Source organism: Acinetobacter guillouiae CIP 63.46 (genome assembly GCF_000368145.1).
Taxonomy (GTDB): Bacteria; Pseudomonadota; Gammaproteobacteria; order Pseudomonadales; family Moraxellaceae; genus Acinetobacter; species Acinetobacter guillouiae.
Window position 1 is genome coordinate 366,805 of the sequence record NZ_KB849282.1, and the last position, 57,671, is coordinate 424,475.

General features: G+C 38.4%; 59 protein-coding genes (2 of these 59 only partly in view). 30 read left to right on the top strand and 29 right to left on the bottom strand.

What is annotated here, in order from left to right; translation table 11 throughout:
• From F981_RS04015 to F981_RS04025, 3 genes are all read left to right on the top strand, one after another.
• Positions 1–839 carry the 3' portion of an alpha/beta hydrolase gene (locus F981_RS04015; RefSeq protein ID WP_004718645.1) on the top strand. 76 nt of this gene lie to the left of the window's left edge, so the window shows 839 of its 915 coding nt (coding positions 77–915); its start codon lies off the left edge, out of view; it ends in the stop codon at positions 837–839.
• A gap of 330 nt (positions 840–1,169) precedes the next feature.
• Complete coding sequence (locus F981_RS04020; protein ID WP_004718646.1) at positions 1,170–1,772, top strand: GGDEF domain-containing protein; 603 nt, start codon at positions 1,170–1,172, stop codon at positions 1,770–1,772.
• A gap of 256 nt (positions 1,773–2,028) precedes the next feature.
• On the top strand, positions 2,029–3,144 hold the full coding sequence (locus tag F981_RS04025) for a GGDEF domain-containing protein (protein ID WP_224964554.1): 1,116 nt from the start codon (positions 2,029–2,031) through the stop codon (positions 3,142–3,144).
• Positions 3,145–3,158: 14 nt separating this feature from the next.
• Here F981_RS04025 and F981_RS04030 read toward each other — a convergent pair whose 3' ends face one another.
• From F981_RS04030 to F981_RS04045, 4 genes are all read right to left on the bottom strand, one after another.
• Entirely contained in the window at positions 3,159–3,839 is a 681-nt protein-coding gene (locus tag F981_RS04030; protein WP_004718648.1) for a glutathione S-transferase family protein, read from the bottom strand.
• 145 nt (positions 3,840–3,984) lie between these two features.
• Positions 3,985–4,752, bottom strand: coding sequence for a transporter (locus tag F981_RS04035; RefSeq protein ID WP_004718649.1), 768 nt, complete (start codon positions 4,750–4,752; stop codon positions 3,985–3,987).
• Between the two features lie 15 nt (positions 4,753–4,767).
• Complete coding sequence (locus F981_RS04040; protein WP_004718650.1) at positions 4,768–5,310, bottom strand: ankyrin repeat domain-containing protein; 543 nt, start codon at positions 5,308–5,310, stop codon at positions 4,768–4,770.
• 195 nt (positions 5,311–5,505) lie between these two features.
• The gene (locus F981_RS04045; RefSeq protein ID WP_004718651.1) at positions 5,506–5,859 is read right to left on the bottom strand and encodes an HPF/RaiA family ribosome-associated protein; all 354 of its coding nucleotides are present in this window, start codon (positions 5,857–5,859) and stop codon (positions 5,506–5,508) included.
• A 503-nt stretch (positions 5,860–6,362) separates the two neighbouring features.
• Here F981_RS04045 and F981_RS04050 point away from each other — a divergent pair.
• The 3 genes from F981_RS04050 to F981_RS04060 all read left to right on the top strand — a co-directional run bounded on the left by F981_RS04050 (position 6,363) and on the right by F981_RS04060 (position 8,549).
• Positions 6,363–7,085, top strand: coding sequence for an outer membrane protein OmpK (locus F981_RS04050; protein WP_004718652.1), 723 nt, complete (start codon positions 6,363–6,365; stop codon positions 7,083–7,085).
• Between the two features lie 113 nt (positions 7,086–7,198).
• Entirely contained in the window at positions 7,199–7,702 is a 504-nt protein-coding gene (locus tag F981_RS04055; RefSeq protein WP_004718653.1) for a GNAT family N-acetyltransferase, read from the top strand.
• 106 nt (positions 7,703–7,808) lie between these two features.
• The gene (locus tag F981_RS04060) at positions 7,809–8,549 is read left to right on the top strand and encodes a hypothetical protein (protein WP_004718656.1); all 741 of its coding nucleotides are present in this window, start codon (positions 7,809–7,811) and stop codon (positions 8,547–8,549) included.
• Between the two features lie 62 nt (positions 8,550–8,611).
• On the opposite strand, the gene urtE is transcribed toward F981_RS04060, so the two are convergent.
• The 7 genes from urtE to F981_RS04095 all read right to left on the bottom strand — a co-directional run bounded on the left by urtE (position 8,612) and on the right by F981_RS04095 (position 17,325).
• Positions 8,612–9,310, bottom strand: coding sequence for an urea ABC transporter ATP-binding subunit UrtE (urtE, locus tag F981_RS04065; protein ID WP_004718657.1), 699 nt, complete (start codon positions 9,308–9,310; stop codon positions 8,612–8,614).
• Between the two features lie 10 nt (positions 9,311–9,320).
• A complete protein-coding gene (gene urtD, locus F981_RS04070) occupies positions 9,321–10,157 on the bottom strand; it encodes an urea ABC transporter ATP-binding protein UrtD (RefSeq protein WP_004718659.1) in 837 nt (278 codons plus the stop codon).
• Positions 10,157–11,227, bottom strand: coding sequence for an urea ABC transporter permease subunit UrtC (gene urtC, locus F981_RS04075; RefSeq protein WP_004718664.1), 1,071 nt, complete (start codon positions 11,225–11,227; stop codon positions 10,157–10,159). The genes urtD and urtC overlap by 1 nt, the downstream gene beginning before the upstream one ends.
• A 4-nt stretch (positions 11,228–11,231) precedes the next feature.
• Entirely contained in the window at positions 11,232–12,872 is a 1,641-nt protein-coding gene (gene urtB, locus F981_RS04080; RefSeq protein ID WP_004718665.1) for an urea ABC transporter permease subunit UrtB, read from the bottom strand.
• Positions 12,873–12,973: 101 nt separating this feature from the next.
• Positions 12,974–14,263, bottom strand: a complete 1,290-nt coding sequence (urtA, locus tag F981_RS04085) for an urea ABC transporter substrate-binding protein (RefSeq protein WP_034611328.1) — start codon at positions 14,261–14,263, stop codon at positions 12,974–12,976.
• 580 nt (positions 14,264–14,843) lie between these two features.
• Positions 14,844–16,724 (bottom strand): DNA topoisomerase IV subunit B, encoded by a 1,881-nt coding sequence (gene parE, locus F981_RS04090; RefSeq protein WP_004718669.1) that lies wholly within the window; start codon positions 16,722–16,724, stop codon positions 14,844–14,846.
• A gap of 16 nt (positions 16,725–16,740) precedes the next feature.
• On the bottom strand, positions 16,741–17,325 hold the full coding sequence (locus F981_RS04095) for a YqiA/YcfP family alpha/beta fold hydrolase (protein WP_004718672.1): 585 nt from the start codon (positions 17,323–17,325) through the stop codon (positions 16,741–16,743).
• Positions 17,326–17,568: 243 nt separating this feature from the next.
• On the opposite strand from F981_RS04095, the gene F981_RS04100 reads away from it, so the two are divergent.
• Positions 17,569–18,900: a PGAP1-like alpha/beta domain-containing protein gene (locus F981_RS04100; RefSeq protein ID WP_004718674.1), complete on the top strand. Its 1,332-nt coding sequence runs from the start codon at positions 17,569–17,571 to the stop codon at positions 18,898–18,900.
• A 34-nt stretch (positions 18,901–18,934) separates the two neighbouring features.
• On the opposite strand, the gene F981_RS04105 is transcribed toward F981_RS04100, so the two are convergent.
• The 3 genes from F981_RS04105 to gshA all read right to left on the bottom strand — a co-directional run bounded on the left by F981_RS04105 (position 18,935) and on the right by gshA (position 21,628).
• Positions 18,935–19,450 (bottom strand): hypothetical protein, encoded by a 516-nt coding sequence (locus tag F981_RS04105; RefSeq protein ID WP_004718676.1) that lies wholly within the window; start codon positions 19,448–19,450, stop codon positions 18,935–18,937.
• A 77-nt stretch (positions 19,451–19,527) separates the two neighbouring features.
• Complete coding sequence (locus tag F981_RS04110; RefSeq protein WP_004718679.1) at positions 19,528–20,022, bottom strand: disulfide bond formation protein B; 495 nt, start codon at positions 20,020–20,022, stop codon at positions 19,528–19,530.
• A gap of 28 nt (positions 20,023–20,050) precedes the next feature.
• Positions 20,051–21,628: a glutamate--cysteine ligase gene (gene gshA / locus F981_RS04115; protein WP_004718681.1), complete on the bottom strand. Its 1,578-nt coding sequence runs from the start codon at positions 21,626–21,628 to the stop codon at positions 20,051–20,053.
• Positions 21,629–21,838: 210 nt separating this feature from the next.
• Here gshA and F981_RS04120 point away from each other — a divergent pair, with 210 nt between their 5' ends.
• On the top strand, positions 21,839–22,378 hold the full coding sequence (locus F981_RS04120) for a DUF924 family protein (RefSeq protein WP_004718682.1): 540 nt from the start codon (positions 21,839–21,841) through the stop codon (positions 22,376–22,378).
• Between the two features lie 99 nt (positions 22,379–22,477).
• Here the strand turns inward: F981_RS04120 and F981_RS04125 are convergent, their stop codons facing one another.
• Positions 22,478–23,005, bottom strand: coding sequence for a dihydrofolate reductase family protein (locus F981_RS04125; RefSeq protein ID WP_004718685.1), 528 nt, complete (start codon positions 23,003–23,005; stop codon positions 22,478–22,480).
• A gap of 239 nt (positions 23,006–23,244) precedes the next feature.
• On the opposite strand from F981_RS04125, the gene F981_RS04130 reads away from it, so the two are divergent.
• From F981_RS04130 to F981_RS04140, 3 genes are all read left to right on the top strand, one after another.
• Positions 23,245–23,811 carry a CC0125/CC1285 family lipoprotein gene (locus F981_RS04130; protein ID WP_004718687.1) on the top strand — a complete coding sequence of 189 codons (567 nt, stop codon included), beginning with the start codon at positions 23,245–23,247 and terminating at the stop codon, positions 23,809–23,811.
• A gap of 28 nt (positions 23,812–23,839) precedes the next feature.
• Positions 23,840–25,159 (top strand): DUF445 domain-containing protein, encoded by a 1,320-nt coding sequence (locus F981_RS04135; RefSeq protein WP_004718689.1) that lies wholly within the window; start codon positions 23,840–23,842, stop codon positions 25,157–25,159.
• A 221-nt stretch (positions 25,160–25,380) separates the two neighbouring features.
• The gene (locus F981_RS04140; protein ID WP_004718691.1) at positions 25,381–25,686 is read left to right on the top strand and encodes a hypothetical protein; all 306 of its coding nucleotides are present in this window, start codon (positions 25,381–25,383) and stop codon (positions 25,684–25,686) included.
• Between the two features lie 59 nt (positions 25,687–25,745).
• Here F981_RS04140 and F981_RS04145 read toward each other — a convergent pair whose 3' ends face one another.
• Both F981_RS04145 and F981_RS04150 read right to left on the bottom strand, forming a co-directional pair.
• Positions 25,746–26,504 (bottom strand): SIMPL domain-containing protein, encoded by a 759-nt coding sequence (locus tag F981_RS04145; protein ID WP_004718693.1) that lies wholly within the window; start codon positions 26,502–26,504, stop codon positions 25,746–25,748.
• Positions 26,505–26,842: 338 nt separating this feature from the next.
• Entirely contained in the window at positions 26,843–27,784 is a 942-nt protein-coding gene (locus tag F981_RS04150; protein ID WP_004718695.1) for an AraC family transcriptional regulator, read from the bottom strand.
• A 248-nt stretch (positions 27,785–28,032) separates the two neighbouring features.
• Between F981_RS04150 and F981_RS04155 the strand changes: the two genes are divergently transcribed.
• Positions 28,033–29,052: a carbon-nitrogen hydrolase family protein gene (locus F981_RS04155; RefSeq protein WP_004718698.1), complete on the top strand. Its 1,020-nt coding sequence runs from the start codon at positions 28,033–28,035 to the stop codon at positions 29,050–29,052.
• A 134-nt stretch (positions 29,053–29,186) separates the two neighbouring features.
• On the opposite strand, the gene F981_RS04160 is transcribed toward F981_RS04155, so the two are convergent.
• The 4 genes from F981_RS04160 to F981_RS04175 all read right to left on the bottom strand — a co-directional run bounded on the left by F981_RS04160 (position 29,187) and on the right by F981_RS04175 (position 31,728).
• A complete protein-coding gene (locus F981_RS04160; RefSeq protein ID WP_228129016.1) occupies positions 29,187–29,837 on the bottom strand; it encodes a hypothetical protein in 651 nt (216 codons plus the stop codon).
• A 40-nt stretch (positions 29,838–29,877) separates the two neighbouring features.
• Positions 29,878–30,510, bottom strand: coding sequence for a hypothetical protein (locus F981_RS04165; protein WP_004718702.1), 633 nt, complete (start codon positions 30,508–30,510; stop codon positions 29,878–29,880).
• A 74-nt stretch (positions 30,511–30,584) separates the two neighbouring features.
• Positions 30,585–31,397: a hypothetical protein gene (locus tag F981_RS04170; RefSeq protein WP_004718706.1), complete on the bottom strand. Its 813-nt coding sequence runs from the start codon at positions 31,395–31,397 to the stop codon at positions 30,585–30,587.
• A 10-nt stretch (positions 31,398–31,407) separates the two neighbouring features.
• Entirely contained in the window at positions 31,408–31,728 is a 321-nt protein-coding gene (locus tag F981_RS04175) for a hypothetical protein (RefSeq protein ID WP_004718708.1), read from the bottom strand.
• Between the two features lie 87 nt (positions 31,729–31,815).
• Between F981_RS04175 and F981_RS04180 the strand changes: the two genes are divergently transcribed.
• Complete coding sequence (locus tag F981_RS04180; RefSeq protein ID WP_004718710.1) at positions 31,816–32,493, top strand: hypothetical protein; 678 nt, start codon at positions 31,816–31,818, stop codon at positions 32,491–32,493.
• Between the two features lie 238 nt (positions 32,494–32,731).
• On the opposite strand, the gene F981_RS04185 is transcribed toward F981_RS04180, so the two are convergent.
• Positions 32,732–33,358: a hypothetical protein gene (locus F981_RS04185; protein WP_004718712.1), complete on the bottom strand. Its 627-nt coding sequence runs from the start codon at positions 33,356–33,358 to the stop codon at positions 32,732–32,734.
• 227 nt (positions 33,359–33,585) lie between these two features.
• Here F981_RS04185 and F981_RS04190 point away from each other — a divergent pair, with 227 nt between their 5' ends.
• The 3 genes from F981_RS04190 to F981_RS04200 all read left to right on the top strand — a co-directional run bounded on the left by F981_RS04190 (position 33,586) and on the right by F981_RS04200 (position 37,230).
• A complete protein-coding gene (locus F981_RS04190) occupies positions 33,586–34,311 on the top strand; it encodes a reverse transcriptase family protein (protein ID WP_004718714.1) in 726 nt (241 codons plus the stop codon).
• A gap of 269 nt (positions 34,312–34,580) precedes the next feature.
• Positions 34,581–35,735: a methionine aminotransferase gene (locus tag F981_RS04195; protein WP_004718716.1), complete on the top strand. Its 1,155-nt coding sequence runs from the start codon at positions 34,581–34,583 to the stop codon at positions 35,733–35,735.
• 127 nt (positions 35,736–35,862) lie between these two features.
• Positions 35,863–37,230 (top strand): MATE family efflux transporter, encoded by a 1,368-nt coding sequence (locus F981_RS04200; RefSeq protein ID WP_004718718.1) that lies wholly within the window; start codon positions 35,863–35,865, stop codon positions 37,228–37,230.
• A 95-nt stretch (positions 37,231–37,325) separates the two neighbouring features.
• On the opposite strand, the gene F981_RS04205 is transcribed toward F981_RS04200, so the two are convergent.
• Positions 37,326–38,171, bottom strand: a complete 846-nt coding sequence (locus F981_RS04205) for an SDR family NAD(P)-dependent oxidoreductase (protein ID WP_004718720.1) — start codon at positions 38,169–38,171, stop codon at positions 37,326–37,328.
• A 212-nt stretch (positions 38,172–38,383) separates the two neighbouring features.
• Here F981_RS04205 and F981_RS04210 point away from each other — a divergent pair, with 212 nt between their 5' ends.
• The 5 genes from F981_RS04210 (at position 38,384) to F981_RS04230 (ending at position 42,710) form a co-directional block, all read left to right on the top strand.
• Complete coding sequence (locus F981_RS04210; RefSeq protein ID WP_004718721.1) at positions 38,384–39,058, top strand: TetR/AcrR family transcriptional regulator; 675 nt, start codon at positions 38,384–38,386, stop codon at positions 39,056–39,058.
• A gap of 273 nt (positions 39,059–39,331) precedes the next feature.
• Complete coding sequence (gene phoB / locus F981_RS04215; RefSeq protein ID WP_004718724.1) at positions 39,332–40,042, top strand: phosphate regulon transcriptional regulator PhoB; 711 nt, start codon at positions 39,332–39,334, stop codon at positions 40,040–40,042.
• Between the two features lie 25 nt (positions 40,043–40,067).
• On the top strand, positions 40,068–41,426 hold the full coding sequence (phoR, locus tag F981_RS04220; protein ID WP_004718725.1) for a phosphate regulon sensor histidine kinase PhoR: 1,359 nt from the start codon (positions 40,068–40,070) through the stop codon (positions 41,424–41,426).
• 24 nt (positions 41,427–41,450) lie between these two features.
• Positions 41,451–41,885, top strand: coding sequence for a hypothetical protein (locus F981_RS04225; RefSeq protein WP_004718727.1), 435 nt, complete (start codon positions 41,451–41,453; stop codon positions 41,883–41,885).
• Positions 41,886–42,311: 426 nt separating this feature from the next.
• Positions 42,312–42,710: a hypothetical protein gene (locus F981_RS04230; RefSeq protein WP_004718730.1), complete on the top strand. Its 399-nt coding sequence runs from the start codon at positions 42,312–42,314 to the stop codon at positions 42,708–42,710.
• A gap of 112 nt (positions 42,711–42,822) precedes the next feature.
• On the opposite strand, the gene asd is transcribed toward F981_RS04230, so the two are convergent.
• The 3 genes from asd to pncB form a co-directional block, all read right to left on the bottom strand.
• A complete protein-coding gene (gene asd, locus F981_RS04235) occupies positions 42,823–43,674 on the bottom strand; it encodes an archaetidylserine decarboxylase (protein WP_004718731.1) in 852 nt (283 codons plus the stop codon).
• Positions 43,671–44,519, bottom strand: a complete 849-nt coding sequence (locus F981_RS04240) for a sulfurtransferase (RefSeq protein ID WP_035371610.1) — start codon at positions 44,517–44,519, stop codon at positions 43,671–43,673. The genes asd and F981_RS04240 overlap by 4 nt, the downstream gene beginning before the upstream one ends.
• 92 nt (positions 44,520–44,611) lie before the next feature.
• A complete protein-coding gene (gene pncB / locus F981_RS04245) occupies positions 44,612–45,838 on the bottom strand; it encodes a nicotinate phosphoribosyltransferase (protein ID WP_004718736.1) in 1,227 nt (408 codons plus the stop codon).
• Between the two features lie 279 nt (positions 45,839–46,117).
• Between pncB and dtd the strand changes: the two genes are divergently transcribed.
• Positions 46,118–46,558: a D-aminoacyl-tRNA deacylase gene (gene dtd, locus F981_RS04250; protein WP_004718737.1), complete on the top strand. Its 441-nt coding sequence runs from the start codon at positions 46,118–46,120 to the stop codon at positions 46,556–46,558.
• 94 nt (positions 46,559–46,652) lie between these two features.
• Here dtd and F981_RS04255 read toward each other — a convergent pair whose 3' ends face one another.
• The 3 genes from F981_RS04255 to serB form a co-directional block, all read right to left on the bottom strand.
• Positions 46,653–47,132 carry an SCP2 sterol-binding domain-containing protein gene (locus tag F981_RS04255; protein ID WP_004718739.1) on the bottom strand — a complete coding sequence of 160 codons (480 nt, stop codon included), beginning with the start codon at positions 47,130–47,132 and terminating at the stop codon, positions 46,653–46,655.
• A gap of 216 nt (positions 47,133–47,348) precedes the next feature.
• Positions 47,349–47,663 (bottom strand): ciprofloxacin tolerance protein AciT, encoded by a 315-nt coding sequence (gene aciT / locus F981_RS04260; RefSeq protein ID WP_004718741.1) that lies wholly within the window; start codon positions 47,661–47,663, stop codon positions 47,349–47,351.
• Between the two features lie 430 nt (positions 47,664–48,093).
• A complete protein-coding gene (gene serB, locus F981_RS04265; protein ID WP_004718743.1) occupies positions 48,094–49,314 on the bottom strand; it encodes a phosphoserine phosphatase SerB in 1,221 nt (406 codons plus the stop codon).
• A gap of 77 nt (positions 49,315–49,391) precedes the next feature.
• On the opposite strand from serB, the gene F981_RS04270 reads away from it, so the two are divergent.
• The 8 genes from F981_RS04270 to glmS form a co-directional block, all read left to right on the top strand.
• On the top strand, positions 49,392–50,678 hold the full coding sequence (locus F981_RS04270) for a hypothetical protein (protein ID WP_004718745.1): 1,287 nt from the start codon (positions 49,392–49,394) through the stop codon (positions 50,676–50,678).
• A 291-nt stretch (positions 50,679–50,969) separates the two neighbouring features.
• Positions 50,970–52,091, top strand: coding sequence for a bifunctional 3,4-dihydroxy-2-butanone-4-phosphate synthase/GTP cyclohydrolase II (gene ribBA, locus F981_RS04275; protein WP_004718747.1), 1,122 nt, complete (start codon positions 50,970–50,972; stop codon positions 52,089–52,091).
• Positions 52,092–52,188: 97 nt separating this feature from the next.
• Positions 52,189–52,659: a 6,7-dimethyl-8-ribityllumazine synthase gene (gene ribH, locus F981_RS04280; RefSeq protein ID WP_004718750.1), complete on the top strand. Its 471-nt coding sequence runs from the start codon at positions 52,189–52,191 to the stop codon at positions 52,657–52,659.
• Positions 52,660–52,662: 3 nt separating this feature from the next.
• The gene (gene nusB, locus F981_RS04285; RefSeq protein WP_004718751.1) at positions 52,663–53,112 is read left to right on the top strand and encodes a transcription antitermination factor NusB; all 450 of its coding nucleotides are present in this window, start codon (positions 52,663–52,665) and stop codon (positions 53,110–53,112) included.
• 11 nt (positions 53,113–53,123) lie between these two features.
• Positions 53,124–54,041 carry a thiamine-phosphate kinase gene (gene thiL / locus F981_RS04290; protein ID WP_004718754.1) on the top strand — a complete coding sequence of 306 codons (918 nt, stop codon included), beginning with the start codon at positions 53,124–53,126 and terminating at the stop codon, positions 54,039–54,041.
• A gap of 22 nt (positions 54,042–54,063) precedes the next feature.
• Positions 54,064–54,540 carry a phosphatidylglycerophosphatase A family protein gene (locus F981_RS04295; RefSeq protein WP_016539097.1) on the top strand — a complete coding sequence of 159 codons (477 nt, stop codon included), beginning with the start codon at positions 54,064–54,066 and terminating at the stop codon, positions 54,538–54,540.
• 21 nt (positions 54,541–54,561) lie between these two features.
• Positions 54,562–55,926 carry a bifunctional UDP-N-acetylglucosamine diphosphorylase/glucosamine-1-phosphate N-acetyltransferase GlmU gene (gene glmU, locus F981_RS04300; protein ID WP_004718759.1) on the top strand — a complete coding sequence of 455 codons (1,365 nt, stop codon included), beginning with the start codon at positions 54,562–54,564 and terminating at the stop codon, positions 55,924–55,926.
• A gap of 12 nt (positions 55,927–55,938) precedes the next feature.
• Positions 55,939–57,671: the 5' portion of a glutamine--fructose-6-phosphate transaminase (isomerizing) gene (glmS, locus tag F981_RS04305; protein WP_004718760.1), read on the top strand. The gene runs 106 nt beyond the window's last position; the window shows 1,733 of its 1,839 coding nt (coding positions 1–1,733); its start codon is at positions 55,939–55,941; its stop codon lies beyond the right edge, outside the window.

Here is a 57,671-nt window from a genome sequence, read left to right on the forward strand (position 1 = left end):
TCAATCTTCCCCCGGCAACTGCACGTTTTGGAATAGAACAACTCGCACGTGTTTTTCCACAACGTAAAGATGTACAGATCCGTTCTTTGCGCATTGCGGGGATTCGGGCAGAAGAAATTAAACCGCAAGCGCATGCGACTCAAGTGATTTTTCATATTCATGGTGGAGCGTTTTTTGTCGGTTCTATCAAAACCCATCGGGCTTTTTTATCTGAAGTTGCTGCACGTACACAAATGCAAGTTTTACATGTCGATTACCCGCTCGCGCCTGAAAGTAAATTCCCTGAAGCAAGTGATGCGATTTATGATATTTATCAGCAACTTTTAGATCAAGGCGTGCTAGCGAAAGACATTATTGTGTCAGGTGATTCTTGTGGAGCGAATCTGGCTTTGGCACTCGCATTACGAATTAAAGAAGAAAATAAGCAACAACTCCCTAGCGCTTTAATCCTAATGTCACCCTTCTTAGACCTGACCTTAACAGGCGAGTCTTTACGCTATAATCAGAAGCATGATGCTTTACTGTCAATCGAAGCACTTGAATCTGGTATTGATTTTTACGTACCGAAAAACATGGATCGTTCTTTACCCCCACTTTCGCCTATTTTCGGAGATTTTGCAGGGTTGCCTCCAACCTTGGTTCAAATTGGTTCTAAAGAAATTCTTTTGTCAGATGCGCAACGTTTCGAAGAAAAAGCCAAAGCTGCTGGTGTCCAAGTCAATTACAAGCTATATACGGGAATGTGGCATAATTTCCAAATGTTTAGCCCATGGTTTGATGAAGCAAAACAATCTTTAGCAGATATTGCTGAATTTGCTCATAAAATTGACAAAGATTGATCCCAATATTGACCAAATAATGAACAACAGATGATTTTAAAAACCAAACTGTTGTTCATCTTTAAAAATAAAATAATCAATTTAAAAAATGAGCATTCACTAGAATAATAACCATACAATTCATTGAAACTATATTGCTTGTCAGATTTATGTTTAGTGCTTTTTCAAATTTCAACAGACTCTTAACCTATACTACAAAATTAATCACATTTTTTTAAATTATGTATATATCCTTCAAGTATTTACTTCAACTTTAGTTTGAGTTTAAGTCAATAAATTGCTACATTCTAGGCATCAACAATAAAAATCCAAGTGTGGATGGATTAGATTATGCGTAATAAAATTTATTCCGAAAAACGACGTAAAATTCATTCATTATTCAATCAAGTATTGAAACACTCATTTATTGCCAAATTAATATATAAAAACCAACTGAGTAACAGTTTGGAAATCGACCCACATACAGGTATTTATAATCAGTTTGCAATTAATACCTATTTAAAAGAATTACATCCTCAGACTGATTCTAACTTTGGTATCATTTTGCTTAGTGTTGATAACTTGTGTGAAATCAAGAACAAATACAATCTAAAAATTGCACATAAAGCTTTAGCGGCTATAGCCCAAGAGTTATTACAAAATATCCGTGAAACTGACCTTGTTGGCCGCTATAGCGAATCTGAATTTATTTTAATTCTCAGTGATGTTACTCAGGATCAAGCACGTCATATCGCAGATCGTCTATCACGTTTAATTAATCATTATGATTTAAAGATCAACAACAAAGTCATCCCACTTCAAACAAGTTGTGGTGCATCTGTTTCTAAACATGACAGCATGAGTAATGCAGTGTTACAACAAGCAGATCAAGCATTATATATTGCGAAAACCAATCGTAAACCTTGTTATTCGGGCACAGGTGTTTTGTCTTAAAACATCTGTATATTTAAAAATTAATTACACCACTATTTAATTTATATTAATAATAAAATACCTGTTTATTAACAAATAAATGATAACAATTCTTTGTTTTAATAAATTTTAATCACTATAATTTAAAAAATTATTAATCAGTACTTAATGAATTACAGCTTGAAAAACCCTGGAATAATTATGAATGAAGGTATCGAATATAAGACTTAATCATTACTGGCAAAAGCTGAAACAACAATTAGATTCAAATATCATTATGAATTGGAGCAGTTTACATAAATGTATCTTGATTCTGTTCCTGACTGTTGCCCTTCATTTATCATGGATCGTATGGAAAATTTTTATCCTGTTAAATCCAGAAACTTGGCAATGGGTCAATATCTCCTTGATTCGTTCACAACTTGTGGTCAATGCTGGCTCAACCCTACTGCTTTTTTTTCTGATTGCATTTTGTTATTTCTTTCAAAATAAAAAATGGGCGAACACTATCCTCCCCCATATTGTCATCAGTATTTTTATTCTTTTAATGCTTGCTGATGGTTTCCTCGTTGGTATCTATAGTCCAGCTACTGTTTTTGCATTTGTTTGTATTTCTGGTGTGGGTTTAATCTTATTCAATAGAAAAATTATTTATCTGCAAATTAGCACTGCACTACTGTTCTATATTTCAATGATGCTTTGTACTTATTGGCGCATCATTCCGTATGCCCCAATTTTTAATACACATATATTAGAAAATAATCGGCATGATAACCCGTTCTGGGTAGGAACAATGCTATATTTTATTATTCCTATTTTAATTGTATGTTTGATTTTATGTGAGATTTTACTGTCTCAGTGGCGACATAGAGAGTCATTAATCAAAAAACTCAGTGAAATTGACCCACTGACCAATTTATATAATCGTCGTTTTTTTAATGAAAAGCTTGATGATATCCAAAATAAGCAAACCGAATATGCCATTATCTTGATTGATATTGATCATTTCAAAGAAATCAATGACTTATATGGACATCATTTTGGTGATGAAGCATTGTGTCAAGTTGCCAAATTATTATCATCTCACATTCGTCAGTCAGATATTGTGGCTCGTTATGGCGGTGAAGAATTTATTATTGCCTTACCTGAAACCTCTTTAAACATTGCTCAAGCACTTGCTGAACGCTGTCGATTGGCGATTCAAAACCAAGTGCTTGAATCCCTTGATCATCATTATGTTCAGCTGACCGCCAGTTTTGGTATTGCCACCTCCAGTGACGATGACAATATTAGTAAAATTATTCATCTGGCAGACAAAGCGCTATATCGGGCCAAACAGTCTGGGCGCAATCAAGTACAGCTCTACCGCGCTCAAATCAATGAAATAGCTTAGCAGTATTCAATAGATTAAACCTGACTGCGATATTGCTCTTCACATGCTACAAATCGAAATTCTGCTTGCGCTTCTGCTATCCATTGCTGTACAGCAGGGACGGCTAATATCTTATCGATATAACGTTGACTGTTTGCTGATACTGCAATGCCATAACCCATAAACCGCATCACAACTGGCGCATAAAAAGCATCGACAATAGTAAACTCATCACCACATAAAAAACTGTCAGAGTCTGGTCGCTCCGACCATAATTGTTCAATCCGTTTTACATCTTGCTGTAGTTTTAAATTTTCCTGCCAAAGCTGTGCACCAATATGCTTTAAATCAGCATCTAAATTCATATCACAACAACTACGCAAAGCCATAAAACTACTGTGCATTTCAGCGGACATCGATCTTGCGCGTGCACGTTGTTTTACATCTTGAGGCCACAATTGTTTTTCAGGAAACTTTTCTGCCAGATATTCACAAATCGCCAAAGAATCCCAAACTAAAAAGCCATCGTCTACTAAAGCTGGGACTTTGCCAGTTGGGTTTATTTTTAAAATACTTTGTTTAAATTGGCTATCGAGGTCAAAGTGATCAAAAGGGATTAGGTGCTCTGTAAATGAAATATTAAAATGCTGAATCACTAACCATGGACGCATCGACCAAGTCGAGTAATTTTTATCACCAATAAACAGTTCTAACATTTTAATACTCCTGTGTTTATTGCTTATTTTGAACTCAGCATACACAAGATAAGACTATTCTAAAAGCATTTCGAAAATTGCTCGCTTTGAAAACAAATCAAGGAGTAGATCAACTACTCCTTGACGATGTATCAGACTGAATTGATTAGAATAAGAATGCCACACCTAAACCAGCTTTATAACTACGGTCTCGCCCTTCCAAATCGACACCCACACTTCCATCAAGTTGGGTACGCTCATTAACCGCATAGATCAAACCAGAGCCTAGACCATACTTATAGTTTTGGCTTTCTGTTTTTGAATAGACAAACTCAGAGAACCCTGAAAGATTACCAGCAATTTTATAACCGACAGTAGGTACAGCGGTCACTGACCAATGCCCATCTTGCACAGCATAGTTCATGGTGATTCCAGTATTGACCAAATCATTATACTGATAATCTAATGATGTGCCGATGCTATAAATATCATCTTCTTCACTAAAACCATCATTGCCCGTTGCAATCAAGGCTTGAGCCAAAATAGCCATGGATAATTTATCATCTTTTAAGTCGATGGCTTTTTTAATCCCAATAGAAACATCACCTAAACCAGAGTCATCCTCTTTAATGCCTCTATATTTGGTTTGAGTCCAAGCTGGACCCTGCCAGCCTAACTGTAACTCCATACTAGAGGTTAAACCAGTACGGAGCAGCATATCACCATTGAGGGTTACAGTTTTTGCTTTTGCGCCATCTACTTTAGTTTCTGTATAGGTTGCACTTGGTAGACCTTGCTCCCAAGCCAATTGACCCACTGGCGTGATTCCTGTTCCAAAACCAGTTCCAGGACGATCAAAAGAAAATTCTGCTGCCATTGCGCTTATACTTAGACTCGAAGCAAGGGCTAATGTGATTCTATTTAAAATTGCCATATGAAGACTCAAAATTTACGATAATTCTTTGGACATTTTCGCACCGCGACTACGTAGTAACTCTAAAGATTCTTTCTCTTCAGGTAAAGCCTGAGACCAATCTATTTGATCAAATTCACAATCAAAGAACAAATCACTGATCGAGGATAAAATAGTCTTACCTTCTTCATCTTTGGTGTTCGGGTCAACCTTATGATCTAAAAGCTTATGAATTGCAGGTACACAGGCTGCGCTTGCTGCATCCCACAGTGGACCATAGCACTCTTCAGTGTCCCACAAATAAAAGTTTGCTTTGGCATTAATTAAAGCATCCAAAATATCTAAATGCGGTTGTAAATCTTGTGCTTTTTGTTCTGCCGTTAAAGGATGACCTGCTTCATAGGCATCACAAATTTTTTCCCACCATTTAAACAATCCATCTGACCAAATTGAAACAGCTGGTCCTTTTTCAGGTTCCATAAAGTTAGGATCAAATCCATCTGCAAGCAAACGTTTGACTTGAGCAAGGTCTAAATCTTCTAAAGCCTGTATAAAGACTTGTTGTTGTGCTGATAACATTTTGATCTCACTATTCTATTCCTATACAACATTATGACGAATATTTTTAAAATAGCTTTGAAAAATTTTAATCGTGTCGCTTTTATTTTATAAATGGCATTTATTGTTCATTTATGACAAAGAAGATAATCAAGGACTGTTTTAAAACCATAAAATTGAAGACCATAAAAAAGCCCCGAAGGGCTTTTTATCAGATCATGCTTCATCTGCATCAGCAAGTTCTAGTTTTCCACCACGTGGATTTTCAATTTTTTCTAATACGTGCTCTAGGCTACGCTTTACGCGATCTATCGCACCGTGTAATGAAAGATCAATGTTTTTCGCTCGATGTTTTACCACGACTGGCTTCAAACCTGCTGCTTTGACTTCAATCATACATTGGATATCATCCGCCCCACCTTTGTCACCGTTCTCATCACTGATATGAACTGAAAACTGGGTAATACGTTCGCTATGACGTTGGAATTCTTGATTTAGCTCATCGCGTACGTAAGTAATTAAACGATCACTATTTCTAATATTTTTATCTGTACGGATTTCTATATTCATAAAAAACATCCTCTTTCTAATCAAAAAACGAGTGCAAAACTTATATTTTCGGCACACTTTGCGCCTGCTGTATAAGACAGCTTTTCACCTACAATAAATTGGAACCGTAACTCCTCTATTGCAAAGATGAACACTTTTAACGATCTGCAGATAGGTGTTCTTATACATTCATTATCAGGCCATATTGGAAAATATGCAAGTAGATTTTTAACTTTTTTATGAAAAGAATATGAAAAATGACATCTTGTTACGTTACTTTATAATTAAATGATTTAATTGATTTTTTAATGACTAATTCTGACTAAAAACATCAACTATGTTTAATTCTTAAACTTTTAATGGATATAAATTTTAAATCTTTGCTTTAAATATGCGACTCACGTTTTAAAACATTTCACCTCTTGATGTTTACATATTTATTTTCATTCCATCTAATTTTCGCTTTATTTTTATTTAAGAATCTGTATTCTTGAAGCGCTTTTCTTGGGGGAAAGGAAGAATTCATGAAACTTACACAAATTGCGGCTATCTGCGCAATCGCTTCAACTGCAACTTTGGCTCAAGCTGCGCCTGTTTGGCAAGATTTTAGTATTACTGGTCTTTATGGTGAAAACTATGAACTAACACCAGATGAGAAACAATCTACTATCACTTTTGAGTATGCTGCCAAACTTAAATACGGTGATTTCTTTGCCTTTGCTGACCGTACCAACAGTGATGGTCAGTCGGATACTTATTTTGAGGTTTCTCCACGTCTTAGCCTAGGTGCTGTTTCTGGGAAAAAACTTGAATTAGGCCCAATTAAAGACGTATTAATTGCAACCACTTGGGAAGGTGGTAAAGACATGAACAACTACCTATACGGTGTTGGTGTTGATTTAGCCATTCCTTATTTTCAATATGCGCAATTAAATTTCTACCGTGCCAATAATGAAATCCAAGAAGATGACTATCAATTGACATTTACCTATGGAATTCCATTTAAAATTGCATCTGAAGAATTCCTTGTGGACGGTTTCCTTGATTGGTCAACTGCAGAAAAAGATCAAGTTGCACACTCAAGCGAGTTGAACTGGACGACACAATGGAAATGGAATGCGGGTAAACACATTTCTCCAGATACCCGTCTATATCTTGGTGTTGAACACTCTGTATGGCACAACAAATACGGTGTTCCAGGTAAAGACGAAAATAATGTCAGCGCTTTAATCAAGTATCATTTCTAAGACTGAGCTAAATCCATTGATCAGAAAGCAAAACTTCGGTTTTGCTTTTTTTATTGCCCTTAAAAATAAATCTTTTTAGAATACCCCTATCAATTTTCCATTGACCTATATCCATGAATTTTCAGATCCGCCCTGCTCAAGCTTCTGACCTAACTGAGATTATGCGTATTTATAATCATGAAATTGCAACAGGTTTAGCAACATGGAACAGCCAATTAAAGACTTTCGCAGATTACCAACAGTGGTTTCTAGAATTACAACAACAGCAATTTCCACTTTTTGTTGCTGAAGAAACAGCGACTCATGCCATTGCAGGCTATGCCGATTATGCAAGCTTTAGAGCAATCAACGGTTATCTATATACAGTTGAGCACTCTGTTTATATCGACCCAGAATTTACTCGACAAGGACTCGGCAAACGCTTAATGCTGAAATTGATTGAACATGCTCAACAGCACAATATCCACGTTATGGTTGCTGCAATTGACCATGAAAATACTGGTTCGATTTATCTACACCAACAACTCGGATTTAAACAAACAGGTTACATGCCACAAGTCGGACAAAAATTTGGGCAGTGGCGTGATTTGGTGTTGATGCAATTAAATTTTGATTAAAATAGAGCAGTATTTATACAGAACCCGTCGTAAATTTTTTTTGTCGCTTTTTCAAAATCTGTTGTATAACCATAAACAATATTGCTGAACTTCAGAGCGAATATCGATGAATAAAATGATAATCAGTCTATTGGCACCATTTGCATTGATACTTAATACAGCAAGCCATGCTGCTGACTACGATGAACAAAATATAAAACAGGGTTGTGCCAAACTCAGTCAATATCGTAAATTGGGACAAAAATTTTACGACCAGAAAAACTATAAAAAAGCGCTTGATCAGTTTCAAAGACAAGCATCTTGGAGTGCTTTTTGTCAGTCTGTGGGTGAAGAAGAAGCTGATATTCGGGTTTCAGATAATGACATCGACATTGCCAATAATAATGTGGGTTTAACGTATAGCAAACTCAATCAACCCTTATGGGCAAGAGCGTGGTTTCAAATTAAACCCACAAAAACCAGTCAATTTAATTTAAAAAAGTTAGTAACACCAAAACCAAACAATGACTTAACAGGAGAATATGCCAGTTATGCAGGTTTTGGCGAATGGAATAATATCACCATTAAAAAACGTGATCAGAAATATCTCATTCAATTCACTGGTCTATGGATGGGTGCTCGAAGCCTAATTTATGGTCCAAATATTGGCGAATTTGAAACAGAAATGCCACTTCATGCCAAGAAAGCAAGCTATCGTTTTGAAAATTGTCAAATTGACATCAATTTCACCTATAACTCCTCTTTAGGCAATTTTATTAAAGTGAAAGAATTAAATGAACAAGCCGATTGTGGCTTTGGTATGAATGTTTCATCAACAGGCTATTATCAGAAAGTTGAGCCTCAATAATATAGGGTTTAACCACACCTCCCTTGACTCAGGGAGGTAAACAAAATGTTTTCACGATTCTGTTAAATCGCCACTAAATCACGAATCCCCTTTTCAGGCATTTCTTTACCGATGCCTTGTGCAACCACTTGACCACGTGCCATCACGGTATAGTTATCGGCCAGCTCCTCGGCAAAATCATAGAATTGCTCTACAAGTACAATCGCCATTTCGCCACCATCTGCCAATTTTCGAATCACTCGACCAATATCTTTAATAATCGAAGGCTGAATTCCTTCGGTCGGCTCATCTAAAATCAAAACTTTCGGCTCCGATGCTAAAGCACGTGCAATGGCTAATTGCTGTTGCTGTCCACCAGACAAATCTCCTCCACGGCGATGTTTCATTTCGTCTAAGACAGGAAAAATTTCATATAAATGCTCAGGAACTTTACGGGTTTTTGCACCAGAAAATTTTGCCATGCCAATCAAAATATTTTCCTCTACTGTGAGTGTAGAAAAAATATCTCGCCCTTGAGGAACATAGGCCAAACCCGCGCGTACACGCTGTTCAGGGCTCATTTTAGCAATGTCTTTGCCATCCAATAAGATTTGCCCAGACTTAATCGGTAAAATTCCCATCAAACATTTTAATAAGGTGGTTTTACCCACACCATTCCGTCCCAAAACCACAGAACACTCACCAATCGGCGCAGTTAAAGTCACATCACGGAGAATGTGACTGCCCCCATAAAATTGATTGACGTCTTTTATTTCTAGCATATTGCTCCCCTTAACGTCCTAAATACTTTTCAATCACATCTTCATTGGCTTGTACTTCCGCCAAGGTTCCTTCGGCTAGAATGGCACCTTGTGCCAGAACCGTAACTTTCTCACTAATGGTGTCGATAAAGCTCATATCGTGCTCGACCACAACCAAGGTATGATTCTTTTTTAATTCCAAACATAACTCTGCTGTCCGTTCAGTTTCAGCATCGGTCATTCCCGCTACAGGCTCATCCAACAAGATCAGTTTAGGTCGTTGCATCAACAGCATGCCAATTTCAAGCCACTGCTTTTGTCCATGTGATAACAACCCCGCAGGCTTTTGAATAAACTCTTGTAAACGAATCTGTTGCAAAGATTCATCCAAAGCCAACTGTGCATCAGGACTTAATTTGCTGAAAAAACTTTTTTTCACGGTTTTGTCTTTTGGCGCAGCAAGGAGCAGATTTTCCATCACAGTAAAGTTTTCAAATACAGTCGGTTTCTGAAACTTACGACCAATACCCGCTTCTGCAATTTGCTCTGTACTCATTTTAGCAAGATCATAGTTTTGACCAAAAAAGGCAGAACCTTCGGTAGGACGTGTTTTACCAGTGATCACATCCATCAATGTGGTTTTTCCCGCACCATTTGGCCCAATAATGCAGCGCAACTCCCCTTCTTCAATGTAAAGAGACAAATCATTTAAAGCGCGGAAAGAATCAAACCATACACTGACTTTTTCTAAGTAAAGTGCAATACCATGGCTGAAATCGGCACCTTCAGCTTTAGGACGACCATAGCCCTCACCGATTTGACCACCATGTTGCGAATTTAAGCCCAAATCTGACAATAGCTCTGACATTAGTGATCCTCCTTTTTAAAGCGCTCAAGCAATCCAATCACCCCTTTAGGGAGGAAGATGGTTACAACGATAAATAATGCACCAAGGATCAATAACCATATTTCAGGATATGCAACGGTAAAATAGGTTTTAACTCCATTGATCAGACCTGCACCTAGAATTGGGCCAATCAATGTGCCACGACCACCTGCTGCAACCCAAACCGCCATTTCAATCGAATTCACAGGATTCATTTCGCTTGGATTAATGATGCCTGCTTGTGGGACATACAATGCACCTGCAATTCCAGCAATCACCGCGGAAAGGACCCATGCCGACAGTTTGTACCACAGGGTACGATAGCCTAAATATTGCAACCGGTTTTCGCTATCACGGATTGCCCCCAACACTCGACCATAAGGCTTATTCATTAAACTACGTAAGCCGATAAAGCTCAGTAACAACACTAAGGCCGTAAGGAAACACAATGTTGCTCGCATAGAAGCAGAGGTAATATCCATCCCAAGAATGGTTTTAAATCCAGTAAAGCCATTGTTCCCGCCAAAACCTGTTTCATTGCGGAAAAACAACAGTGCAGCAGCAAAAGTCATGGCTTGGGTGATAATCGAAAAATACACACCTTTAATTTTGGAACGAAATGCAAAGAATCCAAAGATAAAGGCTATCACGCCTGGTACCAAAATCACCAAAGCCAAAGCCCATAAGAAATGCTGGGTTCCGACCCAATACCAAGGCAGCTCAGTCCAACTGAGAAAGCGCATAAAGTCAGGTAATTGCTCGCCTGCTGACTCTCGCATCAGGTACATACCAAAAGCATAACCACCCAAAGCAAAATATAACCCATGCCCCAGACTTAGAATGCCGGCATAACCCCAGACCAGATCCAAAGCCAGTGCAACCAAGGCGAGACACATGATTTTACCAATCAAAGTCACCCAGTATGCTGAGAGGTGTAAGGCTGAATCTTGTGGTAACACATGAAACCACGGCAGAATCAGCATTACAGCGAAACATACAGCAATGGCGATTGCACTATAGGGTTTATCTGAAAGTAATGATGTGATTTTCATAGGCTTACTCCACAAAACGACCTTTGATAGCGAATAAACCTTGTGGGCGTTTTTGAATAAACAGAATCACAAGAACCAAGAGAATAATTTTGGCGAGCACTGCGCCCATACCAATTTCGAGAATTGTTCCACTCACGCCTAAACCTAATGCGGCAAGCACAGCACCCCAAACCTGACCAACACCACCCACTACAACCACAAGGAAAGCATCAATAATATAGTTTTGCCCTAGGTCAGGTCCGACATTGCCAACTTGTGCCAAGGCACAGCCTGCTAAGCCTGCAAGTCCTGAACCCAGACCAAAGGCCATCATATCGATTCGTGCAGAGCGAATACCGACAGCACGTGCCATCTGACGGTTTTGCGTGACTGCACGCACGAATAGACCAAATCGGGTTTTATTGAGCAGGTAAACCAGTAAAAGTAATACAGCGATGGTGAAGACGATGATCGCGATACGGTTATACGGCAGCATCAAACTAGGTGTAAGCGAAATCCCGCCTGAAAGCCATGAAATATTTGATACTTCCACATTCTGCGCACCAAAAATCATCCGGACCAATTGCATCAAAATAAGGCTGACACCAAAGGTCGCCAACAAGGTTTCTAACTGACGGCCATACAACGGGCGAATCACGGTTCGTTCTATCAACATGCCAATCAAAGCACTGACTAAAAACGCTGCTGGAATTGCTGCAATTAGGTACCAATCGACATAAGCACCCAAATGGGTTTTAAAGAAACTTTGCACCACATAAGTGGTATAAGCACCGATCATGATCAACTCGCCATGTGCCATATTGATCACACCGAGTAAGCCATAAGTAATCGCCAGTCCTAATGCTGCGAGCAATAAAATACTTGCGGTACTGAGGCCTGAAAAAACATGTCCTGTCCATTCACTGGCTTGAATGCGGGTTTTAATACTACTTTGCGCACTGACCAAAGCAGCCTTTAATTCTGGATTTAAGTTTGGCTGTGTTAGCGCTTGTTCGATGATCGCCAAAACATCAGGACGACTAGAATCTTTTAGGGTTTTAACCGCTTGAATTTTGGTGAGCGTATCTGGACTATTAAAATCAATTCGTGCTTTTAACTGGGCTAAACGTGCCTTCACTTTATTATTTTTTTCATTGAGATAAAGTTGGTTGATGACCTTGATATCCAGTTCATCTAAATTGTTCTCCAAGATATCAATCGCAGCCAAACGCTGTGATGCATCTGGAGACTGTAACTTGATCTTCGCCTGACCAAAGCTCAAGGCTTTATGCAAGGTATTGACCAACGTCACTTGATTTAAATCACCTGGCCAATCTGTAATCGCCTGTTCATCTGGATAACTGAACAGTTTATCTCCAGCTTTCATGATGTAGGTATTGCCCGAACTGTCGGTATAAAGCTCGTCGTTTTCGACATAGGCCACCAGCTTATCAAGCTCGTCTATACTTGCTGGCCATTGATTCAGCATCGCTCGACGCTTTGCAAAATCTGCACGTACAAATTTTTGAATGGCATCATCATGACTTGCCGCTGGCTGAGCGGATGACGATTGCGCGCTATGCACAGATTCAGCAAAAATCTGTTGAATAAGAAATAATTGAGAGATCGTAAAAAAAAGTGCTGCGAGTTTCAGTCTAAGTGACATGTGCAACTCCCCCTATTTTTGTTTAAATACAATGACCTTTAAAGTTGAGTCATCAGTTAAGCCCACTATGCATATAGCGGGCTTTTGGGGTCGTAAAGTCTTTATTTAGGAATGTACGGGCTCCATGGTTCCGCTTTGATCGGTTGAGGGCTCTTGTAAACCACATCAAATTGCCCATCACCACGAATTTGTCCAATCATCACAGGCTTATGCAAGTGATGATTAGTAGCATCCATACTTAAGGTATAGCCAGACGGTGCTTTAAAGCTTTGACCTGCCATCGCTTCACGGACTTTATCTACATCCGTTGTTCCCGCTTTTTCAACGGCTTGTTTCCACATATTGATGCCAACGTAGGTGGCTTCCATTGGGTCATTGGTCACCAATTTACTGGCATTGGGTAGCTTATATTCGACTGCGTATTGCTTCATCTTATTGACGAATTCGGTATTCACTGGATTCTTCACAGACATGAAGTAGTTCCAAGATGCCAAATGCCCGACCAGTGGTTTGGTGTCGATCCCGCGTAATTCTTCTTCACCGACTGAAAAGGCCATCACAGGAATATCCGAAGCTTTTATGCCTTGGTTACCCAATTCACGATAGAACGGTACGTTAGAATCGCCATTGATGGTGGAAATAACCGCGGTCTTTTTACCCGCAGCGAATTTCTTAATATTGCCGACGATGGTTTGATAATTACTATGTCCAAATGGTGTATATTCTTCCATGATGTCTGCATCGGCAACACCTTTAGACTTTAAGAATGCACGTAAAATTTTGTTGGTGGTTCGCGGGTAGACGTAGTCAGTACCTAATAAGACAAAACGTTGTGCCTTACCTCCCTCTTCACCCATTAAATATTCAACAGCAGGAATCGCTTGTTGGTTAGGTGCTGCGCCTGTATAGAAAATATTCTTAGACTGTTCTTGGCCTTCGTATTGCACTGGATAGAACAAAAGACCATTGAGCTCCTCTACAACCGGTAACACTGATTTACGAGAAACTGAAGTCCAACAGCCAAAAATGACAGCGACTTTATCCTGAGTTATTAACTGGCGGGCTTTTTCAGCAAATAATGGCCAGTCTGATGCAGGATCGACGACAACAGGCTCAAGCTTTTTCCCCATCACCCCACCTTTGGCATTAATTTCATTGATTGCCATCAGTGCCGTATCTTTAAGCGATGTTTCAGAGATTGCCATGGTTCCAGACAGTGAATGCAAGATGCCCACTTTAATTGTGTCACCGCCTGTAGCAGTTGCCGATTTATTTTCTGCTGCGGGTTTCGCTTCCGTTTTATCTGCGGGTTTTGAGCAAGCTGTCAGCGCAATGCTCCCCATCATTGCCACAGCGAGAAGTGTTTTTGAAAACATTTTTTGTTGGAACATCATCTTTTTCTCTCCAAACCTTTTGGTGCATTTTTGAATGCGCGATTTTGCTTTTACCTGACAGGCTTAATTCAATTTTTATGCCAAGTGGAGAATTTGTGATTTTATCGTTGAATATTTTTCCTGATAAAAAATAATAAAATCAAAATATTAGATGCTATTATTTTTATATAAGTTGAAGATACATTGATAGGCATTAAATGCCTTTCCATCACTGGATATAGCCAGCACTTAGCAAGTAAAAATGCGAGATTAAAAGCCACACTGGTCAAATTAAGTGCGATTTTTTTTGTTTAAAATGAGCGATGAGAGTGCAAAAAATTTACCCAAAATTAAATTTTTAGGGCTTCCGGGATAAATTTTGCTTTACAGCACCAAACGATTTTTGACGGGATAATCCAATAATCCCTGAGATGGATGGCGTAGAGGCAAAAGAATAGGAGAAAAAATAGAAAGATAATGCAGAAATTATTTGTACGACGAAGAATGTAATTCTGTTTGCATCAATGCGATGTTTCAGAGGTATCAAAAAAAATGATGCTCTGAGGCATCATTTTTTAAATATGAATGAGTTCAGCAATCAAACACTCAAATCAGCTAAATTACCTTTTTGCTCTAACCAGTCTTTACGATCACCTGACCTTTTTTTAGCAAGTAATTTGTCCAGTAAGCCTGTTGTGTGATGCGTGTCGTCCAAATCCAACTGCACCAAACGGCGTGTATTTGGATCTAAGGTGGTTTCACGCAATTGACTGGCGTTCATTTCACCCAAACCTTTAAATCGCGTAATTTGCGGGTTTTTAGATTTAACTCTCTTTAAGATAGCTTCTAACTCTTCGTTATCAAGCGCGTAATAAACATCTTTGGCATCATCGATACGGAACAATGGTGGCATTGCAACATATAGGTGCCCAGCATCGACCATTGCAGGGAAATGCTTGACGAAGAGTGCACAAAGCAAGGTCGCGATATGTAAACCATCTGAATCGGCGTCGGCAAGGATACAAATTTTGCCATAACGTAATTCGGAAAGATCATCACTGCCCGGATCTACGCCAATCGCAATCGCAATATTATGCACTTCTTGAGAGGCCAACACCTCGTCAGAAGACACTTCCCAAGTATTTAAAATTTTCCCACGAATCGGCATGATCGCTTGAAAGTTTTTATCGCGGGCTTGTTTTGCAGAACCACCGGCAGAGTCACCTTCGACAATAAACAGTTCTGATTCTTCAAGGGTATGACCCACACAATCTGACAGTTTTCCGGGCAAGGTTGGACCGGCAACAATCTTTTTACGTTCAACTTTTTTGGCTGCTTTTAAACGGCGACCCGCTTTCGCAATCACAATCTCAGCCAATTGCATGGCCACTTCAGAGTTTTGATTTAGCCAGAGCGCAAAAGCATCTTTGGCAATATTTAAAACAATGTTAGACGCTTCTCGGCTTGAAAGACGTTCTTTGGTTTGTCCTGAGAATTGTGGCTCTTGGAATTTAAGCGACAGGATATAATTGACCCCGTCCCAAACATCTTCAGCAGATAATTTCAGATTACGTGGCAACAAGTTACGTAACTCACAAAACTCACGCATCGCATCGGTAACACCTGAGCGTAACCCGTTTACATGGGTTCCCCCTTGTGCCGTTGGGATCAAATTCACATAACTTTCCTGAATTTGTTCTCCACCCTCAGCATTCCAGCAAATTGCAAACTCAGCACTGGCACGTTCAGCTTCACCTGTTGCAACAAAGGCAGGATCTGGAATGATTTCGCGATCTTGTAATTCATCCATCAAATAGTCGACGAGACCATTTTCAAACTGCCATTCAATTTTTTCGTCATTAATCTGGTCAATATAATTAATTTGTAGACCAGCAGCCAATACAGCTTTGGCTTTGAGATTATGTTTTAACGCTTTTAAAGCAAATTTAGGTGAGTCAAAATATTTCGCTTCTGGCCAAAAATGTACTGTTGTCCCCGTAGCACGTTTTGGCGCTTTGCCTTCCAAAACCTCTAAAGGCGCAACAGGTTCACCATGTTCAAACGCCATTTTATAAAGATTGCCGTGGCGTTGAACTTCAACTTCAACACGATCGGACAAGGCATTGACCACGGAAATTCCAACACCATGCAAACCGCCCGAAAACTGATAGTTATCGGTGCTAAATTTACCGCCTGCATGCAGTTTCGTTAGGATAATTTCAATCCCGCTTTGTCCGTATTCAGGATGAATATCGACTGGCATACCACGTCCATTGTCTTCGACCGACAACGAACCATCTTTATATACCGTGACAGTAATTTTATTGGCATGTCCTGCAAGTGCCTCATCGACAGCATTATCAATTACTTCTTGCGCCAAATGGTTTGGACGAGTGGTATCGGTATACATACCTGGACGGCGACGTACAGGATCTAGACCAGATAATACTTCAAGTGATTGGGCCGTATATTGAGACACGTTGAGTTTTTTCCTTTTATTTTACGGAGTATGATAAAAATTCCAGAATCATGGGTATTTTATCTGCAAAATCTTCCATCGCATGATTACCATGCATTTCTGTCATGATCAATGATGTGTGTGGAGCTGCACTATAATACCGTTCAGCGTCACGATAATCTAAAACTTCATCACCTTGTTGCAATAAGACCAGTATTTTGTCTGCATCTTGTACAAACGGCACGGCAATCGCTTCCAAGTAGTTAAGTTGTAAACGATCTAAAGTCCATTGTTCATTGATCTTATAGGGAATTTGTTCAATCCCAAATAAGTTACTGAATAATTGCCATGGTCGCATAGCTGGATTAATTAAAACAGCAGGCACACCATATTTTGCGACCAATTGTGTCGCATAAAAGCCACCAAAGCTACTCCCCACCAGTGCAACATCAGGCAATTTTTCAATGAGCGCTGAAATTTGATCTAAAACCAGTTGCGGATGCTGGTTTAAATCAGGCAAATGCACACTATGCGATGAATAGCATCGACAATAATCATCAAGTTGTTGCCCTTTTATTGATAAAGGACTACTTTTAAAACCATGTAAATAAATAATATTCATTGAAAATAGTTTGCTTTTTTACCACCAATGTTTTAATTTTTAATGTGATTCAAATCACATTATTGTTTTAATTTGTATATGTCAGGATATTGTCCGACAAAAAACCAAAACTTAATCGCAATTATCGGTATTTTAAATAGCGTTCAGGATGAACAAGATAAGATGATTGCCTAGGGATTTATACATTGATCTACAGCAAAAATAAAGTCTTTGTTCCAGATCAATATGGATGAGGAAATAACAATGCCAAGCTTAACCCCTTTACACGAAACCTATTGTAAGTGGGATCGTTCGCCTCCAAGTCAGGCCGATGTATTAGAAGGTTTAGCGCAGTTAGTGAGTACGCCACTCAGTGGCATGGTTCAAGACTTCATCCAGTCGATTCAACGTGAAATGTTGCTGAGTATTTTTGGCTTAAGTAAACAAAAAGCCAAACGATTCCAATCCCGCCCAATTGTCGATAAATTCTATCAATTTGGTTATCACGCATTGCAAAATTATGGTAGCCACCTGATTGCTCCAATTTTACGTAAAACCATTGAACGTTTTCCAAATTTACATGATAAGCCATTGACCTCTCACATGACTTTTTTGGTCAGTGTTTTAAATGGGGTACTGGGCGATTATTTGTTGGCAACTCATAATCCGCTCGCACTGTCACCTGTGCTCTATGATCATTATGGTTCATTACAGCAAGGCGACTTGGCTGGCCGTGTGGTGATTTTCTCTCACGGTTTATGTATGAATTATCAAGACTGGACCAATCGTAACAATGGCGGTATTGGTGAGAAACTCTTGGCGCAACGTGATCACAACACCATGTTGTATTTTCACTACAATACTGGACGTAGAATTTCAGCCAATGGACGTTCATTGGCAAATCTTTTAGAAGACTTGGTCAAACGGAACCCTCGCATTACCAGCATTGATTTAATTGGGCACAGTATGGGCGGCTTGGTTTCTCGCAGTGCGCTGTTCTATGGCAAACAAAACATGCACCAGTGGTTCCACATGGTTGAGAATCTGGTTTGTATTGGTTCTCCGCATCATGGTGCGTTATTAGAACGTTTCGGATTTGCCATGCAAGAGAAAGTGGGTAATTTCCCGATTGTTAAAATGATCAGCCATATCGTCAATATCCGCAGTAATGGCATCTTAGACTTGCGTTATGGAAGTGTTCGAGATGATGACTGGGAGCATAACAATGCCCGTATTGGTTTGATGGATGACAACCGCAAACCAGCTCCGCTACCATCGCATATCAATACCTTTTTAATTGCAGGTACCTTGGAGTTTGAAAACCGCAAAAACCGCACCTTAAAAGTGATTGGCGACTATCTGGTCAGTGTTAAAAGTGCCTTGGGTGAACACCCGAACCCACGTTTCCAGTTGAAATTACCTGAATCGCATAAAGCTGTGTTTTATGGCTTAAACCATCTTGAGATTCAATATCATCCTTTGGTTTCGGAACAAATTGCCAAATGGTTTTATCCGCACCATGATGAATTGGCAGAAGAACAAATTCGCAAATACTTGATTAAATTAGAAAGTATGCAAGGGATTGTTGAAACTTAATAGCAAAAAAGCTGATCTTCAATCAGCTTTTTTGCTATTTCACTTCAATTTGATAAGACTTGTTCTGCTGAGGATCAATCATGTCACCATATTCATCAAAGTTTGATTTTTCTGCACATTGAGTATCGATCAATAAGCGTTGATTTTTTACAATAAAACCTTGTTTTAATTCACAAGTCCAAGCTTTATTATAAATTTTTTGGCTGAGCTTTTTGCCTGTTAAATCAAATTGCGTCACCTCAATCAGCGACTGAGCAAGCGTTCTTGCTGGATGGCTCTGCGATACAGACAATACGTAGTATCTGCCACCATGTAATTGACAGTCTTCAATTCGACTTGAAAAATAATCTGGATTGACAATAAATTTTTTAAATGGCTGAGCACCCAATTTGATATAGGAAACATCGGCTGGAATAGTGTCATCAAACTTAGATTTAAACTGACAAGACACATCTTTACTGACCACATTGTTGGCTGGTTTTGCAGAGACTTGTGCTGTAGCCAAGCAGACCAGTATGCCGATCCCGGCTAAATTTATTTTATGATTCATGATTTTGCTTGATTTATAAATAATTGAAGTTTATATGAAAAAAGAGCCAGTTTAGACTGGCTCTTAATGTTTTTAAATTAGTACTTTCTAAACAACTGCCACAGACTGATCAATGCCAATACACTGAAAAACAGTAATGACCAAACAGGTAAAGACTGTCCTAAGAAAGTCCAATCAACCATGGCACATTCGCCAGAACCCTTAAGCACATTTTCAAACACAGCCTTTAAAGGCAAAGTGTTGACCCAATAGTCCAGACCGGGACCACAACTTGGGACCTGATCTTTGGGTAGATTCTGTAGCCACACATGACGAGCGGCAACACCAACTGACCAAGAAATCGCAGCTAAACCCAAAAAGCTATAAATGCGTTTAAATACATTTGTTTTTGGGTTATGCAAAAAGGCAATCAGTGAAATTAGCCCTAGACCAATCAATCCAATACGTTGAAATACGCATAGTGGACATGGCTCAAGGCCTTGTACATGCTCTAAATAGAGCGCAAATGACATACCAATCACACTTGCCAAAAATAAAAGACCACTTACGAAGCGATAACTACGCCATTGCATGGAACTTCCTCATTATCTAATTAATGCTTTATCTAAATTTACTCAGATAATCCTCGAAACTTATACTTGTATTTTGTTCAAGTTGCTGTTGTTCTGCGAGAGATGTTCGAGTAAGCCCCTCAAAATACGCTAAAGTTTCCGGACTTAATACATGTTGTTCGTAACTTTGGATATGTTGATTGGCCATATAGCCACCAAAATTCCATGTACCACCTTGCTCTACAGTATCGGCAATCACATGCGCTGATAGTGTTTCATCCACATCATCAATACGTGTTTGCATCACCGTCAATGCTTGACGATATAAATCTGTTGCATAGGATTGGTTGAGTAGATCTGCAAGTGGTTGCATGGCGGTGACATGCTGTTGAATCCACTCAAGTAATGGATATTCAACACCCGCTTCAATGATTTTCGCATTTGGCGCACGACCACGATTGACCACTTCAGCCTGATTTTGCTCAATAATATCTTGTTCTTCATCCCATAAATCTGGGCTTTCTTTAAGCAAGCAATACAACGCAACCACTTCCAAGAAGCCTGCTGTATCCTCATCGATGCCAATCGCACTGTATGGATTTACATCTACCGCGCGTAACTCAACATAGCCAATCCCACGATTTGACAAGGCCTGAGATGGCGTTTCCCCTGCTTGTGGCACTTGTTTTGGACGGACTAAGCTGTAGTATTCATTTTCAATTTGTAAGACGTGATCATTAATTTGAATCGGCTGACCATTGGCATCGTTTAAACCTAAATGACTAAACTGTGCATAAGGTGAATTGACTGCTTTTTGTAATTCAGCCACGTAACTTTCTAAATTGTTGTAATGAATACCCAATTGTTTTTGTGCAGAATTCTGATAACCAAAACGCCCCATACGCAATGCTGTGGCATAAGGTAGAAATAATGTGCCTTTGATTAAAGGCAACAATTGATGCTCACGCCCTGTCATAAAGCATTTACAGACTGAAGGGCTGGCACCTACCAAATACATCACGAGAGGAGTTAAACGAATAAAGTTACGGATTAATCCAAGATAACGATGACTGCGATAATCTTGCAGGCTTAATGCTTTAAGCGCTTCATTGCTTTCGTGTTGTTGTAATTGTTCAAATAACGCATCTGGGAAAGACACATTATAATGCACACCCGAAATCGTCTGCATACGGCGCCCATAACGAATGCCGAGACCATGACGATATAAGGTTTTGAATTGACCAATATTGGATGTGCCATATTGCGCCAAACGGATATTTTCTTCTTTGTCATCCAGCATACATGGCATGGACAAAGTCCATAGCTTTTCATCATTTTCTAAATGACGATGCACAACAGCATGTACATCGGTTAAAAAGCTTAATGCTTCAGGAATGCTTTCTTTGGGAGGTGTAATAAACTCCATCAAAGCTTCTGAATAATCTGTGGTGATATGCGGATGTGTTAGGGCTGAGCCTAAAGACTGAGGATGATCAGCCTGTGATAAAAAGCCATTACTTTGCATACGCAGGCTTTCACGTTCGATGCCACGTAACATGCCTCTGAATAAGGTAGAATCCACCCAATTTGGTACTAAAGATTGGGAAATCGTTTCGGGTTGACTCATACTTACTCGCTTATCTTAAAGAATTTTTTAAAATAAAATGTTTTGATGCGCGCAGTATAACGTTATTTATCGATATACACGTATAAGCATCGTTGTTTTAAATGAATTATTCACTTTATTTCGGAAAAGTTTTTAACACAAACTACCTCTACAAGACATCTAAAATTTGTGATTTTATAGAAAAATTACCACTAAAGAATTGTAACTACTATGAATTATCAAGAAATTATCGATTTTTGGTTTAGTGAAGAAACTCAACCATTTTGGTTCGCAAAAAGTGACGCATTCGATCAAACTTTGCACCAGCGATTTGCACATACCTTGGATCAAGCCAAACATTGTGAGCTATGGACTTGGCGTGCCACAGCAGAAGGTCGCTTGGCTGAAATTATTGTTTTAGATCAATTCTCGCGTAATTTGTATCGAGATCATGCTGAATCTTTTGCACAAGATGCCTTGGCACTTGCGCTAGCACAAGAAGCAATTCAGCTGAATTTAGATCAACAATTAAGCCCCGAACAGCGTTCATTCCTGTATATGCCATTTATGCATAGTGAATCAAAAATTATCCATATCCAAGCTTTACAACTTTTTGAAGAGCTGGGCAATCCACTCAATTTAGATTTTGAGAAAAAGCATAAAGTGATTATTGATCGTTTTGGGCGTTATCCTCACCGTAATCAAATTTTAGGGCGAAGCTCAACGGCAGAAGAAATTGAATTTTTAAAACAGCCGAATAGTCATTTTTAATCCTATTTATTTTTATCTAAACAGCTTATGCAGAAACATTTTGCATAAGCTGTTTGACCAACGCATCAAAGCATGCTGAACCATCAGAAACAACAAGCGTTAGAAAACATAGCTGTGTTTAATAATGGTATTTTCAATCATTTCTGCATGTATGGACTTTAACTGCTGTTCATGCGAGTCAAAACTTGGAAATAGCGGTATGCCCTTTCCAAGAAGAACAGGCATGATAAAAACCTCTAAAGTATTGAGCAGCTTCTGTTCAATAAAGGTGTTCTGCAATTGTGTTCCACCGACAATCCAGACATTGCCATTATAATTCTGTTTAAGGTGCTCAACAAGTTCGTCCACAGCTAAGTTCCAGCGCGAAAGCGAGGCATGAGTTAAAGCTAAATCAGGATTAGAAGTGACGATAAATCCTTTCTGGTTTGGATAAGGCCACGCCTCAGCAAAAGAACAAATCACTTCATAGGTTTTACGCCCCATAATCACGATATCGATATCTTGGATAAAATCATCATATCCACAATCAATACTTTGAAATGGCGCTAAAAACGCTACAGAACCATCTGGTGTTGCGATATAGCCATCTGCGCTTGTTGCAATATACCCTTTAATTTGAATACTCATTTAACCCTCTTTCAACAGCCTTCACTCTTAACAGTCTTCATTTTTTATCATGGATCAAATACGCATAATATAAGGCTTATTGTTTAAATTTTACGTGAACAGTCATTTATCTTGTTGAGTATCATCCTGAATTAACAAAATTCTTCTTGAAATTCATTGTCAGTCCATCAATTTAGAACAATATACTGAGGATTATAAATTCATTAAATTCCATCCAGAAGAATGGAAAGGAGAGACACATGAACAAAGTACTCATTGGTCTAACTATTGCTGCGGCGCTCACCATCACAGGTTGTGCGACAACACCAAGCAAACCACGTACCTTTGACCAGCTTGGGCAATACACTACGGTTCCACTTAACGATCATAGCTATCGCATCAGCTTCCAAGGCAATAGCAATATGAGTTTTGGAACAGCTGAAGAAATTAACCTTGTCAAAGCCGCACAAACAACGCTTTTAAATGGGTTTACTTACTTCAAGGTTTTAGATGATCCAAGTAATCGCACTCAGCAACCGCCTCGTAAAGCAGTAGTTTACCCATCATCAAACTACTATCCATATGGCTGGGGCTATCGTCGTCATCCAGTGTTCTGGAATGACCCATTTTATGATATGCCACAAGTGGTGACCATTGACCCTGTGCAAATTTCCTATACGATAGAATGTTATAAAGATAAAAAATCATCACCGAATGATGCTTTTGACGCTCGTCTGATTTTGCAATCTTTAGGACAAAAATATGGTGTTAGTCCGACAGGACAAGTACTGCAACCACAGCCTGATGCGGTAACATCAACGAAATAAAAATGCAGAAATCGATTTAGGAAAATGAATGAGCGGAATTGAACAAAGTGAAGTTCTCAATGAAATTCCAAACTTAGATCGAAGCAAACGCTTTGCGACCATCGCCTTGGTGGTGGCTGTTGTCGCATGGTTTGCTTTGATCATTTCCGCCAAACTGATGCCTGAATATGCTTGGTTTATTCACATTCTCATGCTGGGTGCTGAAGCTGGCGTGGTCGGTGGCTTAGCCGATTGGTATGCGATTACCGTGTTGTTTCGTAATCCCTTTGGGAAAATCCCCATTCCTAAATTTTTAAAAGATCACACCGAAATCATTCCACGTAATAAAGCACGTATTGCGGAATCAATGGGTAAATTTGTCCAAGAAAATTTTCTATCTCCACAAATTGTTGAACGTAGTTTAAAAAGTATTGATCTTAGTTTTGCTGTCGGTCAATGGCTGGCCAATCCTAAAAATAACGGTCAAGTGGTGGATGTGATTCAGCAAACGGTTCCAAAAATTTTCGAATTTGTCGGGCAAGACCAAATTGGACGCTTTATTCAAAACAACAGTGTGCAATGGGTTCGAAATACTCGAATGAACCAATTGGCAAGTGAAATGTTGCGTGCAGTTTTAGAAAATGATTTCCATCAAGATGTATTACAACGTGGACTGGATATTGCCCATGAATGGATGATGACCCATCCTGAAAAAACCCGTGAAATTACCCAAACTATGTTTAAAGAACTTGGTGTTTCACGCCTTGCCAAAGGTGCCAGCTGGATTGGGATTGATGTTGAGCAACGCACCATTGATTCAGTGATTGAAAAAGTGGAATCCATGCTTGCTGATCAGGAGCATCCAATTCGTCAAAAAATTGAAGAAGCTGCACATGAGCTTATGTTGCAATTGGCGGATAACAATAGCCATGCCAGCATAAGTTTAAATGAAACCAAGAATGCCCTGTTAGACAGCGAACCAGTACTCAACTTTATTACTGGTGCTGTGGTGATTTTATGTGATGCGGTTAAATCTGACTTGCTTAAAGCAGACTCGGGTATTGCCATGAATTTACGTATCGCCATTCAGCAGCTCGGTGAAAACTTGATGCAAAATCAGTCTGTACGTGAATTGCTGAATGATCGAATCAGCGGAATTGCCATCAATTTAAGTGACCAATATAGTGAGAAAGTGATTAAGTTTATTAGTCAACGTATCCATGAATGGGACTCAACCGAAATGATCGCCAAGATTGAAAATGAGGTAGGCGGTGATTTACATATGATCCGTGTTAATGGTGTTGTGGTCGGTGCATTTATTGGTCTAAGTTTAGGTGTGATTCGTGCTGTGATTGATTTTGCGATTTAAGAATATAAGGCTTTAAATGATGCAACAAAGGTTGAAGATTCAACGGAAGTGATTCGTACTATTTCGGCAAAAAGTAAAACATCACAGAAGAATGGTTATAAATCAAATTTTACCTGATGACATGCTAAAAGAATAAAGAAATCATTCTTAACTTTTTAGGATTAAAACCATGAATTATTTTGCAAAGGATCCCTTCTAGGTAATGTTACCTAGGAGGAACCGTGAAAAATCTAAAATATCAATATCAAAACTCTATAAAAAGGAACCCTGATGATTGCTTTTCGAAGCGTTATCCAAATATTAAAAGCCTTTATTATAAAGCATTTAGTACACACCAAGAGAGAAGTTTTTATTTTCTACATATAATTGAATATAAAGACTATCCTCTTAAGATTCGTGTTGCACGTGGTAACGGCTTGGCTCAAGCTTGGGATGATTTACCAACCTATGTCTATAAAGTTGCCAAAAGTTGGAAGCATAACGCCAAAAGAAAGCATCAGTATTACAAAGAGCATGAGCAACAATAAAAAATGGGAGTTTAACTCCCATTTTTTAACACTGCACTTTTATAAATTTAAATGCTGTATCAATCAATCGCATAATTGATGGTCACGACAACACGCGCAATTTTATTAATGGTGGCTTTATCATAAGCACCGCCATAATCGCTATCATCATCAGAACCACTTTCAGGTAAAATATAAAACGCACCCTGACTTGCAGAACGCATCGCACCGACTTTTACCCCACCGACTTTTGCAAACTCATTGGCACGGCTATGCGCATTTTTAGTTGCATTGGCGATCAATGACATTTTTATTTCTTCTAGATTCGACACCAAATACTGCGGTTTTTGCTCGATGGATATGCCTTTTTCATCTAATAAATATGCATCTTTTGCGGCTTTCTCAATCTTTTGAATATCACGACTATTTATCACTAGTGATTGCATCGCAGTATAGCCTCTAAACTCGCGGGTAAATTTTCCCTCGCCTTGATTCACTTCTTCATAATAGGGTTGAGAGCTTTTATTACCCAGTTTCATTTCTGTTGCCTTAAACCCGTGCTCAACAAAGAAATCTTGTAGTGCTTTTACTTCCTGATCTAACAATTGATAGGCGGCTGAAACACTGTCTGAAGCACGACTGGTTTGCAGATGAATCTCCCAGCGCGCTAGATCCGCTTGTATAGGTTTTTCAGCCAACCCTTTGACCACTATTGAATTTTTTTCACCATTAAACTGCTTAAGTGCATAGCCCATGACACTTGCCGAAATAATGAATCCTAAACTTAGAATGAGTGCAAAGACCCATAAAGTTTTATATGTAATTGATTTATTTTCCATTATTGTAGTATCGCTAAAATTATTATAAATAAGTTATAGTAAGGATCCTACAACAAGTCAACCCACTTTGCCCCTATAAACAATATTGCTTTATGGTTTGCATTGCTGATAAAAATTAATAACGCCTTATAAAAATCAAAATAATTCATCTAATCATCATATGAAATTTACATGATCTGATTCAGCGCTTAAAGTCACTGCTAAAGTGCGTTTAAGCCATCTAAAATTGCTCTGAAACGAATGAATGAAATTTCAGTTTAGATCTTGTGGGCTTAAAAATGAAAAATTTAGCAATCATCTTATCGGTAATTTTAGTTCTCACTCTTTTGTAGTTCTATTTAGTTAATCTTACGCATCATACTCGGTGATATACCATAATGTTTTCTAAACTCACGTGAGAATTTTGACATATCATCAAATCCACATTGATAGGCAATTTGATTAATCTTATGTGTATGTTCATTGGTCTGTATCAACATCTTCTTGGCTAATTGCAAACGACTTTGCATCACATAACGGCCAAATGTGGTTTCATTCTGTTGAAAAAGTTTACTGATATATCGCGAACTAATACGAAGATCTTGAGCAATATCATGAATACTCAGCCCACTATTGTCTAAGTGCTCCAGAATTAAATGCTTGACCTGTACGAGCATGCTGTGGCTACTGGATCGAGGCGTTTTGTCTTTGATCTGATCAAGAACCACATAACGGAGTAAATCAAAAAATTTATGCAGTACCACCTGCTGAAGTTCTGTTGAAGCCTGCTCAGGGAACCAAAATAAATCATGTGCGTAATTTAATAATAAAATTTTCAGTGGATGCCCATCACCAAAAGCATGACCGCACAACTGGTCAGGTCGCCCAAAATACTGTTGAAATTGCTCACGAGGGAACATGAGAACCAGTTGATTGAATTGTCCATTCAAATACAAATCATACGGCTGCTGGGTATCATGAAAAATAAATTGCCCTTTGCTGAGGCATTGTTCACGACCATGATACTGAACACCCATTTGGCCTTCTATCAGGAAGATAAATAAAATCTCATCATGATGACTATGTCTAATATTGGAGGCATGCCGTTCAACATGTTGACCATAGCCTTTGATTTCAACCAGTTGAATATTGCCTATATGTTTTGCAGACAAAGCACCAAAAAAGCCATCCTGTACAGAAACATTACAGGTCAATGGTACAAATACTTGACTAATCGCATCCTGCCAATAGTCACGTTGCAGCTTATTTTTGACACGCCTTGTGTCATAGTTAAACATCATTGTCTCTCTTATTCTTAGACGCTTATGCAATAAAGCTAATCCGTTTAGCATAATTTGTAAACCTTCAACTCAGCGTCTCCTAACCTTGAGATCAAGCAAAATTTATCTCTTTTACATTTGAAATCATTATTTGGATTTTTAGTTCCGTATAGATCTATGTTTTGTTCCTGCTCAGCATACCCCCTGATCAATCTTTAGCTTTATAACCAAAAGTGCAATATTGCTTAGTTATTGAGAAAGGATCACTCATGAAAACTTCAATTAAAGTCGCTTGTGTACAAGCGGTTCCTGCATTTCTCGACTTACAAGGAAGCGTAGACAAAACCATCAAAATTATTGCCGAAGCAGCAGAAAAAGGGGTTGAACTTATCGCCTTTCCAGAGACTTGGATTCCTGGCTATCCATGGTTTTTATGGCTAGATTCTCCCGCTGCAAATATGCCATGGGTATATCAATACCATCTCAACTCACTTGAGCTTAAAAGTGACCAAGCCAAACAAATTGCGGATGCTGCAAAAAAACATAATATGCATGTGGTTTTAGGCTTGAGTGAGCGTGATCATGGCAGTCTGTATATTTCCCAATGGATTATTGATCATCATGGGGAAACTATCGCTGTACGTCGAAAATTAAAAGCCACCCATGTAGAGCGCACCTTATTTGGTGAAGGTGATGGTAGTTCTCTGCAAGTCTATGACACTGCACTTGGTCGCATTGGGGCGCTGTGCTGCTGGGAACATTTACAGCCCTTAAACCGTTATGCAATGTATTCGCAGCACGAACAAATCCATATCGCAGCATGGCCTAGTTTTAGCTTATATACGGATATGACTGCCGCACTCGGCGCAGAAGTCAACAATGCAGCTTCACGTCTGTATGCAGCTGAAGGACAATGTTTTGTGCTTGCATCTTGTGCGATGGTTTCTCAGGAAATGATTGACGCTTTATGTACCGATGACACAAAGAAACAGTTATTAAAAACTGGTGGTGGTGCATCACGAATTTATGGCCCTGATGGTGGTGATCTTGTCACTCCACTTGCCGAAGATGAAGAGGGTCTGTTAATCGCTGACATTGATCTTAATCATATTATTTTTGCCAAAAATGCAGCAGATCCTGTAGGGCATTATTCTCGTCCTGATGTTTTTCAGTTGTTCTTTAATGCTCAACATAAACCCAACTTGATTTATTCAGCACCCGCTGTACGTTCCTCTATAGAGCCAACAAATATTGATGTGACAGCAGAATTGGAGGTTGAAGGAGAATAAATAAGGATTTGCTGTTTTTGGTTGTATAAGCGGTACAACTCAATCTTGGTTAATTTTTAATTAAAGGAAGGTTCTATAAGGGCCTTTCATTTTATAGAGGGCTTTTATGTGAAATGTTTTATGTAATTAAAATCTCAAGCCTCGAATTTTTTCATACTATGCACTTCAATTAGCTTTTTCTTTTGACTCATAGACATATTTTTTAATTTTAAAATATCTTTATTTAATAGCTTATCTGTTTCTAACAACTCTTCAAATGTCATAGATTCTAGGATCGCAATTGTATCAGGCTCTAATTGTGTAAGTTCAAACTTTGCTTTGTTCGGATCATAGTAAATAAATTTTTTTACTCCAGAGTTTTCAATTTTTTTGTAATATAAAATACCACCACTAAACAACTCTTTATTTTTATAAACTTTAAATTTTAGGTGATCCTCTGCAAAAGAGTAGCCATTTTCTACAACACTATCCTTAATAATATTTTCGGTATAATACATTTTATTAAAATTAGTATTAAACACATAAAATTCATAATAAAAAACATTAGAATTAATCGAAGTGTTTTTTATTAAATCTCCTTGATTAACAATTGTTTCTTTCTTAACCAAGCCGTACCATTTTGAATTAAAATATTTTTTATATGTAAATAAATTTACATTTAAATCTTTCAAACTTTCCTTATTTTCTATACTAAAATTTAAATGAGTGGACTCTTGCATATCTTGTGAACATCCTAAGAAAAATATAAAGAAGATCAGAAAAATTATTTTTTTATTTTTCAACACGAATTCCACCCTAAATTAGTATTGCATAATGAGCATGCTATTATTCTGCTCTAATGAGTTCTAGATCTTTTAGTTCTTGAATCTCTTTATCATTTAAATTTAATTTTTTCACATGCTTTTCAATAATATAAGCATTATTTTCCTTTAGTTCTTCTATTTGCATATTTTTTAGTTTTTCAAGCACTGACTCTGATAAATATGGTTCAAATTTAGATGTTTTAGGAAGACTAAATTTCGTAAAAAAACTCAAGTCAATAGGTTCATCAAAATAATTTCTACCTATTTTAGGTGAAAATTTAACCTCTTCAACATTTATTTTCACATCATTTCTATAATTTGAAAAGATAACACTTTCTTCTGTTGGTGTAATAATGAGTTTATATTTATTGTTATCTTTCTTTTTACTTGGGTGAAGCGATTCATCATTTGAATGATATTCTAAATTCCATTGACCTTTATATAGATAGCCAGATTTATTTTTAATATAATATTCTATAACTTGGGAGCCTTGTGGTTCCATTTTATAAATATTACCTTTGGATAGTAATGTTTGTGTTCTATTTAAGCGATGATATCCATTTGTAATATTTACACTATTATAATTTACAACAATATCATGACTATAATTTTTAGCATTATCTATTTCCACAATAAAATTAGCTTGTGTTTGCATAATAAAGTACCTAATAATTATTACTATTAAAATCAATACTAAACTGATTGAAAATATTAGTTTTTTTCCAAATTTCATATTTTTTGATCTGGTGAATTAAAAAACTCTTGTGTCTTAGCATATAAAAGTATGCCATTTTTATAAAATCTCATAGGTAAGGCTTTTATCCATACTAAGGTTGCCTGCATTCCTTTACCTGCTTCACTAGCAACCATATATGTATCACCAGTAAACCATCCCATATTTTTATTTCTTGCAAAAGTAGTACTTCTACTTGATGGATAAAATGATGGAAAGCTTGAATCTACTTGCCCTCCAACCTCTACATTTTTAAAATTGGATAATTGTGAAATATTCTTTGCAAAACTCTTTGCTTCATGGGCTGTATTACAACCAAAAAAAGTCATTCGAGGATTTGATGAATGCCAATAAAAATTTAGTTTACTCCACCCCATTAAATTTAATTGTGTATAACTGTATTCTCCAGTGTAGGGATTTTGGTATGGGACTCTATCGGGATCATTAATACTATCATTCACTATGATTGGCCCATCAAGTGCAGCATGAGAAAATATTCCAATTTCCTTAACCATCACTTTATTTTTCCCACCATACTCTTTAAACCAGTAGTCTGTAATAGATTGAAATTCAGAAAATTTATGTACTGGTGGACAATGAACTTTATGAATGTTTTCATCAAACCAATCTGTTCTTTTTATATTTTTCATACGTGTATGAGCTGATTCTGAAAACACATTTTTAGCCTTATCCTCTTCTGCTATCCAAAAGAAAAGAAATAGTGATTTTTTTCTTGTTATCTTTTGAGTGATCTGGGTACCTTCTGGCGCTGTTATACCATTTGAAGTGTTAAGTTGATTATTAGCCATAGCGATTTCATCATATTTCTAAGTGTATTTTTATTTCTTGTGGATGTGAACTATACAAAGTATTTGTCCAGCCATCTTTATCCGTCACGCCTTTGACTTCTCTCCCATTTTCATAATATGCAGTATATTTCGTATTCGCATATGGAGCTGAATCATCATCTACAAATCTATATCGTAGACTGTTTTGTTGAGTTTCAGGCAATAAAGGTATTTTTAAAGATATCTTTTCCCCGCTCTTAAAAATATGCTGCCCAGCTTTTACTTCAAACTTTGCTGGAGTGATTATGGTTATGCCATTTTTATTGATAATAATTTGAGAACCGCCTGCCATAGCCCACCTTTTATTAAGTTTTACTAAAATTATTTGTAATTATAGTTTAATATAAAAATTCAATAATTCAAAACTTACAATAAAATTATGACTTTTATCATTGCGATACAATTAAATGACAGCGCCATTATTGCAGCAGACAATAAGAAAATTGTTTTAAAAGAAACAACGCAAAGCCAATTCAACATAGAAATGGCTTCAAAAATTTATCCGTGGGATAACGGTATCATTACAGGTACTGGTGAAGACTACGTTGTCAGTAGATCTATTGAGCTATTTAAAAAATTAGCGCATTCAGATCTAAATAAACTTCCTCAATGTCTTGAAATTTCAAGACAGATGAGAGAGTTAGAAATTGGAACAAATTATTTCCAGGTGGAAAATACGAAATTGTTGTGTTCGAGCTATAGCGAACATGGTGCACAGCTCTATAAAATTGAGCGATTTGATCCATTACAGCCGTACAAATTGATTGCTGTTAAACCACTGGATATATCGGTTTGGCTCTTTCACCCCAACATTGAGAGCATTTCAACAGACTTACAACATCTTTATAGAGATCTCAAAGATTATTGCGCTTTTAGCAATGAAACGGACTGGATAAATTACTACATCAATCGAATAACAGTGATTTATCAAAAACAAAGCCTGTATGATCCCTTAATGAGCCAAAGCTTTGATATTTTTTTTCAAAATAAGGATAAGTACATCTTTGGTCATATTTCAAATACGCAGGATGAGCCATTAGAAATTAGAGAGTTTTAACCAAACCAGTAAAAAAGCTATTCAATCTAGTATGTTCAAAAATATTTGGTAAAAAGTCTTTATGATTTTCAATCACGCGAAATTTGATTAAAAAAAGCATCGAACGTGAAATATCAAGAAAAAGCCGTTCCAGTGCGCTGAATGCTGAAACGGCTTTGGCTAAGATATTGATGCAAAAAGGGAAGCTTCAAGCATTTCGTATAAGCTGTATTATGTTAATTTTAGAGAATATAAATAATTACTCTACTGCTTCCATCATAAATTTTATATTTCCACCTATATTAAAAACTAATACTAGTTGCACAATAAAATAAAAAATTGACATAGAAGATTCATTATATGAAAAGGATATTCTTCGACCAGATTGGAAACTATATTTTTCCATTTGTATAGAATACTCACCTAACTCACCATCATAGAGTTTGATATCCACTCCATTTTTTCTAAATAAAATAAAAAGATGATTTGACTTGATTGATAATTTAAATGCATCCTTCCATACATTGGAAACTGTTTGAATATATTCAAATTTATTACGAATAAGAAATATAATTAGCTTATCTTTACTCATGATATTGTCTATTTTTCGACCTACCGGAATAAGCTTATTTCTTTTCTTACTAAAAAATTTTGCTAATCTAATATTTTCTTCAGTCTCTTGTATGTTAAAAACATAACGTCTTGCACATGACAGATAAATTCCCTTTTTTCCGCTTTTGACAACGCGACCAAGGTCATTCCACTGAGCGATAGTCTTATAACCTTTAGCTAGTAAGTCTATTTCCCAGTCATCATTCCAACAAGGGTCATCCCAAGGTCCACCATCTGGTGAATAATATTCAGGGTAATGATCTAAATTAGGCATATTTATTCCAAAAAATCATTGTTATTTATGGGTATATCTTAAATAATATGTACACTTTATACATAGTTTAGCTTCAGCAAAACAACTAGGTGTTGATGTTTCGTCCACTATTCTTTTTTTGCTTATCTAGTAGGTTATTCGGTTATCACCGAATATTTGAAGCAGCTACGCTAGGCTTAGTGAAGCTAACGCTTCATCCATTGAAACTATTGGAATTTCCGTAAATTATGTATAAAGAAAAATTTTCTTATACACAAAAGTGTATATCTAAAAAAAATGGAAAAATTAGAAAAATCTATGTTCCGAACGAAAATTTAAAAGCTTTCCTAAGAACATTATTAAAAAGCTTAGAAAACATTTATCAAAATAATTATATTTACGATTGTGATCATGCATTTCTTAAAGGAAAAAATTGTGTAACTAATGCAGCTACTCATATAAAAAATCGCTTTATTTTATCTTTAGACATTGAGAATTTTTTTGAGAGTCTTCCAAAAAGTTTGCTAGAGAATTACATATCAAATCAAATACTTGATCTTGTATTAGTAAATAGAAAAATAGTACAAGGATATCCAACAAGCCCGTATTTAGCAAATATTGCTATGATTGAAATCGACAGCTTGATTATGAAAGCAATTGAAAATAAAGATATTACTTACACTAGATATGCTGATGATCTTACCTTTAGCTTTAATGATTTAATGGAAAGAAAATATATTCTCGCAACGGTTATACAAATATTAAAAGGCTTTAACCTTAAAATTAATAGTAAAAAAACAAAATTCCAAGATAAAAAGAATGGAAGAGTTGTTATTACAGGGGTTGGGGTATCAATGTGTGCAGTACATCCAACTAGAAAAACGTTAAAAAAAATTAGAGCAGCCAAACATCAAAACAATATTCTAAGTGAACGTGGCTTAGTTTCTTGGAGTTTATGCAAAATTCCTAAATAGAAGTATATTACCTACATCATTTAACATAATGGGCGTTCTGCGAAGCTAACACCTATCCCTCATTATCAATATAATACGAACTATAAAGCCAGAATCCCAACTCAACTCCCCCAATATATTTAGTAACAAAACATTACCTCATATCTAACATCTCTATCTTAACTTCCTACCAAACACCTTCCCCTAACCAATAGGTTACTTAATCCTATTCAGCTCTTTAAAACGAACTGCTAAACTGCCACTCACACATTTATAAAATCAGCCTGGTCATGATCGAAATCCACTCCAAACTCCCTGCTCAAGGCGTCACCATTTTTAGCATCATGACCGCTATGGCACATCGTCTTAACGCCCTTAACTTGTCACAAGGTTTTCCTGACTTTGATGCCCCACCTGCGTTGCTACAAGCACTGAGCCAAGCCACATTAGACGGTTTTAACCAATACGCAGCTGGCGATGGTTTATTAGCGCTGAGAGAACAACTGGCGCAACTGTTTTTAAAACGAGATCAGTTACACCTTGATCCCATCACCGAAATCACCATCACACCAGGGGCAACGATCGGGATTTTTAGCGTAATACAAGCCATCATCCATCAAGACGATGAAGTGATTATTTTTGATCCAAGCTATGATAGTTATGCACCAAGCGTGCAATTGGTCGGTGGTAAAGCCATTCATATCCCACTCAATGCGCCTGAGTTTTCTGTAGATTGGAATCAAGTTAAATCTGCGATTACCGATAAAACCCGTATGGTGATTGTAAATACTCCACACAATCCAACTGGGGCGATTTGGTCTAAACAAGACTGGCTAAATTTAATTGAACTGATTCAAGATAAAAATATTATTGTGCTTTCAGACGAAGTCTATGAGCATTTGATTTATGACGGCGAAAAACATTATTCAGTATTATCATTTCCAGAACTCCGAGAGCGTAGTTTTGTAGTCGGTTCTTTTGGTAAAACCTTTCATGTCACGGGTTGGAAAACAGGTTATTGCATTGCGACACCAGAGCTCATGAAAGTATTTCGTCAAATTTATCAATTTGCCAACTTCTGTGGGGTAACACCTGTGCAAATGGCGCTTGCCAATTTTATGCAACAGCATCCTGAACATATCGACGGGCTATCAAGCTTTTATCAGCAAAAGCGTGACCTGTTTATTTCAGGTATTGCGGATTCAAAATTCAGTTTAATCCCCTCTCAAGGCACATTCTTTCAAAATGTTGACTACAGCCAAATTCGCCCAGATTTAAATGATGTTGAGATGTGTAAATTCTTAGCGGAAGAACATAAAATTGTGGCGATTCCAGTTTCTGTTTTTTATAAGCAAGCTCCTGAAAACTTACGTTTAGTACGTTTTTGTTTTGCTAAAAAGGAGCAAACTTTGATTCAGGCCTGTGAAATTTTAAATCAAATTTAATCCCAACTCATACAGATCATCTCTGTAAAATTAAAGCCTGAGTTACTCAAATACTCAGGCTTTTTACTCAGTGTTTGTTATATTATCAATAAGATAAAGACACTCGAAATAGACAGTAGAATAAAAGATGCCAGCTCGTCCCGATATGCTTCACCAACCCAAATTCTGGAAGGTTTTTTTAATCTTCCTTGGCCCACTGATTCTAACCAATATTCTGCAAAATCTGTCTGGAACAATTAATACCATTTTTGTTGGACAAATGCTCGGTGTAGAAGCAATTGCCGCAATTTCGGTATTTTTTCCGATTCTATTTTTATTGCTGGCTTTTGTGATTGGTCTATCTACAGGTGCAACTGTTTTGGTTGGACAAGCATGGGGCGCCAAAGATATCGAAAAAGTGCGTACCATTGTTGGCGCATTGTTATTTATGACCCTCATTGGTGGATCAATCATTGCCTTTTTAGGGGTGTTTTTTGCCAAAGAAATTCTATTACTTTTGGGTATAGATCCCAAAATCATGCATCTTGCACTGCCCTATGTTCAATGGATGTTAATGAGTAGCCCTTTTCTATTCATCTATATCACCTACACCTCTATTTTACGTGGTGTGGGTGACAGTACTACACCCTTAATGGCATCAAGTCTGACGATCATTGTGGGCGTCATTGTAACCCCAGCCTTGATTGGCGGTTACTTTGGTCTACCTAAGCTTGGCATTATTGCTCCAGCAATTGCCAGTGGCTTAGGCTTTATTTCGACCTTAGCTTTTCTCTATATCTATTTGAATAAAAAAGATCATGCTTTAAGACCAGATTCAGCGTTAATCCAGCATATCCGCTATCACCCACAATTTAGTCGCAGTATTTTGCGTTTGGGCGTGCCGACAGGTATTCAAATGGTGACCAACTCGGTCGCAGGTCTGGTGGTGATTGGACTGGTTAACCAACATGGTGCACATGCAACAGCGGCATATGGTGCAGTCAACCAAGTGCTCAACTATATCCAATTCCCTGCATTATCGATTGCCATTGCAGGTTCCATCTTTGCGGCGCAAGCGATTGGTGCTGGGAAGTCTGAGCTGTTGGCAAAAGTGACGCGAACGGCGCTGCTGAGTAATATTGTGATTACAGGTTCATTGGTACTCTTGGCCTATATTTGTTCAAAATATTTGATGGCGTTGTTTATTACAGATCCATCAGTGATTGAATTGGGTCAACAATTATTATTTATTGTGTTGTGGTCGATTATATTCTTTGGTGCAAGTGCAATTTTTGCCTCGATCATGCGGGCCAGCGGAACCGTGACTGTTCCTATGATTTTTAATATTTTATCCATCCTGCTCATTGAAGTTCCATGTGCTTATTTATTTAGTCAGTGGTTTGGTTTACAAGGCATTTGGTATGCGCTTGCACTGACCTTTTTCAGTCTATGCCTTATGCAAGGTTTGTATTACCAATTTGTTTGGAAAAAGAAAACGATTGAGATCTTAATTTAAATGAATGGATATTGAGTTCTTATTCAGCGCATAATTTCACAATGTCTAAAATGAAAAAACCGTCAGCTTGACGGTTTTTTCATTTTATAAATCAATTATTTTGGTTCTAGCTTTTTACTAAACTTGGTCGCAAAACCTGTAATTTTTTGATATCCAGTCGGTAAAATACGCTGAATTAAATCCAAGGTTTTTGCATCATTCCCAATAAGTAAACGACGTTTGTCTTTTAGTACAGCATCCAACATTTGTTGAGCAGCATCTTCTGGTGGCATACGTAATAGTTTATTAAATGCTTTTGCTGATTTGTCAGGGTTCATTCCTAAAGAACGTAAACTGTCATTCATACGCGCATCATTTGCAATATTGGTACGAATGCCGCCTGGATGGACACATAGTGCCGATACACCACACTTTTCGATATCTAATTCTTGACGTAATGATTCAGTAAAACCACGTACCGCAAATTTAGATGCATTATATGCAGACTGAGTCGGTTGCGCGGTTAAACCAAACAAGCTCGAAATGTTGATGATATGCCCATCACCTGTTTTCTTGATATAAGGTAAAAATTCTTTTGTTCCGTATACAACGCCCCAGAAATTGATATCCATGATCCATTCTAGTTCGTCATAAGATGCGCCTTCTACGGTAGAACCTAAAGCCACACCAGCATTGTTAAAAATCATGTTTACAGAACCATGATTTTGCACTGTGTCCGCAGCCCAAGCTCGCATTTCTTCAACTTTGGCAACATTCACTTTCTTTGAGGTCACACGAACATTATACGCTTTGACCAGTTCAACGGTTTCAGCTAAACCTTTTTCATTCACATCACTAATGGATAAATGACAACCTGCTTTTGCCAATAAAATAGCAAGTTGTTGTCCCATACCAGAGCCAGCACCAGTAATTGCAGCGACTTTGTTTTTAAAATTTTTCATTGTCTATCCTTTTTTAAACCCGCACAAAGCATTCAGAGTGATGTGCAGCTCACTTGCTCAATATAATTTTGACAATCATTATTGTCAATATTATATTATGATTTAGCCGATGTTTTTTTATACAAAAATTCTAGAATAGGTTTCAATGGCTTTTATTGCTAAAATAAGCGCTTCTTTGTGACAATCAAATATGACACGAGTAATTTTTTACAATGAATGAACCACTTTCCACTGAAAAGAAAACTATAAATAAAGCTGCCAAAGAGCGTCAATTTAAAGGCATGTCCTTATCTGAGCGGAAACTTGCACGTCGAGAAAAGCTGATCGAAGCAGGAATTGAAGCTTATGGTACGCATGGCTTTTTTTCTGTCACCGTCAAAGATATTTGTAATGAAGCCAAGCTAACTGAACGTTATTTTTATGAGTCCTTTAAAAAAAGTGAAGAACTGTTCCAAGTCATCTTTCTACAACTGATTGAACAATTACAACAAACCGTGATGCAAGGCGTCATGCAAGCAGCACCTGATCCTAAAAATATGATCCGTGGTGGCTTAACTGCAATCTTTACCATGTTAAAAAATGATCCACGTGTGGCGCGTATTATTTATATCGATGCCATGCTGGTTCAAGAGCTGCATAATCATGCCACGATCCATGAAACGATGGGCCGTTTTGACCGATTAATTCACTCCTTTGTCACCCTGATGATGCCGCATATTGAACGTAGTGAACAAGAAATTTCCTTAGTAGCCACAGGTTTAAATGGCTATGTGACTCAAATTGCGGTTCGATGGGTCATGGGCGGATTTAAACAATCGCTTGAAGAAATTGTCTCAGCATGTGAAATTGTATTTATATCGCTGATTGATTCATTTTCATCTAAATAAGCTTTTTAGCCTGAATGACCCTGTCATAAAATCGTCACAAAACTATCAAATAGCGTATTTTTATGTTCAGTTTAAATAAATTTCTTTTCTCAAAATGGAACATTTATTTAAAAATGTCATGGATTATTCATCATATCGACGATTATTTGTCACATTTTTTTGCAAAAATTCGTCAACATCTTCTTTTTGCAATGATACTGTCATAATTAATCTTTGTAATAAGCCTGTCATAAATAAAAGACGGTACACCGTTCATACATAGGATATTGCGTTGTGAAAGATGACTATATATTAATCGTCGATGACGAACTTCCGATTCGAGAAATGATTCATACCTCATTGGATATGGCAGGTTTTCAATGCCTGCAAGCTGAAGATGCAAAACAAGCCCATCAAATGATTGTTGACCAACGGCCATCTTTGATTTTACTCGATTGGATGATGCCTGGCGGTGTGAGCGGTGTAGACTTATGTCGTCGCTTAAAACGTGATGAAAATTTGGCAGAAATTCCAGTCATCATGTTGACAGCACGTGGCGAAGAAGACCATAAAGTTCAAGGTCTTGATGCTGGTGCAGACGACTATATGACCAAACCATTCTCTACCCGTGAATTGGTTTCGCGTATTAAAGCTGTCCTTCGTCGTGCCAATGCACTCAGTGGCGAAAAAACCATTGATGCCAATGGATTAATACTTGATCCAGTGAGCCAACGCGTCAGTTTTAGTGATAATATTTTAGAAATGGGTCCAACAGAATACCGCTTATTGGCATTCTTTATGACACATCCTGAACGTGCTTATACACGTGCCCAGCTACTTGATCAGGTCTGGGGTGGTAACGTGTATATTGAAGACCGTACCATAGACGTACACATCCGCCGCTTACGTAAAGTGCTTGAACCTTATGGTGCTGATCGCTACGTACAAACTGTACGTGGAACGGGTTATCGCTTCTCTACCCGTGCAGATGTTGCTTTAGGTTAAGCATTCTCAAGGTAAATAAATTTCTATGTATGAACCCTACCCCGTCCCAGATCTTGCACGAGAACATAAAAAATTCCGTTACAGTAGCTTGTGGGAATTTGCAAAACAAGATTTACGCCTGCTTGGTTTTTTACTCATCATTGGCGGATTTATTGGTTTAGGGATAGGGTATTTTTGGATTTGTATTTCCATCGGTTTTGCTGTTTTTTTTCTGTTTCAATTACGCTCTTTATACTTGGTCAATGAGTGGATTTCGAATCGTCCTTACGACTCTCCACCCAATCTAGAAGGTATCTGGGGTGCACTGCTTTTTAATGTTTATCGTGCACAACGCCAAGAACGGGTTGTTCAAGCTGAAATGGTCGGATTGATTGATCGGGCGCAATCCTCACTGATAGCTTTAGCAGAAGCTGTTGTTTTAACGGATGAATTACATCAAATTGAATGGTGGAATCCTGCTGCGGAAAGACTGTTAGGCATTCAACCGCTAGATCGTGGTCGTAACATCTTGACTATTATCCGCCAGCCGAGCTTTATTGAATATTTTAATAATATCGACCAATCTCCAGATGGCATTAAAATAAAATCTTCGGTTTATGAAGAGCATTATGTACAGATTAAACTAACACGTTTTGGTAGTGAAAGCCGTTTGCTCGTTGCTTACGATGTCACACGTGTACATAATCTGGAACAAATGCGCAAAGACTTTGTCGACAATATTTCACATGAACTTCGTACCCCACTGACTGTACTCAGTGGTTATATCGAAACCTTTACCGATCAAGAAGATTTAAATCCGCGCTGGAAACGTGCCTTTGAACAGATGCAATCACAAACACGTCGAATGAATGCCTTGGTCAATGACTTACTCTTGCTTTCACGTTTGGAAGGCAATAAACAGGTCGCAAAAAATCAAATCATCGATATGCCGAATTTGATGAATCAGCTTTTTGATGATGCACAAGCCTACAATGTCGATTATGGCCATACTTTAAATTTAGATATTGACAGTCATTGTGACTTAATTGGTTCTGATGCAGAGCTTGCCAGTGCGTTTAGTAATTTAATCACCAATGCGATTAAATACACCCCTAAAGGTGGCACTGTTACAATCGGCTGGCATGATGACAGTGAACATGGTTATTTCACTGTTGAAGATACCGGGATCGGGATTGATCCAAAACATATTCCACGTTTAACCGAACGCTTTTATCGTGTAGACAGCGCACGAAGCCGCCAAACAGGTGGAACAGGTTTAGGGCTTGCCATTGTGAAGCATGTTTTAATGCAACATAATGCGTATTTAGAAATTGATTCTAAAGAAAATCGGGGGTCTATTTTTAGAGTGGTTTTCCCCAAAGAGCGCCTTGATTTTGCAGGTTAATATTTGATTTTTTGATTAATTCGAATGAAACTATTTCTAGATTGTGAATTTAATGGCTTTGGTGGTGAATTAATTTCGCTGGCATTGGTTGACGAGAATAATCAACATTTTTATGAAGTTTTAGAATGCGCAGACCCAATTACTTGGGTTAAAGACCATGTCATGCCTCGTCTAAATCAAAAACCGATTTCCTTAGCGCAATTTCAAAGTCGCTTACAGATTTATTTATCTCAATATACAAGTCTTGAAATTGTGGCAGATTGGCCAGAAGACTTTGCCTTGTTTACCCGTAGTCTGGTACTTTCTGCAGGAAAATGTATCCGAACACCTCCGCTGACCATGCAGTTATGGATGCAGGATCCAATCGAAACCCATGTCCCCTCTGAAAATCCACACAATGCCTTAGCAGATGCACAAGCTTTAAAGCTGTCTTATTTCAATGCATCGAAATTAATCTAAAATCTATTCCAGATTTAGCCGCACATTTTTATCAGGTTGCTATTACATAGAAAGAATCACCAAATAGCTCACACTGTTTGTGTATTTACCATTGGAAAGATGCTTTGACTCGACAAAAGCATATTTGGAAATTAATACTAAAAAATCGATGTCCAACTTTTAAAATCGTTTTCCTTAAAAAGCACTTATGCCATAACGAGAATTCATACTTAGACGTGTGCTGTATATCTTCATAATAAAATTCGAGATCAAGTTGAATAAATGACTTTAGATTATAAAAATAAAGCTTAGTTATATTAATGTTGACCAAGTCACACTAGTTAAATATATTGAGAAATATATCTGATTTTAAGCATTATTTTATTATCAGCTATTTTTATAAAAATCTATTCATAAATATCAACACACTAAAAAATGGACATTACAATGAATAAATATAAATTTTCTATTGCAGCTGTTTTAGGATTATTACTGAGTGGGTGCTCTACGACCATGGCAAAACTCTCTTATAACGATCTAACAGGGAAAACCGCAAATGAGATGATGAATACCACTCGTGAAGGAAAATACGGACCAGTATGGGGAAAGCCTTATACGATTGGCGTTGACAAGGATGGAGGTCAATTATTTTTTTATTGGATACGTTCCGATATGGGAATAACAACCGAACAATGTGGACAAGACATGAATCCGGGTGTCGTAATTCAATATATGTGTAGCTATTCCAATGTCTGGTGGAAGGAATGGAAGATTAAATTTGGACAAGACGGACGAGTTTCTGAATGGAAAATAGTTTCTTTTAAGGCGGAAAAAAACCACTTATAACAGGTTTACATCAAATCCCATTCGGCTTTGTGAGCTTGACTCTGTTACTCAAAGTGATACAGAGTCAAACTCAATCAGCCATTTGTAAAATATAATAATCTATTAATCTCTATTATATTTGATGCCCTAAAGCTTCACCCATCACCACAATAGAATTGGCTTTAAACTGTTCATCCCAAGTGATTTTATTCTGTTCAAACAATACAACTGCGGTTGAACCTAAATAAAAACGTCCAAGCTCAGCACCCTTTTCTAAGGCTAAATCATGCTGGTTTAACTCTAAACGCCCTGTTGGTTTTACTTTGCCAGTCGCCACAGTTTCAATTCCTGCAACGATCATTGCACCCACGAGAACAACCGCCATACGTCCTAATTCGGTATCAAACAAACATACCATACGCTCATTACGTGCAAATAAACCTGGGATATTCTCTGCTGTCGTTTGGTTTACAGAAAATAACTCACCAGGGATATACAAGGTTTCGGTCAACGTTCCTGCAAATGGCATATGGACACGGTGATAATCACGTGGTGACAAATAAACCGTGGCAAATTCACCATTGATAAATGGTGCAGCCAATTGCGGATCGCCAATCAGTTTGTCTACAGAAAAACTTTGGCCTTTGGCCTGAAAGACATCACCATCTTTAATTTTACCCAACTGAGAAATTGCACCATCTGCTGGAGAAACAATACTGGTCTGATCTGCGTCAATTTCTCGAACACCGTCTTTTAAGGCACGGGTAAAAAATTCATTGAATGATTTATATTTTAAAGCATCACTTTGCTCAGCAATAGAAAGGTCTATCCCGTACTGTGCTTTAAATGCTTGAATCGCTAAATTTTTAACAATTGGATTTTCACTGGCTGCAACTTTACCAACAACACGGCTGAGTTGCTGTTGCGGAATGACTTTTTGTGCTTGGATAAAAATTTGTTTTTTTAACGCTGATGTAAGACTCACGCAGGTGATTCTCCAGTAATAATTGGACTATCGAGGCGATTGCCCCACTCGCTCCACGCACCATCATAGGCTTGAATATTCCAATCCAATAACCGACCCAAGATATAAGCCAGACCAGAACGATGATGTGACTGACAATACACCACCACAGGCTGGTCAAATTGAAAGCCTAATTGTTCTAGACGTTGTTGCGTGCGTTCTAGAGGATGCAATTTTAAATGATTTTGACGATTAATTGCAGTACTCCATTCAAAATGTTGTGCACTTGGAATGTGACCGCCGCGTCGCGCTGCTAAACGCTGTCCCGTATATTCTTCTGAAGTTCGACAATCCCAAACTTGAATCGCTTGCTGTTCAACCTTTTGCAACAGTTTGGCATATTCAATTCGGTGTTGATCAAGATGTTGTAAATTGACGGTAACTAAGGGTTCAACTTTGCTAAAGCTTTCCGCTTCAGCCGAAGTTGGGTAGCCTGCTGCCAACCATGCATGAATTCCGCCATTGAGGAGGCTAGTATTATAAAAACCAAGGCAATGTAAATTCCAAATCAAACGCCCAGCCCAAGCACCACCTTCATCATCGTAGACCACAACATGATGTTCGGGAGAGATGTTTAAATACTCAATCAGCGCTTTTAAACCGTCCTCATCGGGCAATAACCCTGAAGCTTGTTCTTCCTGTCGAACCAACAGTTGTGGTTTAACATGTAAGGCATGTGGAATATGTAATTGATCATACACAGAGCTACGACTTAGATCGACAATACGAATTTTGTCATGACCTAAAAATGGCACAAGTTGTTCTGCTTCTATGAGTAATTCGAAGTTAAAGGCTGATGTAGTCATACGTTTTTCTATTTTAAGACCTTGAGCACAAATGATCTTAGCACAGTGTTTTTTACCAATATGCTGATTTTTCACATTCTTTTAGCAAAAATTCAGATATCAATTTTCACTGCTTCGACAACTTCAGGTATTTCAAAGACCTGTCGTAAGTAAGCCAAGAAAGTATCGTTATCCGTCATGGTTTTTCCGGGACTATCTGAAATTTTCGCCACCGATTGACCATTACACTCCACCAGTTTTAACACAATATTGAGTGGCGTTTGCCCCATATCATTGGTCAAATTGGTACCAATACCAAAACTAACTTGAAAGCGATCTTTAAAGTATTGATACAACGCCCATGCACGTTCAATATCTAATCCATCACTAAAGGTTAGCATCTTGGTTTTAGTATCAATTTTTAGTTTTCGGTAGTGCTGATAAGCTTTATCGCCCCATTCAAATGGGTCACCACTGTCATGACGTAAACCATCGAATAACTTGGCAAAATACAAATCAAAATCTTGTAAGAATGCATCCATACCGACCACATCGGTCAAGGCAATGCCCAAATCACCACGATACTCTTGTACCCAGGTTTCTAAAGCAGCTTTTTGAAAATCTCTTAAGCGGACATCTAGCGCTTGGAATGCTTGTAGAAACTCATGCGCCATGGTTCCAATGGGATGAATATTTAATTCCTTTGCCAAAAGGACATTACTGGTACCTCTAAACACATTGGGTACAGCTGCATGGAAGGTCTGGATCACATGTCTTTGCCAATCTAGGCTATAACGACGACGAGTACCAAAATCTGAGACTAAAAATGGAGGAGCTTGAGTGCCTTGTTGTTGTTCAAATTTCTTTAATAATTCAACTTTGGCTTGTAGACGACGTTCACCTTCAACATAAATGTCATCATTACGAATCCGGCTAAAATAAAGTTCATTGACAATCGCCAGAACAAAAATTTCAAACATCATCGCCTGAACCATTGGGCCTTCAACCCAAATGTCTAAACGACCTTGTTCATCAATACCCGCTTTAATAAAACGGCGTTTGAGTTGGAATAATTCTAAATAGTCAACAAAATCACTTTTGATAAAACGCATACTACGTAAATATTGCAATTCATCTTCTTGGAATTTGAGTAAGCAGAGATGATCGAGCTGCTCGTTCAAATCATCCAGAATATCCGTCAGGGGATAAACCGTAGCATCTAGATTACGACAGCGAAAGTGATACACACTGTGCGTTTGAGGAAATTTATGTAGCACCACTTGTAACATGGTAAATTTATATAAATCTGTATCGAGCAAGGATTGGATGATTGGCGCCATATCTATTTTAATTTCGCTATGCTGTTTTTATTAAAGCATATTTTTCGCTGAGATAACGTAATCATTTATAAGTGATGAACTATATTTTCAGTTAAGCTCAACATAAATCTCAGCAGAATTATTTTTTCAATTTATCTACTCACATGATAATTTTATAAATTCTATTCTTATTCAAAAGCTTATCAACAGCTTCAACTTTTCAGCAATGGCCTACTCGCATCAACTTACAGGGTTTTCCCTGTTAGAATAGCGCTATCGTATTTTAGTCTTATTGTTTATATGCGCGCATTATTACAAAGAGTGTTAGAAGCCAAAGTTGTTGTTGATGGTGAAACCACGGGGAAAATTCAAAAAGGAATTTTGGTTTTTCTAGGCTTAGCGAAGGAAGATAATTTTGAAAAAGGTCAAAAATTAATTGATAAAATTTTGAAATATCGTTTCTTTGATGACGAACAAGGCAAAATGGGCTGGAACGTCAGCCAAGCCAATGGCGGGATTTTATTGGTCTCTCAATTCACCTTAATGGCACAAACGCAAAAAGGCTTGCGTCCAGACTTTGGGCCAGCCATGCCGCCCGCTGAAGCCCAGGCACTGTATCAACAATTGGTTGATTATGCTCGATCACAATTTAAAAATGTTGAGACGGGTATTTTCGCAGCGGATATGAAAGTGCATTTGGTCAATGATGGGCCTGTGACCTTTAACTTGGAAGTTGAATAATTAAAAGCTGAATAATCAAAAGCTTGATCTTAATACCAATGTTTAAATCTTAAAAAGCCCGATCAGATCGGGCTTTTTAAGATTTTCGATTCGCTTAGCGTCCAATCTTCTCTTTTAAGAATTGACGTGCCAATTTAATTTTATCTTTTACTGGTTTTGGAACTTTTGGTGGAATCAGTTTAGCCACTTGGTTAAACCAGACCAACAAACTGAAATCGCCTTCCATTTTGATGCTGCCGTTTTGCATACCCGTCATAAAAGCCGTTGGATCGCCTTTTACCAAAGTTTTTACACCTTGCTCACTGTCAGCAAACTGTAAAACAAAATCAGCTTTTTGTTCAGCACCTGAAACTGTATCAATTTGACCATTGTTCACAATAATTTGGCGTGCCACGCCCAAGTCAGTACCAATCTGAATACGGAACTGACGGTCATGGGTCAATTCAATAAATTTTGGACTGGTACGAGCCAATTGTTTCATACGAAGTGCTAAACCCAATACAAGCAAATCCAGTGGATCTGTACTTGCATCAACGATTGGTAACTTCACAACTGGAATTGCAGAAAGTTTCATGACATTTAAGCCTGTTGTTTTTTAAATTAGATTCGAATTTGCTCATCCTAGCATAACTTGTCATTGCGTAGACATGGCTTTCAGAGCAAAGTATAAACTGAAAAAAAGGTATACCATTATGATATACCTTGGAATGTCTAAATTGATTTTTTTCGTGTAATTAAAGTCACTATTGTTATCTTAGCGTTCATATTGACTGAAGTTTTCACTCAAAACTTATTCATCTTCATAGACTGGGGTATGTTCAATATATTGGCGATTTGCCAATGCTTTTTGTGCACGATTGTCTTCACGCAATAAGAGAGCAATCAATGCAGACATCGCCAACATAATCGCGGTTAAATAGCTATATGCGACCGAAATATCAAAGATGTTCTGTACACTATAACGCATTGCTTCCAAGGTGCCCCAGAAGATCATGCCTGCAAACATAAACCCTAACCAATGACGATAAGGGGAAAAGAAAACGGTAGCCAACGCTGCAGCAATTAGACCGAATCCAATCAATATTGCAAATGTTGTTGATACCATAACAACCTCCGTCAAAATGATGCCTTATAAAAAAACCGTTTAAATAGGTGTTTCACAACAATTTCAAGCTTTATAATTTTTCTTAAATCACCTTATAGAAGCTTATGCTTTGCATTATGTATAGTTTTTAAGAGAAGGAAAGCGCTGTTTTCTGCTTAAACGACACACTTTGTCGCAACATTCATTTGTCATTACATTTTTTAAGAATCCTGTTTTTCTCACAATCTAATTACCATCAATCATGCAGTGTCATTACAAAAAAATACACACAGCTTTTAATCCCTAAAAAACTTTTTTTAAGTTCTAAAACGAATATTTTTATCAAGCTGTTTTATTGAGCGCGAATGGCAGCAAAGTGATTCATTTTCAAATAAAAAATAGCGACTTAAAGTCGCTATTTGTCATGATTCTGCAATATAACCCATGTCATTTAAGCACGGGACAAATCTTTATCATGCACGCCTAAAAGATAAAGCACACCATCTAGACCTACACTTGAAATAGCTTGATTGGCATTTTGGCGAACCACAGGTTTAGCACGGAATGCGACTCCAAGCCCTGCAATTGAAAGCATCGGTAAATCGTTTGCGCCATCTCCAACCGCAATCGCTTGCTCAGGTGAAATCCCCATTTTTCCAGCCAATTCAGTCAAGAGATACGCCTTGCGCGCACCATCAACGATATGGCCTTTAACCTCACCTGTCACAACACCATTTTCAACATCGAGGATATTGGCATGCACTTCATCAATGCCCAATTTTTCTTGTAGATATTCAGCAAAGTACTGAAAACCACCAGATAAAATCGCAGTTTTATAACCCAGTGATTTTAGTGTCGAGATTAACCGCTCGGCACCTTCTGTCACGGTTAGTCGTTCAGCAATTTGAGGCAATACTGTGGCATCAAGGCCTTTAAGTAACGCAACGCGTGCACGGAAACTTTGTTGAAAATCTAACTCCCCTTGCATTGCACGTTCAGTGATTTCAGCGACTTTATCGCCCACCCCTGCTTCTTTAGCAAGTTCGTCAATCACTTCTTGCTCAATCAAAGTCGAGTCCATGTCGAAGCAGACTAAGCGACGATTACGGCGATAGGCATTGTCTTCCTGCACCGCGACATCAATATTTAATTCAGCAGAAAGCCGTAAACATGCGGCACGCATCGCCTGTGCATCCAGCATTTGCCCACTCAAACCGAATTGAACACATGAACGTTTCAGTCCATCTTGGTGTCCATTGCGCTCGGGACGCCCCGACAAGCGCGTCACTGTTTCAATGTTAAAACCTTGACTTGAAACAATATTGGTCACCGCTTGCAGATGTTCGGCTGTGAGCTCTGGTGCTAAAGCGGTCACGATATAACGTGTGCGCCCACCTTCACTCACCCATTGGTCATATTCTGCGCCTGAAATCGGCTTAAAACGAACAGTTAAACCAATATCATGTGCTAAAATAAGGATGTCTTTCATGGCTAAAGCTGTTGCAGTTTGATCGTTTGACGACACTACAATACCTAAAGTCAATTGATTATGGATGACCGCCTGTCCTACATCTAATATTTGCAAAGAATGTACGGACAACACTTGCATTAATCGAGTAAACTGATTGGGTTGGTCAGGTCCTAAAAATGAAATAAGAATGATTTCTCGCATGAATTGACTCGGGTCTGAGCTACAACAATTGGAAGAATCATAATCGAAATCGAAATTTTTTGCTTTGGAAGTTTACGTTGAATGCGCCAAGACAAGGGCTATTTGCTAGCCTACTTATTGTAAGTTTTGCATTTCATACCTTTTTATTGGTAGTTGCAACAACACATCAGTTGAATGAAAACCGTGCCAGCCAAGGCCAACTCATGACCAGCCAATTGGTCACGGACAGCCTATCTGAACTCGAACCCGCAAATACGGTGTCATTGGCGCTGTTGGCAAATCGCTATGCGACCAATCCAAGTGTGGCTTCGATTCGAATACTTGATGCTAAAAAACAAGTACTGGCAACCAGTGGTATGGCAAAAACGCGTCAAGGTGAAGTTTTTGTTCGTGATGCATTACAGAACGAGAAAAAAGTCGGCACTATTGAAATTACCTTGATCAAGCCAAGTATTGGTGAAATTTTACGGACCCAATGGCTGGCTATTTTAGTGTCCTTATTGATTCATACCTTCTTATGGTTGGCCTACCGTGCCATCGCTCGTCCAACACGTAGTGAATATTTGGCTCGTATCAACAATGAAGCCCGTTTAAAACATGAGATTCAACAACTGACAGAAGCACTTGAAGCTGAGAAAGCCAACCGCATCATTGCGATTGCCCAAGCTCAACAACAAGCGCAAGCCAAAGCAAAACCTGAACCCAAAACTCCTGTAACCACGACACTGGAAAATGACCAAGAGATTTTGGCGCTGAATATTCAGTACTATGATCCAAAACAACTGATGAATACGGTCAACCAGTCGGTTTCACTGCCTTATTTTAATTTATGTCAGATTTTTCTGAATAAAAGTATTGAACTTTGCGCACAGCATTTCAAATTGAATGCAAAAGATTTCACCATTCATCAAGAATTTAATCAGAATGGTGCAATCCTGAGTATTGATGCTGAAAAACCCAATGCAGCACAATCTATATTAATGGTTGGTTCGGTATTTCAATTATTGTCAGAAGTTCTGTATAAACGTTACCGTGAAGATAAGCGCTTTGTGTTACAGACGCGTTGTGCGGTCACCACCTCAGTAGAGGCGATGCAACTTGATGCGTCTCAAGCGGCTGAGCGCTTGGTGAATCATTTAATTGCCAAAGAAATGGCATTGTATTTAAGCAATGATCAACTCAAGCATATTGGTGATTGTTATCAATTGGTTGCCTTGCCAAATCCAACCAATGTGTTGACCCGTCACTCATTTATGATCAATGGTATGAATAATGACTGTGCTGAACTTGCACAAAATATTCGTACTGAGATTTTAAAAGGTAAGAAAAATACACCGAATTCTGAAGCAATCTCAGAGAATTGAATATTTACCATCTATCAAGCCCTCCTCTTTTTTAAAGTGTGAGGGTTTTTCTTTTATTACGCTCAATTTCCGATAAGTTAATCTTATTTTTTTCGAAATGAGTGTCTGATCTTTATACTAAATCGCAATGTTTCAATTTTCTTCTCTTTTCATTGCCCTACAAGCTTGTGTATAACTATCTATCTCAAAGGAAGATGATAAGCATAGGCAAAATACGTAAAAACACGTTAGACTATGCTCCGAATGTACTCAATGAAAATGTCATACGACAGAACAAAAAGGTGAAGGTTGATGCCGCTCAATACTGTTGAAGAGCTTGTAGCAGATATCCGTGCAGGTAAAATGGTTATCCTCATGGATGACGAAGATCGTGAAAATGAAGGCGATTTAGTCATTGCTGCAACACACGTACGCCCTGAAGACATCAACTTTATGATCACCCATGCTCGTGGTCTTGTATGCCTAACACTGAGTCGTGACCGCTGTAAGCAACTCGATCTACCATTAATGGTCGACCATAATGGCGCACAACACAGTACAAATTTCACGCTTTCTATTGAAGCGGCAAATGGTATTACTACTGGTATTTCTGCCGCAGAACGTGCCCATACCATTCAAACTGCAGTTGCAGCACATGCCAAACCTGCTGATATTGTACAACCTGGACATATCTTCCCATTGATGGCACAACCGGGTGGTGTATTACACCGTGCTGGACATACTGAAGCTGGCTGTGACTTATCTCGTTTAGCGGGTTTAGAGCCTGCGTCGGTGATTTGTGAAATTATCAATGAAGATGGCACGATGGCACGTCGTCCAGATCTTGAAGTATTTGCTGAGAAACATGGCTTAAAAATTGGTACAATTGCTGATCTGATTCATTATCGTATGACCAATGAACAAACCGTAGAACGTTTGGATCAACAAAGTATAGATACTGAATACGGTACCTTTGATTTATACCGTTACCGTGAAATTGGTAATCCAGACATTCATTTGGCTTTGGTCAAAGGTGAACCGAAACAAGGGGTGACAACTGTCCGTGTACATGGTTTCAACCCTGTACGTGATTTATTGAAACTCAATAAAAAAGATGGTGAGCCTGCTTGGAACCTCGATAAAGCACTCAAAACGATTGCCGAGAGTGATCGAGGGGTTTTGGTCTGGATTGGTCAACGTCATTTATCTGACTTAGGCCCTGCTTTAGCAGAACTTGGTAAGCCAAAACCAACAAAATCAAATGCTGCACTTTCACAGCAATACCAAACGATTGGTGTCGGTGCACAAATTTTACGTGATCTTGGTGTTGAAAAGATGAAACTTCTTAGCTCACCATTACGTTTCAATGCATTATCAGGCTTTAATTTAGAAGTGGTGGAATACATCACTGCTGACCAAAAAACGGGTCAATAATTTTTAATCAGACTGCATTTATTGCTCAATTAGGTTTTTAGTCGGGAAATAAAAGCAGTCGGTACAACCACTTATCTGTTAAATTATCGAGGTTGCCATGGCGATTCGCCGAATTGAAGGTTTATTACATCTCGCGAGCGAAGACCGTTACGCGATTTTAGTTGGTCGTTTTAACAGCTTTGTTGTTGAACATTTATTAGAAGGTGCAATTGATACATTGCATCGTCATGGTGTAAGCGACGATAATATCACTGTCGTTCATGCACCGGGCGCATGGGAACTTCCAGTTGTGGCTAAAAAACTAGCAGCTTCTGGTAAATTCGATGCAGTGATTGCACTTGGCGCAGTGATTCGTGGTAGTACTCCACATTTCGACTTCGTTGCAGGTGAATGTGCCAAAGGTTTAGGTGTGGTTGGTTTAGATACTGGCCTACCTGTAATCAATGGTGTATTGACTACGGATAGTATTGAACAGGCGATTGAACGCTCTGGTACAAAAGCAGGTAATAAAGGTGGTGAAGCTGCCCTTACTGCTATTGAAATGGTTAACCTGTTAAAGGCAATTTAAAGCATGTCGCAAACACTCCAAGCTACTTATGCAGCAAAACGTAAAGCACGTCGCTTTGCTGTACAAGGGATTTATGAATGGCAAATGAGCCACAACCCAGTGCATGAAATTGAAGCACGTACCCGTGTTGAAAACGCAATGCATAAAGTGGATCTCGGCTATTATCATGAGTTGCTCACAGCCGTGATCGCAAACCATGAAGCATTGGATGCTTTACTTGTTCCTGTTCTGGATCGTGAACTGAGTGCATTGGACGGTGTAGAACTTGCTACATTACGTTTAGGTGCATACGAACTCAAAGACCATCTTGAAGTCCCTTATCGAGTTGTACTCGATGAAGCCATTGAGCTGGCAAAACACTTTGGTGGTGCTGACAGTCACAAATACATCAATGGTGTATTAGATCGTTTAGCAACAAGCCTGCGTGAAGCAGAAAAGCAACAAAGCAAATAAGTTGTTTTTACATGGCTGAGTTTTCAATTATTGAGACCTATTTCAATCGTCAGCAGCAAACTGATGTTGATCTAGGCGTCGGTGACGACTCAGCTCTGCTCTCCCCGCCTTTGAATCATCAATTGGTGATTTGTACGGATACCCTTGTCGCTGGTCGACATTTTCCGCTAGAAACCTCTCCACATGCCATTGGCTGGAAATCTGTTGCTGTCAATCTTTCAGATATTGCTGCAATGGGTGCAAAACCTCACAGTATTTTACTCGCATTGAGCCTATCCCAAATTGATCATGACTGGCTAAAACAATTTAGTCAGGGTTTATATGATTGTTGCGATCAATTTGGCGTACGTTTAATTGGTGGTGATACCACGCAAAGTCCACATCTCACCATTACCGTCACTGCACTGGGCTGGATTGAAACAGGCAAAGCCATTACCCGTTCTGGCGCGCAAGTCGATGATTTAATTGTAGTCAGTGGCTCGATTGGTGATGCCGCTTTTGGGCTAAAACATTTAGGACATCCCCTACAACAACGTTTAGATTACCCAACACCGCGCTGTGAACTAGGCGTGATGTTAAAAGACTTGGCGTCCAGTATGATTGATGTTTCAGATGGGCTTGCTCAAGATCTCGGGCATATCTTAAACGCCTCTGGTGTCGGTGCAAAAATAAATTTAAATCAACTCCCGATTCAGTCAACTTTAAGGCAACTCAGCGACAATGAGCAATGGAAATATGCTTTAGCGGGCGGAGATGATTATGAGTTATGCTTTACAATAACTATGCAAAATTATGCTAAACTTTTGCAATTAAAACCAAATGTAACCACTACAATCATCGGCCAAGTTACACAAAAATCTGGGATTGTATTTGAGAAAGATGGCTTAGACCATCCACTTCAACTTCAAGGGTACCAACACTTTGCATAAACCTCCGATTGTCTTTAAAAGTATGACATGGGCTGAACGCTTTATTGTGTTCTGCGGTGTGGGCTTTGGTTCAGGCTTAGCGCCTAAAGCACCAGGTACATTTGGCTCAGCATTTGCGCTTTTGTTTATTCCGATTTGGCTTGCAATTGGTTTTTATGGCTCCATATTGGCCATCATAATCATGTCATTGGTCGGTATTTGGATTTGTGGGAAAACCGCAGAGATTATCCATGTGCATGATGATGGGCGCATTGTTTGGGATGAGTTTGCTGGGCAATCAATCACGTTCCTGCCTTTAATTTATTTAGGACAAATGAATTGGATTTGGGCACTGGTTGGATTTGCACTGTTCCGTTTATTTGATGTCTGGAAACCATGGCCTATTCGTGTCATTGACCAAAAAGTCGATGGTGGCTTTGGGATCATGCTTGACGATATTATTGCAGGCCTCTGGGCAGCAATATGTATCGTGATTTATTTATATTTTAAAATGGCTTAAGCCAGATCTGTTAGGTGTGATATGTCTACAACTGTGATCATTCTTGCTGCAGGTAAAGGAACACGTATGCGTTCTAGTTTACCCAAGGTACTCCAACCTTTAGCAGGACGCCCACTACTCGGTCATGTGATTGAAACAGCAAAACAATTACAAGCAAAAAATATCATTACAATCTTTGGTCACGGTGGTGATCTAGTTCAAAATGCATTTGCACATGAAAATATTCAATGGGTAGAGCAAACCGAACAACTCGGTACGGGTCATGCCGTTAAAGTGACTTTACCTGTTTTGCCCCAAGATGGCATTTCTTTAATCCTTTCTGGTGATGTGCCTTGCGTGCAACAAAGTACCCTACAACGCTTGGTTGATGTATCCAGTCAAACAGGCATCGGTTTAGTCACATTAACGCTTGATGATTCTACTGGCTACGGTCGCATCGTACGTAAGGATGGAAAAATCCAAGCGATTGTTGAACATAAAGATGCTTCTGATGAACAACGTCAAATTAAAGAAATCAACACAGGTATTTACTGTGTCAGCAATGCCAAATTACATGAATGGTTACCTAAACTCAGCAATGACAATGCTCAAGGTGAGTACTACCTCACTGATATCGTGGCAATGGCTTTAGCGGATGGTATGGAAATCGCATCCATTCAACCAGAATTGGCTTTTGAGGTTGAAGGCGTAAATGATCGTATTCAACTTGCAGCATTAGAGCGTGAATTTCAAAATTATCAAGCCAAATTATTGATGCAACAAGGCGTGCATTTGATTGACCCTTCACGTTTTGATTTACGTGGTCAACTCACTGCGGGTACTGACGTTCGTATTGATATTAATGTGATTATTGAAGGTCAATGTACTTTCGGAAATGGCGTTGAAATTGGTGCAGGATGTATTATTAAAAATACCCAAATTGCGGCAGGAACCAAAGTTCAAGCATATAGTGTTTTTGAAGATGCGGTAATTGGTGCAGATGTACACATTGGTCCTTTTGCACGACTACGTCCAGGTGCAAAATTGGCAGATGAAGTTCATATCGGTAACTTTGTTGAAGTGAAAAACACTTCTGTTGGTCTAGGTTCAAAAGCCAATCATTTCACCTATTTAGGCGATGCAGAAATTGGTGCGGGTTCAAACATCGGTGCAGGTACAATTACCTGTAATTATGATGGCGCCAATAAACACAAAACCATCATTGGTGATAATGCCTTTATTGGAACCAACAACTCACTGGTTGCACCGATTAAAATTGGTCATGGCGCAACCACAGGTGCGGGTTCAGTGATTACCCATGATGTAGCAGACAACAGTCTTGCATTTGAACGTGCAAAACAAATTTCGAAAGAAAATTATCAACGTCCCCAAAAGGTCAAGAAATAAGAGGATATTATTATGTGCGGTATTGTTGGTGGCGTTGCTGAACGAAGCATTACAAATATTTTAATTGAAGGCCTAAAACGTCTTGAATATCGTGGTTATGACTCGGCGGGTGTTGCACTGGTTGATCAGGGGCAAATCTTACGTGAACGTCGTGTTGGTAAAGTTGCAAATCTAGAAGGCGCGGTTGCAGAGTCTAATATTTTAGGTTCTGTGGGTATTGCACACACACGTTGGGCAACCCATGGTAAACCAACTGAAAACAATGCCCATCCGCATATTTCTGGGCATGTTGCAGTGGTACATAACGGTATTATTGAAAATTACCAAGAGCTTAAAGATGATCTTGAAGCTTTGGGTTATGTGTTTACATCTCAAACAGATACTGAAGTCGTTGCTCACTTAATTACTGAAGCACTAAAATCATCACCAAATCTATTAAAAGCCGTTGAAGAAATCATACCTCAACTGAAAGGTGCTTATGCACTGGGGATTGTGCATACCGATTACCCAAATGAATTAATTGCTGTTCGTGAAGGCTCACCTTTAGTCATTGGTGTCGGTATTGGTGAGAACTTTATTAGTTCAGACCAATTGGCACTATTACCTGTGACCAACCGTTTTATCTATCTTGAAGAAGGTGATATTGCGCGTTTAACTCGTGAAACGATTGAAGTTTTTGTTAATGATCAATTGGTTGATCGTCCGGTGAAAGAGCTGGATGCAACCGTGAGTAATGCCTCTAAAGGTGAATATAAACACTACATGCTCAAAGAAATTTTTGAGCAACCTGAAGCAATTCAACAAACGATCTCTCAAGCTTTAAATGGCAATACATTACGAGAAGACTTTTTACAAAATGCTGAAATAGATTTTAAAAATGTTCAGCAAGTTCAGGTGCTTGCTTGTGGCACCAGCTACCATGCGGGAATGATTGCAAAATATTGGTTTGAACAACTGATTGATCTGCCTTGCCAAGTTGAAATTGCCAGTGAGTTCCGTTATCGCTCGCCTGTGATTGTAGATAACACCTTGTATGTTTGTATTTCCCAATCAGGTGAAACTGCAGATACCTTGGCTGCATTACGTGATACACAAAAGCGTGCCAAAGCAAAAGGGGTAAATATCTATACCATGACGATTTGTAATGTCGCGACCTCATCTATGGTTCGTGAAACAAATCATCATTTATTAACCCTAGCTGGTCCTGAAATTGGGGTCGCATCAACCAAAGCATTTACCACACAGCTTGCGGCTTTGATGTTATTGACCCTTAAACTTGGTCAAGTTAAGCAAACCATTTCAGCTGAACGTATTGATGAAATCACTTCCGCATTGTGGCATATCCCTAAAGTCATTTTGGATACCTTACAAAATGATGCAGAAATTTTACGTTTGTCTGTTCTGTTCAAAGAGAAACAGCATTGCTTGTTCTTGGGTCGCGGTACAGAATTCCCAATTGCGCTTGAAGGTGCATTAAAACTTAAAGAAATTTCATATATTCATGCCGAAGGTTATGCTGCGGGTGAATTGAAACATGGCCCACTGGCTTTGGTCGACAATGATATGCCTGTGGTGATTCTTGCACCGAATGATGACATGCTGGATAAACTTAAATCCAATATGGAAGAAGTTCAAGCACGTGGTGGTGAACTGTTTGTTTTTGCAGATGAAAATAGCGGTATCGTTGCTAAAGAACGCCAACATGTTGTCTATGTTCCAACGGTCAATACTTGGTTAGCGCCAAT

Bases quoted from the DNA above. Each gene is read 5' to 3' on its own strand.
- F981_RS04020 (WP_004718646.1), top strand. From the start codon at position 1,170: ATGCGTAATAAAATTTATTCCGAAAAACGACGTAAAATTCATTCATTA.
- F981_RS04025 (WP_224964554.1), top strand. From the start codon at position 2,029: ATGAATTGGAGCAGTTTACATAAATGTATCTTGATTCTGTTCCTGACT.
- F981_RS04030 (WP_004718648.1), bottom strand. From the start codon at position 3,839: ATGTTAGAACTGTTTATTGGTGATAAAAATTACTCGACTTGGTCGATG.
- F981_RS04035 (WP_004718649.1), bottom strand. From the start codon at position 4,752: ATGGCAATTTTAAATAGAATCACATTAGCCCTTGCTTCGAGTCTAAGT.
- F981_RS04040 (WP_004718650.1), bottom strand. From the start codon at position 5,310: ATGTTATCAGCACAACAACAAGTCTTTATACAGGCTTTAGAAGATTTA.
- F981_RS04045 (WP_004718651.1), bottom strand. From the start codon at position 5,859: ATGAATATAGAAATCCGTACAGATAAAAATATTAGAAATAGTGATCGT.
- F981_RS04050 (WP_004718652.1), top strand. From the start codon at position 6,363: ATGAAACTTACACAAATTGCGGCTATCTGCGCAATCGCTTCAACTGCA.
- F981_RS04055 (WP_004718653.1), top strand. From the start codon at position 7,199: ATGAATTTTCAGATCCGCCCTGCTCAAGCTTCTGACCTAACTGAGATT.
- F981_RS04060 (WP_004718656.1), top strand. From the start codon at position 7,809: ATGAATAAAATGATAATCAGTCTATTGGCACCATTTGCATTGATACTT.
- urtE (WP_004718657.1), bottom strand. From the start codon at position 9,310: ATGCTAGAAATAAAAGACGTCAATCAATTTTATGGGGGCAGTCACATT.
- urtD (WP_004718659.1), bottom strand. From the start codon at position 10,157: ATGTCAGAGCTATTGTCAGATTTGGGCTTAAATTCGCAACATGGTGGT.
- urtC (WP_004718664.1), bottom strand. From the start codon at position 11,227: ATGAAAATCACATCATTACTTTCAGATAAACCCTATAGTGCAATCGCC.
- urtB (WP_004718665.1), bottom strand. From the start codon at position 12,872: ATGTCACTTAGACTGAAACTCGCAGCACTTTTTTTTACGATCTCTCAA.
- urtA (WP_034611328.1), bottom strand. From the start codon at position 14,263: ATGTTCCAACAAAAAATGTTTTCAAAAACACTTCTCGCTGTGGCAATG.
- F981_RS04095 (WP_004718672.1), bottom strand. From the start codon at position 17,325: ATGAATATTATTTATTTACATGGTTTTAAAAGTAGTCCTTTATCAATA.
- F981_RS04100 (WP_004718674.1), top strand. From the start codon at position 17,569: ATGCCAAGCTTAACCCCTTTACACGAAACCTATTGTAAGTGGGATCGT.
- F981_RS04105 (WP_004718676.1), bottom strand. From the start codon at position 19,450: ATGAATCATAAAATAAATTTAGCCGGGATCGGCATACTGGTCTGCTTG.
- F981_RS04110 (WP_004718679.1), bottom strand. From the start codon at position 20,022: ATGCAATGGCGTAGTTATCGCTTCGTAAGTGGTCTTTTATTTTTGGCA.
- gshA (WP_004718681.1), bottom strand. From the start codon at position 21,628: ATGAGTCAACCCGAAACGATTTCCCAATCTTTAGTACCAAATTGGGTG.
- F981_RS04120 (WP_004718682.1), top strand. From the start codon at position 21,839: ATGAATTATCAAGAAATTATCGATTTTTGGTTTAGTGAAGAAACTCAA.
- F981_RS04125 (WP_004718685.1), bottom strand. From the start codon at position 23,005: ATGAGTATTCAAATTAAAGGGTATATTGCAACAAGCGCAGATGGCTAT.
- F981_RS04130 (WP_004718687.1), top strand. From the start codon at position 23,245: ATGAACAAAGTACTCATTGGTCTAACTATTGCTGCGGCGCTCACCATC.
- F981_RS04135 (WP_004718689.1), top strand. From the start codon at position 23,840: ATGAGCGGAATTGAACAAAGTGAAGTTCTCAATGAAATTCCAAACTTA.
- F981_RS04145 (WP_004718693.1), bottom strand. From the start codon at position 26,504: ATGGAAAATAAATCAATTACATATAAAACTTTATGGGTCTTTGCACTC.
- F981_RS04150 (WP_004718695.1), bottom strand. From the start codon at position 27,784: ATGATGTTTAACTATGACACAAGGCGTGTCAAAAATAAGCTGCAACGT.
- F981_RS04155 (WP_004718698.1), top strand. From the start codon at position 28,033: ATGAAAACTTCAATTAAAGTCGCTTGTGTACAAGCGGTTCCTGCATTT.
- F981_RS04165 (WP_004718702.1), bottom strand. From the start codon at position 30,510: ATGCAAACACAAGCTAATTTTATTGTGGAAATAGATAATGCTAAAAAT.
- F981_RS04170 (WP_004718706.1), bottom strand. From the start codon at position 31,397: ATGGCTAATAATCAACTTAACACTTCAAATGGTATAACAGCGCCAGAA.
- F981_RS04175 (WP_004718708.1), bottom strand. From the start codon at position 31,728: ATGGCAGGCGGTTCTCAAATTATTATCAATAAAAATGGCATAACCATA.
- F981_RS04180 (WP_004718710.1), top strand. From the start codon at position 31,816: ATGACTTTTATCATTGCGATACAATTAAATGACAGCGCCATTATTGCA.
- F981_RS04185 (WP_004718712.1), bottom strand. From the start codon at position 33,358: ATGCCTAATTTAGATCATTACCCTGAATATTATTCACCAGATGGTGGA.
- F981_RS04190 (WP_004718714.1), top strand. From the start codon at position 33,586: ATGTATAAAGAAAAATTTTCTTATACACAAAAGTGTATATCTAAAAAA.
- F981_RS04195 (WP_004718716.1), top strand. From the start codon at position 34,581: ATGATCGAAATCCACTCCAAACTCCCTGCTCAAGGCGTCACCATTTTT.
- F981_RS04200 (WP_004718718.1), top strand. From the start codon at position 35,863: ATGCCAGCTCGTCCCGATATGCTTCACCAACCCAAATTCTGGAAGGTT.
- F981_RS04205 (WP_004718720.1), bottom strand. From the start codon at position 38,171: ATGAAAAATTTTAAAAACAAAGTCGCTGCAATTACTGGTGCTGGCTCT.
- F981_RS04210 (WP_004718721.1), top strand. From the start codon at position 38,384: ATGAATGAACCACTTTCCACTGAAAAGAAAACTATAAATAAAGCTGCC.
- phoR (WP_004718725.1), top strand. From the start codon at position 40,068: ATGTATGAACCCTACCCCGTCCCAGATCTTGCACGAGAACATAAAAAA.
- F981_RS04225 (WP_004718727.1), top strand. From the start codon at position 41,451: ATGAAACTATTTCTAGATTGTGAATTTAATGGCTTTGGTGGTGAATTA.
- F981_RS04230 (WP_004718730.1), top strand. From the start codon at position 42,312: ATGAATAAATATAAATTTTCTATTGCAGCTGTTTTAGGATTATTACTG.
- F981_RS04240 (WP_035371610.1), bottom strand. From the start codon at position 44,519: ATGACTACATCAGCCTTTAACTTCGAATTACTCATAGAAGCAGAACAA.
- pncB (WP_004718736.1), bottom strand. From the start codon at position 45,838: ATGGCGCCAATCATCCAATCCTTGCTCGATACAGATTTATATAAATTT.
- dtd (WP_004718737.1), top strand. From the start codon at position 46,118: ATGCGCGCATTATTACAAAGAGTGTTAGAAGCCAAAGTTGTTGTTGAT.
- F981_RS04255 (WP_004718739.1), bottom strand. From the start codon at position 47,132: ATGAAACTTTCTGCAATTCCAGTTGTGAAGTTACCAATCGTTGATGCA.
- aciT (WP_004718741.1), bottom strand. From the start codon at position 47,663: ATGGTATCAACAACATTTGCAATATTGATTGGATTCGGTCTAATTGCT.
- serB (WP_004718743.1), bottom strand. From the start codon at position 49,314: ATGCGAGAAATCATTCTTATTTCATTTTTAGGACCTGACCAACCCAAT.
- ribBA (WP_004718747.1), top strand. From the start codon at position 50,970: ATGCCGCTCAATACTGTTGAAGAGCTTGTAGCAGATATCCGTGCAGGT.
- ribH (WP_004718750.1), top strand. From the start codon at position 52,189: ATGGCGATTCGCCGAATTGAAGGTTTATTACATCTCGCGAGCGAAGAC.
- nusB (WP_004718751.1), top strand. From the start codon at position 52,663: ATGTCGCAAACACTCCAAGCTACTTATGCAGCAAAACGTAAAGCACGT.
- thiL (WP_004718754.1), top strand. From the start codon at position 53,124: ATGGCTGAGTTTTCAATTATTGAGACCTATTTCAATCGTCAGCAGCAA.
- F981_RS04295 (WP_016539097.1), top strand. From the start codon at position 54,064: ATGACATGGGCTGAACGCTTTATTGTGTTCTGCGGTGTGGGCTTTGGT.
- glmU (WP_004718759.1), top strand. From the start codon at position 54,562: ATGTCTACAACTGTGATCATTCTTGCTGCAGGTAAAGGAACACGTATG.